The following is a 57,671-nucleotide window of genomic DNA, read 5'->3' as shown; positions in this document are numbered from 1 at the left end:
AGCACGGTGTTGGTCGAGCCCCCCATCGCCACGTCGAGGCTCATCGCGTTTGTGAACGCCGCCTTCGTGGCGATTGAGCGAGGCAAAACGCTCTCGTCATCATCTTCGTAGTAGCGGCGGCACAGTTCGACGATGCGCTTTCCCGCCTCCACAAAGAGCTCGCGGCGGAAGGCATGGGTCGCGAGCGTCGTGCCATTGCCGGGCAGCGAAAGTCCGAGCGCCTCGGTCAAGCAGTTCATCGAGTTCGCCGTGAACATCCCCGAGCACGAGCCGCACGTGGGGCACGCATTGTCCTCGATCTGCGCAAGCTGGTCGTCGGTGATCGACTCATCGACCGCGTAGCTGATGGCGTCGACGAGGTCGATCTTGTGGTCGATGACGCCTTCGACTGGCTTACCGGCCTCCATTGGGCCACCTGAGACAAAAACGACCGGGATATTGAGCCGCATCGCCGCCATGAGCATCCCGGGCGTGATCTTGTCGCAGTTCGAGATGCACACGAGGGCGTCGGCGCAGTGGGCGTTCACCATGTACTCGATGCTGTCGGCGATCACATCGCGGCTCGGGAGCGAGTAGAGCATCCCCTGGTGCCCCATGGCGATGCCGTCGTCGACCGCAATGGTGTTGAATTCCTTCGACACTCCCCCGGCCTCGCGAATGGATTCCGCGACCATATCTCCGACGTTCTTGAGGTGAACGTGCCCGGGAACGAACTGCGTGTAGGAGTTCGCAATGGCGACGATCGGCTTACCGAAGTCGCTCGAGCCCATGCCGGTCGCACGCCAAAGGGCACGCGCTCCCGCCATATTGCGTCCGTGGGTTGATGTACGTGAACGAAGTTGTGGCATGTGCTCCAGCATAGGCCGATACGCGAGACCCCCGCCCAAATCTTGGACGGGGATCTCACGATATGAAAAGCGCTGTCGAGCGCCGAGATTCATCAGCCTTCGCGGTGAGGCCAACCCGGATCGTCGGCGAGGCGCTGCTTGAGGGCCTCGTAATCCGCCTGTTCCTGCTTCTCGAGCTCGCGAGCTTCGGCAATCTGCTCCTCGGTGGGCTCGTGGTCGCCCATGCCCACGGCAAGCTCGGGATCAACAACCGCGATCGCGCCCGTCTCAAGCTTCACCTTGTGGCGAAGGATCTCGTAGCGCACGACCTTCGCGAGGAAGTAGATGCCGAGGAGGTTCGGCACCGTCATGAGGAAGAACACCGCGTCGGAGAAGTTAATGACCGCATCGAGCGACACGGCCGAACCGAGCACAACGGCGAGAATCCAGATCACCTGAAAGCCACGCTTCACGAGCGCCGAGCGGCCGAAGAGGAACTCGGCAGCGAGGTTGCCGTAGTAGTAGTAGCTCAGCACGGTCGAGAACGCGAAGAGCGCCACGGAAACGGTGAGGATGTACGGGAACCAGCTCGCCACCGTACCGAAGGCATTCGCCGTCATCACGATGCCGTCACCGCTCGTATCGGTGTACACGCCCGTCACAGTAATGGCGATCGCGGTGAGGGTACACACGATGACCGAGTCCACGAGCGGCTCCCACATTGCGGTGAAGCCCTCGGTTGCCGGGTCCTTGGTCTTCGACGCCGAGTGGGCCATACCGGCCGAGCCGACACCCGCGGCGTTCGAGAAGAGCGCACGCTGAATACCGGTGATCGCCACGCCGATCGCGCCGCCCGTCACGCCCTCGGGCGTCACGGCAGTCGAGAAGATCTTCGCGATGGCTTCTGGAACGTCCTGGATGTTCATGATGATGATCGCGAGAACACAGAGGAAGTACACGATCGCCATGAGCGGGGTGATGCGCGCCGTCCAGGTGCCGATCGACTGGATGCCGCCCACGATCACAAGCGCCGCGAGGGCGGCCATGACCGCGCCGATCACCCAGCGGTTGTCCTGAAGGAAGCCAATGCCGAGCTGATCACTGAGGATCGCAGCGCCCTGGTTCGCTTGGAAGAGGTTGCCGGCGCCGAACACACCGATGAGCGTGAAGAGCGCATACATGGAGGACAGCACAATGCCGAACTTCTTGAAGCCAATCTCGGCGAGGCCATGCTTGAGGTAGTACATGGGGCCGCCGTGAGTGTGGCCCTCGTCGTCGATCTCGCGGTACTTGACGCCGAGGGTCGCCTCGGCCATCTTTACACTCATCGCGAGGAAGCCAAAGATCACGATCCAGAGCGCGGCACCGGGGCCACCCACCGAGATCGCGACCGCGACACCCGCGATGTTGCCGAGGCCAACCGTGCCCGACAGCTCGGTTGCGAGCGCCTGGAAGGAGCTCACCTCACCCGGGTCGGTCTTGCGCGTGTACTTTCCTCGGATCACCCCGATGGAGTGCGTGAGGCCCGTGATGGGCTGGAAACGCAGCCACACCGTCAGGAAGATGGCGGCCGCGATGAGCCACAGAACAATGATGGGAACTTCAACGCCCGCAATGGTCGGCGCGTAGAACACGATCGCCGAGAGGAAATCTGCAAACGGGGCAAAATATGTGTTCAAGAACTGGTCAATTGCACCAGAACTGTGCATCAGTCTCTCCTAGTGGGGAAAATTTTTTGCCAAACACGCACTACTTTTCGGAAACACGGGGGCGGATTCAAGCACATCTGCCAAAACGAATTCTTGGCGACAAATTGCGCCCACCGGCATTTACGCCGCTTTGCGCCAGGATTCAACGGGACAAAACCGCAGGTCATCACACTCACTTAGCAGGCGTCGGAACGTGAGTCAAAACCACATCCACTCCCGCGCCCATGTGACTTGCGTTACCTGGTGGTCCCGGTCACTCCTTTTCGTTCTGCTGCCCCCATTCGCCGTCTTCGTAAAGGCGCTCGCGGATCTCGTGCCACTCGCGAGCCTCTTCCTCGTCACGCTCGCGCGCCTCGGCGATCTGTTCCTCGGTGGGCTCATGATCGCCCATGCCCACCGCGAGCTCGGGATCGATCTGGGGGATCGCGCCCGTCGTGACCTTCACCTTGTGGCGCAGGATCTCGTAGCGCACGATCTTCGCAAGCGCGTAGACGCCGATGAGGTTCGGGATCGTCATGATGAAGATGAGCGCATCAGCAAGCGTCACGACCGAGTCGATCGTGATTGACGAACCAACAACGAGAAGCGCGATCCACACGACCTGGAACGCACGCGTGACCCACGTCGAGTTGCCGAGGATGTACTGGATCGCGCTCAGGCCGTAGTAGTAGTACGCGAGCACGGTCGAGAAGGCGAACGGCACGACGATGACCATGAGCACGTACGGGAACCAAGGGGCGACGGTACCGAAAGCGCTCGCCGTCATCACGATGCCATCGGCTTCGCCACTTTGATAGACGCCGGTCACCACGACAACGAGTGCGGTGACCATGCAGACCACGCACGAGTCGAGGAAGGGGCTCCACATACCCGTGTAGCCCTCGGTCGCCGGGTGGCGGGTTTTCGCGGTCGCGTGAGTCATGCCCGCGGTTCCGACGCCTGCCGCGTTCGAGAAGAGCGCACGCTGGATACCGATCACCGCGGCACCGGCGGCACCGCCGGCAACACCTTTCGGCTGGAACGCCTCGGTCACGATCGTCATGAACGCAGCGGGAATCTGCGGGAGATTAAACAGAAGGATAAGGATGGCGCTCACCATGTAGATGGTCGCCATAAGAGGCACGGCTTTCGAGGTGATCTTGCCGATCGATTTCACGCCACCGACAACAACAAGGGCAAGCAGGGCACCGAACACGACACCCACGATCCAGCGATTATTCATAAGGAAATCGCTGCCGAGCTGCTCGCTCAGGATCAGCGCGGTCTGGTTCGACTGGAACATGTTGCCGCCGCCGAAAACACCGAGGAAGGCCGAGATGGCGTAGATCATCGCGAGAACACTGCCGGCCTTCGCCCAGCCGATCTCCTTGAATCCGTATTTGAGGAAGTACATGGGGCCCGCGTGGATCGTGCCATCTTCATCGATAACGCGGTACTTCGTGCCGAGCGTTGCCTCGGCCATCTTGAGGCTCATCGCGAAGAAGCCGAAGATCGCGATCCAGAGCGCCGCACCCGGACCACCGAGGCCAATGGCCACAGCGACACCCGCGATATTGCCGAGGCCGATTGCCCCGGAAAGCTCCGTTGCGAGAGCCTGGAAGCTGCTCACTTCACCCGGATCCGTTTTACTCGCGTAACGACCACGCACAACGTCGATCGCATGTTTGAAACCGGTAATGGGCTGGAAGCGCAGCCACACGGTCATAAAGACCGCCGCGACGGCGAGCCACACGACGATAAGGGGCACCTCAATGCCGCCGATATTTGGCGCATAAAAAACAACGCCGCTCATGAACTGAGCGATGGGTGCGATCAGTTGATCAAGATACTGGTCGAAACTCATGAGTGCCTCTCGACGGCCCGGATCTTCCTTAGGCCGCGAAATGGGGCCTCGGTCCGCTAAGCCCGGGGCCCCATTTCATACTAGGTTGTTCTTGAGAACCCATTATTACCGGTGAATTAGCCCACCTCAAGTTTGTCCATAATGATCTCACGAACGCGACCGGCATCGGCCTGACCGCGCGTGGCCTTCATGACCGGGCCGATGAGCGCGCCGATTGCCTGGACCTTGCCGCCCTTGATCTTTTCAACCACGTCGGGGTTGTCAGCGATCGCTTGGTCGACGGCTCCTTCAAGAACCGAGTCATCGGAAACCACGGCAAGGTTCTCCTTTTCGACGATCGCGGCGGGGTCGCCCTCACCGTCGAGAACCTTCGAGAGAACCTGGCGGCCGATCTTATCGTTGATCTTCTTTCCCTCAACGAGCGAAACGAGCTCCGCAATCTGCTTCGGGGTCACCGAAAGCTCTTCGAGCTCCTTCTCGGCTTCCTTCGCGATGCGGGCGAGTTCGCCCATCCACCACTTGCGCGCGGCCTGAGGCTTCGCTCCCGCGGCGACGGTGCCCTCGATGAGGTCGAGTGCGCCGGCATTGATCACATCGCGCATCTCGAGATCCGTAAAGCCCCACTCGCCCAGTAGACGGCGGCGACGCGCGGCTGGAAGCTCGGGAAGCGACGCGCGAAGCTCCTCGACCCATTCGCGACTCGCGGCGACGGGCACGAGATCAGGCTCCGGGAAGTAGCGGTAATCTTCCGCGTCGCTCTTCACGCGACCCGGGCTCGTATGGCCCGTGTCGTCGTGGAAGTGGCGGGTTTCCTGGACGACCTCGACGCCGCTTTCGAGAACGCCGGCCTGGCGGCCGATCTCGAAGCGCACCGCGCGCTCGATCGCACGGAAGGAGTTCACGTTCTTCGTTTCGGTACGCGTACCGAGCGGGGCCTCCGGCGAAGGGCGAAGCGACACGTTGATGTCGGCGCGCACATTGCCGCGCTCCATGCGAGCTTCCGAAACCTCGAGGGTGCGGAAGATGTCGCGAAGGGTACGCACGTATGCCGCGGCGACCTCGGGGGCGCGGCCGCCCGTGTTCGGGATCGGGCGCGTCACGATTTCCACGAGGGGAACGCCCGCGCGGTTGTAATCGACCTGGGAGTGTGTCGCCCCCTGGATGCGGCCCGTGCCGCCGATGTGGGTGTTCTTGCCCGCGTCCTCTTCCATGTGCGCGCGTTCAATCTCGACGCGCACGATCTCGCCGTCTTCGAGCTCGACGTCGACGTAGCCGTCGTACGCAATCGGCTCGTCGTACTGCGAGGTCTGGAAGTTCTTCGTGAGGTCCGGGTAGAAGTACTGCTTGCGCGCGAAGCGGCAGTGCTCGGCGATCGAGCAATTAAGCGCGAGGCCAATCTTGATCGCGTACTCGACGGCCTTTTCGTTCACGACCGGGAGGGTGCCCGGAAGGCCGAGCGAGACGGGCGTGATCGCCGTGTTGGGCTCAGCGGCGAAAATGTTGGGCGCACCGTCGAACATCTTGGTCTTCGTCCCGAGCTCGACGTGCACCTCGATGCCGAGTACCGGGTCGTATTTCTCAATCGCGTCCTCAAAGTCGAGGGGTTCGATGTCGGTGTAGGCGTTCACTTGGCGCCTCCTTCCAGGGCCGGAGCGTTCTTCAGAATCGGCCCTCCCCAGGAATCCTCGAGCAGCGCCTCGAGAGCGCCACCAGCGCGGTAGAGGCGATCATCGGCCATCGCGGGTGCGAGGAACTGGAAGCCCGCGGGCATCGAATCCTCGGCGAGGCCGCTCGGGAGCGAGAGGCCTGGAACGCCCGCGAGGTTCGCGGGGATCGTCGCGATGTCGTTGAGGTACATCTTGAGGGGGTTGTCGGTGTTCTCACCCAGGCGAAAGGCCACGGTGGGCGCTGTCGGCGAGGCGAGAACGTCACACTTTTCGAAGGCTGCGGCGAAGTCTCGCTGCACGAGCGTGCGCACCTTCTGGGCGCTTCCGTAGTAAGCGTCGTAGTAGCCCGAGCTGAGCGCGTACGTCCCGAGCAGGATGCGACGCTTGACCTCGGCACCGAAGCCCTGACCGCGAGTCGCGGCCATGACCCTTTCGGCCGTAGGGTGATCCTCCGGGACCACGCGAAGGCCAAAGCGCATGCCGTCAAACTTCGCGAGGTTGCTGCTCGCCTCCGAGGGCATGATGAGGTAGTAGGCGCCGAGCGCGTATGTGAAGTTCGGGCAGCTCACGCGAACAATTTCTGCGCCGGCCTTTTCGAGGAGTGCAAGTGATTCCTCGAAGCGTTGTTTGACGAGCGGGTCGAACCCTTCGTCCTCGAGCTCTTCAATAACGCCGATGCGCATGCCCTTGACGTTCTTCTCGCGCGCGGCCTCGATGAAGTTGCCGAAGCCTTCCTCGATCGACGTCGAATCCTTCGGGTCGTAGCCACCGATGACCTCGTGCAAGAGCGCGGCATCTTCGACCGTGCGCGTGCACGGTCCGGCCTGGTCGAGCGAGCTTGCCATCGCGATGAGCCCGTAGCGCGAGACCGAGCCGTAGGTGGGCTTGACGCCAACCGTGCCGGTCACGGCTGCGGGCTGGCGGATCGACCCGCCCGTGTCGGTGCCGATCGCGAGCGGAGCTTCAAACCCGGCGATGGCCGCGGAGGAGCCGCCGCCCGAACCGCCGGGGATGCGGTCCAGATCCCACGGGTTGTGGGTGTTGCCATAGGCGCTTGTCTCGGTCGAGGAGCCCATCGCGAACTCGTCCATGTTGGTCTTGCCGAGAATCGGGAGCTTCGCCTCTTTGAGGCTCTCCACGAGGGTCGCGTCGTATGGCGGGATCCAACCTTCGAGGATCTTCGAGCCGGCGGTGGTCTGGATCCCCTTCGTCACGACGACATCCTTGACCGCGACAGGAACGCCCGCGAGTGGCGGGAGGCTCTCGCCCTTGGCGCGCGCCTCGTCAACGGCATCGGCCGTCGCCCGTGCGTCATCGCCTGTCACAGTCACGAAGGCGTTGAGCTGGCCCTCGACGGCCTCGATGCGTGCGAGATGCGCGTCGGTCAGCTCGCGCGCGCTGAACTCACCGCTTTCGAGCCCCTTCGCCATCTGCGCGGCGGAAAGCTTCACAAGGTCAGTCATCGGTTACTCCTCCCCCAAAATCTGCGGAACAACGAAGCGACCATCGGCGGCCTCGGGCGCACCGGAAAGGGCCTCTTCCTGCGTGAGGGTTTCCGTGACCTCGTCCTTACGGAACACGTTGGTCATGGGAATCGGGTGGCTGGTGGCCGGGACGTCATCACTCGCCACTTCGCTCACGGACGCAACGGCGTCCAAGATGGCGTCGAATTCGCCCGCAAAGCGAGCGATCTCGTCGTCGGTGAGCTCAATGCGAGCGAGGGACGCCAGGCGTGCGACTTCTTCAGAACTCATTGCTGGCATGGCATCCATTCTAGGCGCTACGCCAGGGCGCTTTCTCCACCCTCGAGGAGCGCTGTGAAACCTTCCTCATCGAGGATCGTGATCCCAAGCCCCTCTGCTTTGGTCGCTTTCGAGCCCGCGTTCTCGCCCACGACCACGTAGTTCGTCTTCTTCGAGACGCTGCCTGAAGCTTTGCCGCCGCGCTGAAGAATGGCCTCTTTCGCCCCATCACGGGTGTAGCCTTCGAGCGAACCGGTCACGACGACAGTGAGGCCTTCGAGGGTTTTCTCGACCCCGCTCGCGGACTCGTCCTCCATCACGACACCAGAGCGTTTCCACGCCTCGACGAGCGCGGCGTGCCACTCTTCCTCGAAGAAAGCCTTGACGCTTCTCGCGATCGTCTCTCCCACGCCATCGGTTTCGGAAAGCTCTTCTACGCTCGCGTTCGCGATCGCGTCGATGGAACGCCAGGCCGTCGCGAGGGCGCGGGCAGCCGTCGGACCCACGTGGCGAATAGATAGGGCCACGAGCACGCGCCAAAGCCCCGCTGACTTTGCCTTCTCAAGCTCACCCATGAGCACTTCGGTCGTTTTTCCGACGGTTGCTGGCCTGACAAGTCTCCAAGACTTCGTGGACTTGTAGTAGCGCCACTGTGGGCGGTTCCAAAAGGCACTCACGGTGCGCCAGTCGCCCGTCTCTTCGCCGTCGCGGCGCACACTCTGGTAGACCGTGACATGGCGCAGATCCTCGGGTGTGAGGTCGAAAAGGTTCTCCCCCGTGCGCACGACGCCCTCGCTCGGCGCGGGGATGCGCGGGTCTTCGGGGTCGGTGATGCAGAGCATGGGTACGCCATCAATGTCATCCGTCGCGACCCCGTTTTTGAGCGTCACGAACGCGTCGCTCGTGAAGTCTTCTTCGGTGAGCACGGGGAGATAGAGCGCGTGACCGGCCTTGAGAGACGCGAGGGCTTCGGCGCGGCGCTTATCGGGGTCGGTGAGTGCGATCGCCGATTCGTCGCCGAGAGCCTCGATATCGAAAGCTCCGCGGCTCGCGGCGTGGGCGATGCGGCCCGTGACCTGGGAGGGGCAGTCCTTCTGGTTGGGGCAGCGCCAGTCCTTGTCACCCCCTTTTTCGGGGCGAATTTCTGCGCCGCAGCTCGGGCAGTTTTTTGGCATGACGAACGGTTTTTCGCTTCCGTCGCGGAGCTTCTCAACCGGGCCAAGAATCTCGGGGATCACGTCGCCAGCCTTGCGAAGGATGATCGTGTCGCCGATGAGGACACCTTTGCGTTCAACGTCGAATTGGTTGTGGAGGGTCGCGCGCGCGACGGTCGAGCCCGCGACTTTGACGGGCTCCATGACGCCGAACGGGGTAACCCGCCCCGTGCGCCCAACGTCTACCTGAATATCGAGGAGCTTCGTCGTGACCTCTTCGGGCGGGTACTTGTAGGCGATAGCCCAGCGCGGTGCGCGCGACGTCGCACCGAGCGCACGCTGGTGGGCGAAGTCGTTGATCTTGATGACGATGCCGTCGATATCGTGCTCGAAATCGTGGCGTTTTTCGCCCGCAGCCTCAATGTACTCCGTCACCGCGGCAAGCGAATCAAGAACTTTGAAGTGCGGTGAGGTGGGAAGTCCCCACGAAGCGAGCAATTCGTACACCTCGCTCTGGCTCTCGGGGTATCCGACGGCACCTTCGTGCGCGCCGATCCCGTGGACGTACACCTCGAGTGCGCGAGAAGCCGTGATCGAGGAATCCTTTTGGCGAAGGGAGCCCGCAGCGGTGTTGCGGGGATTGGCGAACTCGCGAAGGCCGGCTTCGCGGCGCTCCTCGTTGAGTTTCTCGAACTCGTCGATCGGGAAGAACACTTCACCGCGCACCTCGAGCAGCGCCGGCGGCGTGTCGGTCGTGAGCGTATGGGGAACGTTGCGGATCGTCTTCACGTTTGCCGTGACGTCCTCGCCCACGCGACCGTCACCGCGCGTGACGCCGCGCACGAGTGCGCCGTCTTCGTACACGAGGGAGATTGCGAGACCGTCGATCTTCAGTTCGGTGAGGAACTGGGGCGCGCCGGGCGCTTCCGCCTCACAGCGCCTCGCCCACTCGTGGATCTCCTCAATGCTGAAGGCATTGTCGAGGCTCATCATGCGCTCGATGTGAGGCACGGAGGCGAAGCCCTGCGCAACTGCCCCGCCTACGGTTTGCGTGGGCGATTCTTCGCTCGCAAATTCGGGGAACTCCTCCTCGAGGTTTGTGAGCTCGCGTTCGAGGGCATCGTATTCGCCGTCGGCCATGATCGGCGCATCGTTTTCGTAGTATTCGACGCGCGCCTCCGCGAGGCGTTCGCGCAGGTCAAGAATGCGCCCCTCGGCCTCGAGGGCGGTCATCTCTGCGGGATCGGCACCTACGGCGATGTCTGGGGCGGTCGTGCTCGGTGTCTGCTCGGTACTCACTCACTCAGTCTACGGTCCGCTCCGCTTCACCTTCCTGCTCGCGCTCCGCTTTTCGCCACAGGAAGAACGAGGAGAGCGCACCCACCGCAACGATGGCGAGCCACAGCGTGAGCGCACCGATGCCAAAGGCGCTCTTTGTCTCCCCGCTCATGCTCAAGAAAAACACGATGCCAGCGAGCGCCACGAGTGCAAGCTGGAAATAAAGCTTGCGCCTTGCGGCCGTCGCGCGGTCTTTCGGGAGGTTACGCGCGTAGCGCACGGGATCGCCGCATTCCTCCCCCACGCTCCGGTGTGCAGCCTCGGCGCGCGCGTACGCGTCGTTCGCGAGCTCCTCGATGTGCTTTTCTGTGAGGTCGCCGCGTACGCGTGCGGCGCGAATGAATTCTTCGCGCCAGTCGCCCCGGTTCTCGCCCGGGCCGAAGAGCCGCTGCTCTTGCTTCTTTGGCGCGGGCCAGATGGCGAGAGTGGCCCACGCGAGAGCGCCGTACACGGGTACGCCGATGAGGTAGACAAACGGCGAAAGGGAATACCGCTGGCTAGTCGAGAGCTCAAAGATTTTCGCACCCACAAGTGCGAGGACAAGGATGCTCGCGGCGACAACGACGCACATCCATGCAAACGGCAAACGCCCGCACGTCGCGTCATACACCGCACCGGCAACCGCGATGAAGATTCCGAGCATAAGCGGGGCGATGAGTCCACCAAGCGAGATGTCGGCACTCAAGCCATCGCTGAGAAGCCACACGATCGTGAAGAGTACGGATAGTCCCGCAGCCACCGTGAAGGCGAAGGCAACCGTGAGGCGCGCCGTCATGGGCGCGTCGTCGTCGAGAGCCCAGCCACTGTGGTTCATCGCCTCTCCTCGCGTGTCTCGCTCACGTGCGTTCCCTTCAAATATTTCACACGATCACCGGCGCGAGCATCCCATTCAGGGCTCCGGTATAGGATTCCGGGACGTATATTGCTGCGCCGTGGACGCACCGAAGAGCGCGGGCTGGAGGGAAAATCTCGATGAAGACTAAGCGCCTCCTTCCCGCCCTGATTGCACTCGCCTGTGCGCTGCTCTTTGGGTGTGCTGCAGCCGCGCACATGCCCCCTCTCGTGGAGATCGGCGGCAGTCCCACCCCTTTCGACGTTTTCCCCCGGGAAAGTGAGACGAGCGAAAAAGCGCACGTCAACACCGAAATTTCGGGAACGTTTGAGCAGTATCAACCCAGTGAGGATAATCCGTTCGGGCCCGCCCTCGAAGTTCTCGTGTGGACTCTGCTCGCGATCGCGGGCCTATTCCTCCTCGTCCTCCTCATACGCGTGGGCCTTCGCGCGTGGCGCTCGAAGCGGGCGCTCGCGAAGGAAACTGACATCGACGAGACGCCGCTTGAGGTCGAACCCTCCGCCGTCGCTGCTTCACTCGAGGATGCCGCGACGGCGCTCGAGCAGCACTTGGACGGCGACAAGCCGATCGTCGCGGCGTGGCTCGCGATCGAGGCACGCCTCACGGCCGAGGGCCACGGCCGCCATTCCTACGAAACGTCGAGCGAGTTCGTGCAGCGCGTCGTGGGATCCGTAGGGCTCGACGATTCCCACCTCGCACGCCTCGCGGAGCTCTATCGCGCCGAGCGTTACTCGAGTGGCGGAACTTCCACCACTGAACTCGACGAAGCGAAGGGCTTACTGCGCCTTTTGAGCGGCGAGCTCGAGGCTTCCCACAGGGGCGGTGCCCCCTCGTGAAACGCCCCGCTCTCACCTTCACCCTGACTGCGGCCGTCACGGTTGCGGTCGTTCTCGTGCTGCACGCCGTCGGCGTGCGCCTCAATCTTGGCTACGCGCTCCTGTTGACGCTCGGGGCCCTCATCGTGCGTGAACTCAGCGCCTCTGGATTCGCGGGAAGCCCCTCCCCCGAGTTTCCGCGCGTGCTGTACCGCGCAACGCCGGAACTCGAGGCAGCGAAGGATCGCCGCGTGCGGCGGATCGAGGACGATCTCTTCCGCACAATTGAGACGAAAAGGCAGGGCCCGCGCCTTCCCGCAACATATCTGAGCGACATCGCCCGCGAACTCGAGACGCTCGCCACCACGCGCGGAGAAGACCTCGCGCTCGCGCAGCAGACGTCGGACCTCATTTCCCTCGCCCATGAAGGCCGTTCCCGAGCCGATGCCCCAGACCCGCGGGGCCGCCAAGCGCGGCTCACTCGCCGCACGCTCGTCGCGGCGCTTCACGACCTCGATCGCGAGTACACGCGACTCACCGCCCCCGCCACCCACGCCAAGGAGAAGCCATGACCGACACCTTCACCCCACGCGAGGCCGCCGCTCTCAGCGCGTGCATCCTCGATGAAACGGAGCGCGCCGTCGTTGGCAAGCGTGAGGCGCTCACGAAGCTCCTCGCCGGCATCCTCGCGGGTGGGCACGTGCTCCTCGAGGACTACCCGGGCCTTGGCAAAACCCTCACGGCCAGGTCCTTTGCCCTCGCCCTCGGCCTCGAGTTCCGGCGCGCCCAGTTCACACCCGACCTTCTGCCAGCCGACCTCACGGGCTCCGAGGTTTTCAACCAGCAAACGAACGAATTCGAGTTTCGGCCAGGCCCGGTGTTCACTGGGCTGCTGCTCGCCGACGAAATCAACCGCACACCACCGAAAACCCAGGCCGCACTCCTCGAAGCGATGCAGGAGCACCAGGTGAGCATCGAAGGCACGACCCACGCTCTCCCGCATCCCTTCCACGTGCTCGCAACCGCGAACCCCGTCGAAACCGAGGGCACCTACCCTCTGCCCGAAGCACAGCTCGACCGCTTCCTCATGCGCCTCACTTTCGGTTATCCAAGCGCGGACGACGAATGGGACGTGATCGCTAGACGCATAGAGCGCCGCGAGGAGAACATCGACGTTGCACGCGTGCTCAAGGCAGGGGAACTCGAGAAGCTCCAGCGCTCGGTTGAAGCTATCCACGTCGGTGAACCCGTGGGCCGCTACGCTGTCGCACTCGTGCGCGAGACTCGCGAGCACAGCGAAACGGCAATGGGGTCCTCACCTCGCGGCTCCCTCGCCCTCATCCAGTGTGCGCGCGCCCTCGCGCTTATCTGCGGCCGCGAGTTCGTGATCCCGGAGGACATCAAGGCGCTTGCCCACGCGTGTCTCGAGCACCGAGTCGTCATCCGGCCCGAGCTGTGGCTTCAGGACATTTCACCGTCAAGCGTGATCGACGCGATCCTCACGCGCGTCGAAGCACCCGAGGCGACTGCCTGAGTATGCACAGAACCCAGGCCTATACGCGCGCGGTGCTCGCCTCGGCGGCATTCGTGCTATACGGCATTCTCGGCTCGCGGCTCGACGCGCTCCTCGTGGGGTGCGCACTGCTCGCGTGGGTCGCGGTTGCGCATGCCCTCCGCCCGCGTAGCGACACACCTGCGACGCTCGAGGCCGCCGAGGCCAAAGTTCACGAGGGCGAGAGCGTCGTGGCAACGGCTCGGGGCGCGCGAGGCACGCTCGTGACCGTGGCAGTACGCATGAAGGACGGACTCGAGTACTCGCCTCGGTGGGCAGTCACGACTGATGGCGAATCCGCGCGCGTGGACGCAAAGCCGCGCGTGTGGGGCACGCACGAATTCGGGCCGTTCACGGTGCAGGAAACGGACGCGCTCGGGGCGTTCCGACGCTACCAGCGCCACGAAGCACGTAAGATTTCCGCTGTTGCCGGCGCGGCCTTGAAACCACGGCCCCTCAATCTCGAGCATGTTCTCGGTGTAAGCGGGCCGCACGCCTCCCGCTCAAAGGGTTCGGGCACGGCCCTCGCCGACATCCGCCGCTATCGCCCGGGCGATCGCCTCAAGGCGATCAATTGGCGTGTGACTTCGCGCCGCGGTGCCCTTCACACGAACGAAACGTTTTCGGAACGCGATACCGACGTTCTCATTGTCGTCGACACGATGGCCGATATCCGCCCCATCGGTGCCGAGCCCGGCGACGGACGTGCGTCCAGCCTCGACATAAGCGTTGAGGCGGCGACTGTGCTCGCGCGCCACTACCTCGCGCTTGGCGACCGCGTTGCGCTCCACGATGCGGGTACCCTCATTGGCTCGATCCCGTTCGGCACGGGAGAGCGTCACATGAGGCGAATCCTCGAAGCACTCTCAGGGGTCTCACGCGACAAGTCTGTGTCGCCTCGTCTGCCCCGAACCCCACCTCTCCGGTCGGGAACGCTCACGATCGCGTGCTCACCGCTTTTGAGTGAGGAATTCATCGGGCAGCTCGGCCTCATGCGCGCACACGGAGCGGATCTCACCATCATCGACACGCTACCCGCCGAGCTCACGGATATTTCGCAGCTCACGGGTGCGCCTTTGCGACGGACTCGCGGGCTTGAGGATCCACACCTGTGGGACGAAGCGTGGGCAATTCGCGGCTTCGAGCGGCGCTTTGTCATCGCCGACCTCGAACGGCGCGGCATTCCCGTGCGCAGCCTCAGGGAGGCGTTGTGATTCGAAACCTCGCCGATCACCTCCTCGACGCGATCGACCTTCTTCGGGTGATATCGCGAACTCAATGGTGCGTGCGCCTCGGGGCGCTCGCTGCTCAGCTCGCTGCAGCGATCCTCGTGGCCTCCGATGCGACGAGCGGCTTCGAGGACCCGCTCACGATGGGGCTTATCCTCCCTTTCATTACGCTTGCCGCCCTCAATCTGTTCCAGTTGCCCCAGCCAGGCTCCGAGGCTGGGCTCTTGACTTTCGCCGCGTGGCTTTTCGCCCTTTGGGCTTCGCCGCCACTCGCGCCGGCCTCGGCCATCGCACTCGCTGCACTGTTGCTCGCTTCGCATTCACTGTGGGCGATCGCCGCGCGCACACCCGCGCACGGGCATGCGAGTAGGCGCGCGATAGCGCGGGTTCTAGGTGCGCTCACGCTCGTGTTTTGCCTTGCCGCAGCGCTCCTGATGCTCGCTCTCATTCCGATGATGTTTATGCGCGCCAGGGCGATTCCGAGCCTCATCATCCTCGTGACGATTCTCGTGGTCCTCGGGGCGCTCTGGTGGCTTCTTTTCCCCCGCAAGGGCGAGGAGTAGCACAGGCGGAATTTGGCCTCGCGTGCGCTAGTCGCTCACGCGCTCTGCGTACCCTGGTGCGGCGTGCATAATTTCGTCCATGTCGCTCGCACGCACGTACGCAGCAGGACCTTGCTCGCGAGCTGGATCGGCGGCCCTGCGTCTCGTCACGGCATAAGCAAGCCCCCGCGCCTCTTTGAGGGAGTACCCAAGTTCGTGCCAAGCACCGAGCACGTGCCGCATGGTTGCTTCGACCGCGCCAGCCGTCGCGAGGAAGCGAACGTCGACGCCCCTTTCACGTGCCTCGCCGAGGGCTTCCCACGCCCCACCCACGGCAGCTAGATCGCGTGAAAGCGGATCGAGGGCAATGCTTCGCACGCCCGCATCGAGTGCTGCGCGTACGATGCCCACGCGCGAGTCCACGGCGAGAGTGACATGCTCACCATCGAGTCCCCGCTCTTGCATCGCGCTCACGCACGCGGCGAAGAGATCCGTGAGCGCGGTGCGACCGATCGCGGGATGAAAACGGTATCCCGAGGCGGTGCGCACGCGCCCCTCCACTGCTTTCAGGGCGCCGCGTTCATCGAGCATGACACGCGGCCTCGCGCCCGAAACCCGCTCCGCGAGCAGCGCGGCTTCGGTGCCGATCCCCTCGGCAATCAACGCGGGTAACTCACGCACGAGTCCCGAGTCGGCAAGTGCGAGTTCACCGGAAGAGGTGAAAACCGAGGAGGCGAGCGAGACGGGCCCAAGGCGAACAAAGCTCAGCGGCCCTTCGTAACCGAAAAAGGCGAGCCTCGCTGCATCAAGGCGCGCGACGGCCGCATCGTGGCTCGCACGCCAGCGCGTGCCCTCTCCCGGCCCGATCCTCCAGCCATAGGGCGCGAGATCGCCCGAAACCGGTAGCATCGCGAGGCTCGCGGGAAGCACGTGATCGAAGGGTCCCGCGCCGCCGAGCGCGAGCGACGGTTCCGCTTCAATTCCCGCTTCGAGACTCGAGCCGAGAAGGGAACGCATGTGCTCGAAGCGCCCGAGGAATGGCCCAGCTTCGAGGTCAGATGTGGTCTCGTTGAGTGCGAGGGTGCCGTCGGAAAAAACCGTGAGGAGCGGGGCGGTCGCTCCCTCCCGTGTACTCATGCGCGCGAGTCGAGGGTTGCCGAAGCGAGCACGCGGTCACCCGAGTAGAGCACGAGGGTCTGGCCCGGGGCGACGCCTCGGATCGGCCTCGAGAGTTCGACCGTGAGGCTCGCGATGCCGCTCTCGTTATCGCCTCCGGACTCAACACTCATGATGACGCCCGGGATTGCCTCGCCGTGCGCACGAATCTGTGCTTCAACCTCGCGGCCAGAATCAAGATCCTCGAACGGCACGACCTCGCTTGCGACGAGGGTGCGCGTCGAAAGCAGCTCCGCCGCGCCGACTACGACCTGGCGGGTTTCGGGCTTCACGTCGAGCACGTAGCGCGGCTTGCCGTCAGGTGCCGGGCGGCCCAGGTTGAGGCCCTTGCGCTGGCCAACCGTGAAGCCATAGGTGCCCGAATGTTCACCAAGCACGCGGCCATCGGCGTCGATGATATCGCCGGGCTGCGCGCCGAGTTCTCGCTCGAGAAAGCCACGCGTGTCGCCATCGGGAATGAAGCAAATGTCGTAGCTATCGGGTTTGTGGCCCACGCCGAGCCCTCGCCGATCCGCCTCCGCGCGTACCTCGGCCTTATCGGCGAAACTGCCGAGCGGAAACACCGACCGCGCAAGGCCCTCGGGCCCCATCACGGCAAGCACGTAGCTCTGATCCTTCTGCATATTGGCGCTTCTATGGAGCGAGCGCGCCCCACCGGGCCCCTCGTTTCGCACCGAAGCGTAGTGCCCCGTGCATACCGCATCGAAGCCAAGAAGGCGCGCGCGGTCCATGAGCGCAGCGAACTTAATGCGCTCATTGCACCTCACACACGGGTTCGGGGTACGACCTCGCGAATACTCCTCGAGGAAATCCTCGACGACGAGGTCGTGAAAGTCGTTCGAAAGGTCCCACACGTAGTAGGGGATCCCGATGTGATCGGCCGCGCGGCGCGCATCCGAGGCATCCTCAACCGTGCAGCAGCCGCGCGAACCGTTGCGGGTCTGCTCACGGTTCTTTGAGAGCGCCATGTGGACGCCCACGACGTCGTGCCCCTGCTCAACGGCGAGCGCCGCGGCCACGGCCGAATCGACGCCGCCACTCATCGCGGCAAGAACCTTCACCTCGCACCTTCCATTCGAGAATTTCGAAAACGCTCTCCACTGTACAAAGCGAAGTCCACACGCACACATGCTGCGCGGGGCATCTCACGAAAGTTTTCCACCATTCGAGGCAACCGCACGTGCTTTCTCGAGCACACCGGGGAGAACCCGCACGAGAGCCTCGACATCCGACCTCGTGCTCGTCCAGCCGAGCGAGAAGCGGATCGCGCCCCGCATGAGCACATCGGAATATCCCATCGCACTCAGCACATGCGAGGCTTGCGTGACGCCCGCGTGGCACGCCGACCCCGCTGAACAGTCGATCCCCTCTTGATCGAGGAGGAACAAGATCGCATCCTGATCCGCACCCTCGAAGCACACGTGAATCACGTGCGGCGACCGCGGCGCATTGTCGGCGGTGAAGAAGGCCCGCGGATCGATCCGGCGAATGTTCTCTCGCAGCAGCTCGGCGAGCTCATCACGCTCTGCCCCGCGCTTCGCGCGCTCTTCGGCGCTTTCGCGCAGCGCGACGGCGAGGGCTGCCGCGTGGGGTGCATCGAGCGTGCCCGAACGAATCCCACGTTGTTGGCCGCCGCCCGCGCCGAAGGCCGAAAGCTTCACGGAAGGATCGGCCACGAGTAGGCCCGCGCCCACGGGGGCGCCGATTTTGTGGCCCGTGATTGAGCAAAGCGGAACCTTCGAGAAGTCGGGCGGCGCCATGTGCGCCATGGCCTGCACGGCATCGGTATGCACGAAGGTGCCGTAGCGCGAGGCCAGTTCCGCAAGTGCGTCGAGGTCCTGTATGACACCCGTTTCGTTGTTGACGAGAGCCGCGCTCACGAGGGTTGCGGCCTCACGTCCGTTGGCGGGCGCGAGAAGTTTTTCGGTTTCCGCGAGATCAAGGCGACCGTCGGAATCCACGGGCGCAAGATCCCCTCCAAGAGCACGCACCGTGTCTACGACCGCGGGATGGTCGGTCGAAAGCCCCACGACGCGCCCGCCGACCCCACGCAGAGCGAGGTTATCCGCCTCTGTGCCCCCCGACGTCATGATGATCCAACTGCGCGGAACACCGAGAACGTCGGCGATTTCGGCCACGGCGTCATCGAAAACTCCGCGCACGCGACGTCCTGAGGCGTGCTGGCTCGAAGGGTTACCGAGAGTCCGGGCGGCGTCAACGTACGCCTCGAGTGCACTCGGACGAACTGCGGTTGTCGCAGCGTGATCGAGATACACGCGACCTTCTACCATGGCTTCGTCACTCCCTCGTTTTCGCCCTTGCCATCTTCATCACCATCGCCATTCGACGGGTCTTCGCCGCCGTTTTGTTTCTTGAGCTCTTCTTGCTTCTTTTGTTCCTCGGGATCCGGCGTTGGGGTTTGCCCATCTTTGCCGTCTCCTTCGGGGTTGGTCTTCTTGGGGTCGTTCTCGGGGTTTTCCTCTTCGTTCTTCCCCTTGCTGTTCGGCCCCTCGCGCTCCTCCTTGCCGGCCTCGCGGTCAGCCTCTTTACGTTCTTTCTCGATCTGCTCGCCCGATTTGCCGGTCGAGCTCTTATCTTCATTTGAATCGGAGGCGCTGCCGCCGTTCTGACATGGAGCAAGGACCTCTTCAGCCGAGTACAGGAGGTCCCCGCGCTCACCTGGGTCCTTGATCCCGCGTGCCTCACCCGTCATCGCAACGGCGAGGTTATTGCGGATTTTGCACTCGGCATGCGGTGGTTTGTTGAGATCCCTCCCGGTCGTCCACTCGCTCAACGCCTTTTCTAGCTCTCCGCGCGCCTCGGGGAACTTGTTTTCGCGCAGGTAGGCGGTTCCCTTCGTGAGGTGCGGGAGGTAGGGCTCGAAGATATTGACCTTTTCCACGGGGGCGAGACGGCCCCTCGCGTCAGCATACTGCTCGTTCGAGTATGCTCCGAGCGCCCACGCCTGCGTAAGTGGCATCGACACAAAGCGCACGATGCCGGCGGCGAGCAGGAGCACAGGAATAGCGATAAGGACAGTGCCCACGATGCGGAGCATGCGGAAGCGCTCTCGATCGATGCCATAGTTGCGCCCTTTGCGTGCCGAGCGGCGCAGGCCGAGACGCTCGCGCCGCGTGAGTTTCTCTTCGTGCTTGTTTTTCGCCACGGCTATCTCCTTCCTGCGCGAGCGACATCCGCGCGGCTGAGGGTTTTGGGCAGGCGGAGCGTCAGGGCCGCGAACTCCCAGATCGCGAGCAGTGTAAAGGCGATCGAGGCAATCCAGTACCAATCGTCGAAGCTCGGCGTTGGTTGCTCCTCGGTCGCGTCGACGAGGGTGAGATCGAGATTCTTCCACGTGCCCTCGAGACCTTCCCCCGGGCGCATGCGGTGCAGGTAGCTCACGCCCATCTGTTGCGCAATGAACTTGAGATTCTTTTCGTCGATCTTTGACAGTCCTTGGCCGCCTGAAGGGTCCTTGATGTAGTGCCCGTCGTTTTTGCCACCAACGGCTTTCATGGGGCCGCCTTTGGTGGTTCCGTAGCCGAGCACTGCGCCACCATCGAGTTTTCCGCCGAGCGCGCCGAACGGCTCGGATTCTTTGTTGTCGGTGTTTTCGCCGTCGCTCAGGAAGTACACGAGCACGTGAGAATCCGGGTCATCCTTTCGAGTCTGGTCCACGAGCTTTTGGAGTGCTCCGCGCGGGCGATCAACGTTAGAACCTCGTGAATAGTCGGTCGTTTCGGTTCGAACCGTGTCGATCCAGGCCTTGACCGCGCCCGCATCGGTCGTGAGTGGAAGCTGCGCCGAAGCGCTCGAGTCGAAGGCAAGGATCGAGAAACGCCCTCCCTTGAGACCATCCATGACCTGCATCATGTCGGCTTTGACGCCGTCGAGGCGTGGCTTCGATCCGTCATAGTCCTCGGCATTCATCGAACCTGTGAGATCCACGACGAAGATGACGTTCGCGTTGAGGCGCTGCGTGCTAATCGCCTCGTCGCCTGTCACGGGACGAATTGCGACAGCGGAGAGCAGGAGCACCATAAGCAAGCGCCGAAGCCAATCGAGGCGCGCGCCCTTGCGAACACAAAGAAGCGCTGTGCACACGACCGCGATCGGCACAAAAATGAGGGCAATCGCCCACCACGGCATGAGGGGGTGGATACCGAGGTTCATCGTTGCCTCCATCCCACGACAATCAGGGCGATCAGCACGATAAGCGAGACGGTAAAGAACAGCGCCGGATGATCGGTGCGGATCACACGCGGAATCGCCCCCATCTCGGCGGCTTGAGCCTTTTGAATCTCCGCGATGATTGAGGGAACAGCCCCCGGGTCACCCGAGGCCCAGAATTTACCGCCCGAGCGCTCAGTCTCCGTCTGGAGTTCTTCCGCGCAGTTCCCAGTGCACGAAGTTGCTCCGGGGTAGAAACTCCACATCGTAATTTTGCGGTCAATGAGGGTATCGACCGCACCGGGAAACTCATAGATCCCCACGCCGCCCGGTTCGTTATCAGTCGCGAGAACCATGAAGCGCGAGCGATCCTCCTCGGCATGATCGAAGAGCTGCCCGCACGAGGCCACACCATCACCAATGAGAGAAGGCGGCATCGACTCGGAATGAGTTCCGCCTACGAAGTCCCAAAATTTCTCGATGTCCTGCTCGCTGTACTGCGCCGTGCCCGCTCGGTGTGCCAGGGGGTTGTATTTAAGAGCATCGATGCCGCGCTTGAGTTCACGGCGGATGAGGCCGTAATCGTTCGTGAGCGGGAAGACCGTGCGAGTGGTCGAGTTGAAAATCGCAAGACCAACACGCTCGCCCTTGAATCCATCGACGAGTTCGAGATACCCCTCGAGGATTTCACGGTCAAAAGGAAGCATCGAACCTGAAACATCAAGGCACAGCACGATGTCGCGGTTCTTGAACGAGGGAGTCTCGACGCGTTCGCTTGCCAGACGGCCCGAAAGAAGGCCGCCCGTGAGCACAAGGCCGCCCGCGAGTGCCACGCTCATAAGGCGCAGCACATGCGACGTGCGCTGGGCTCGGCGCACGCTCGGAAGATGGTCAAGATAACTTGTGTTGCCCACAAACAGTGCACGATTACGCACCACGCGCCGGTTGAGGTACGCGATTGCCCACGCGATGAGTCCCGCAATGAGAAGAAGGCAACTCACCCACCAAAAACTCATGACCATGCGCGCACCACCGACCTCGCTGCGTGCATGGTTTCGGAAAGGCGCGTGCGGCTCTCGCGCGCATAGCCGGCTTCGTGGGTGCGGGCCAAGAGGTTTCCGACGCTTGCCGTGCGCGGATCGGCCAGCACTTTTTCGAGAGGTTCGTGGCGAATATCGAGCCCCTCGCTGCGGAGGACAAAGACGCGAAGGACCGCTTCAAGTTCGCGGTGACCATCACGAGGGCTCATGTCGCCGGCCGCGACCTCGTCGCCAATGGCGTTAATCGACCGGAGGAACTCGGCCTTAAGGACGTCGATTGCGCCGGGGCGCTTGCGGTAGGCGCTGCGTTCCACGAGCCACCTCGTGAGGCGAAGCAGGGTGACGATGAGCGCGATGATGACGATCGTGCACAGCACCGCGAGAATGATCCATGCGATCGAATATTGCGGCGGGTCGATGATCTCAAGGTCGCCCATTTCGCGCCCCCTGCCTGCGGAACATCGCGATCATGTCGTCAACAACGTGGTTGTCGCCGTCGGTGAGAGTGTGGACGATCCCGAGTGAATCGAGCATCGCCGTGATATCGGCTTCGCGCTTCTCACGGAAGGCATCAGCCTCATCTTGCACGGCCTTGAGCGTGCGCGTGCGGCGGAGAATCTCGCGCGGGTAGCCGGGGTCGATAATGTCGGCATCGAGATCGCTGCGCCCGAGCGGATCGGCGTCGCGAACGCGAACGACGAGCACGTCGTGACGCGTCATAAGTCGCCGAAGCGCGCCCTCGCATTCGGGGCCGGGATTTGCTTCGTCGGTAATGAGGAGCATGAGGCTCGAACGCCGCGTAAGGCGCAGGGCGCGGGTCAGCGCCCATTCAACGTTTGCGGGGGCGCCGCCGAGGACGGTGCTTTTTTGGAGTGTGCGCAAAAGAAGTTCGAGGTGGCCGCGCGAGGAGCGCGCGGGGAGCTGGAGCTGGTCGCCCGGGGTTCCCGCAACAAGCCCTACGAGGTCGCCATTGGCGTGGGCAAGGTAGCACAGGAAACCCGCTGCGGTCACGAGCGCATCGCGCTTCACGGTACCGTCGGCAGCATTTGCCGCCATCGCGCCCGAGGTATCACCGATCACGCACAGATAGCGCACGCGCTCTTCGTTGAACTGGCGGATAAGGGGCTCGCCACTTCGCGCGGTCGCCTTCCAATCGATGTCGGAGATCTTGTCGCCTGGCTGGTAGTACTTGAGATCGTCGAAATCCTCGCCACTGCCCTTAAACAGGGAGCGGCCGCGACCCGCGATGAGACCACGCACCTTTTTGGTGGTCGTGATCTCAACCTTGGCCTTGACCCTCGTGAGAAGTGACGCCAAAGCGGCCCCTACGGAAGCGGCACGGCGGAAAAGACCGCGTCGATGATCGTCTCGGGCGTGATTCCGCTCGCGAGTGCATCAAACGTCATCACGAGGCGGTGTCGCAGAACCGAATAGCGAAGCGCACGCACGTCGTCCGGAGTTGCGTAATCGCGGCCCTCGACGAGAGCGTGAGCCTGCGCGACGCGCATGAGTGCGAGCGAGCCACGGGGTGAGGCGCCAACGCGCACTGATTGCGTGAGGTTCTGGATGGGCCGCGGGCCCGAGCCGCGAGTCGAGAACACGAGGTCGATGATGTAACGCTTGACCGCGGCGTCGACGTATACGCGGTCAACCGCGCGCTGGAGAAACTCAATATCGTCCAGGGTCACGCTCGGCGGTGCACTCTTGGGGGCGCTGAGTGTGCCGGATGTCGAACGGTCGAGGATCTCGTGCTCTTCCGCGGGCCGCGGATAGGTGAGAATCTCCTTCATGAGGAAGCGGTCCATCTGGGCCTCGGGAAGAACGTACGTGCCTTCCTCCTCGATCGGGTTCTGGGTCGCGAGCACCATGAACGGATGCGGAAGTCGGTAGACCTCGCCGCCGATAGACGTTTGACGCTCCTGCATGGCCTCGAGCATCGCCGACTGGGTCTTCGCGCTCGAACGGTTAATCTCGTCGAGAAGGACGATGTTCGCGTGCACGGGACCGAGTTGGGTCGTGAATTCCCCCGTGCCGTAGTTAAAAATTTGGGTGCCAATAATGTCGTTCGGCATGAGATCCGGCGTGCACTGAATGCGGCGGAAAGATCCGCCGATCGCGCTCGCGAGCGCCTGAGCCGCAGTTGTCTTCGCGAGACCGGGAACTGATTCGAGAAGGACGTGGCCACCGGCGGCAAGGCTCGTCAAGAGCGCGAGCCTCAAACGCTCCTGGCCCACGACACGCGTACCAAATACCTCTGAGATGCTCTGGACGATGTGCGCTGCCCTCTCACGCTCTGCAGGCCCGAGAACGGGGCTTCCCGGCTGAAAAGTTCGCGCGCCAGAAGGCTGCTGGCCCCCCGGACGCTGCGGAGGATTCCCACCATTCATACTCATGCACGTACCTCTTTTGCCGCTTCCATTCGATCTCATGGGCGTGAATCGCGCACACCACGCAACGACAATACCCAACTGCGCTCAGCCTCACGTCAAAAACACGTCCAACAGCGGAAGTCTGAAACAATGTTCTCGTGACCGTTCCGCCTCCACCATCCACACCGGGCCTCGCCGTCAACGCGGCAGGCGTCGGAACCTATTCGATTCCCGCCCCACGCGCAGAAAAAATTGAGCTGTGTTTTTTCGAAGACGGCATAGAGCGTCGAATCCCGCTCCCGCACGTCGATGCGGGAGTGCACTGGGGAGCCGTCGAGGGACTGCGAGAAGGCACCCACTACGGGTTGCGCGCCTATGGCCCCTGGGAGCCCGAACAAGGCCTCGTGTTCAATCCTCACAAGCTGCTCATCGATCCCTTCGCCCATGGAATCGACCACGCTTCGTCTCTTCTCGAATCGATGTTCGCGCATACGGTCGACTCGGCACTTCGCCCCGTCGAACCACTTCGCATGGACCCCCACGACAACGCCTCTTCGGCGATCCATTCAGTCGTCACGCACGCTGATCCGCACCGTTTCGACCCCACGCTGAGGCCGCAAATCCCCCTTCGCAACACGGTCATTTACGAAGCGCACGTGCGCGGTTTTTCACAACTCAATCCCGCTCTACCTCCCGAGCTGCGCGGCACTTATGCCGGCCTCGCCCACGAAGCCTCGATCAGGTACCTGCGCGACCTCGGCATCACCGCGATCGAACTCCTTCCGATTCACGCGTCACTCGACGAAGTCCATCTCACGCGTCTTGGCCTCACAAACTACTGGGGCTACAACACCCTGAGCTTCTTCGCCCCTAACCCGCGCTATGCCACGAAAGCGTCGCGCGAGCAAGGTCCCGGGGCCGTCCTCGCCGAAGTGCAAGACATGGTGAACGCTCTTCATGCTGCGGGAATCGAAGTCATCCTCGACGTCGTCTACAACCACACGGCAGAAGGCGCAAAAGACGGCCCTACTGTCTCCTTCCGAGGGCTCGACGCCCGCGAGTACTACTGGCAGGATTCGGGGCACCTCGCAGACTTTACGGGAACCGGCAACACCTTTGATGCGAGAAGCCCGTTCGTGGTCGACCTCATCATGCGCTCGCTCCGGTTCTGGACCACGACGGTGGGGGTCGACGGCTTCCGCTTCGATCTTGCGACGACCCTCGCACGCGGCGAGCACGGTTTCGACCCCAAGCACCCGCTCGTGACCTCGATGCAGAGCGATCCAGCACTCGCGGGTATCAAGCTCATCGCAGAACCGTGGGACGTGGGAAGCTTCGGTTGGCAAACAGGGAACTTTCCCGCGGGCATGAGCGAATGGAATGACTCCTATCGCGACGACATCCGAGGCTTCTGGCTCTCAAGCAACCGCGAGCTCAACGAGCACGGCTCACCGCAACACCCCTACATCCGCGACCTCGCTACGCGTTTCGCCGGCTCCGCAGATATCTTCCGCCGAAATGACCCGCACGACCTACCCACGGGTCGCTCTCTGCGCTCGCCTCTCGCCTCGATCAACTTCGTCACCGCCCACGACGGTTTCACACTCGCCGACCTCACGACCTACAACGACAAACACAATGTCGACAACGGTGAAGAGGGCCGCGACGGAACCGACAACAACCGTTCTTTCAACCACGGTATCGAAGGCCCCGACACCACACTCGAGGCGGCACGGGATCGCAGCGCGCGAAATCTCGTCGCGACGCTTCTCACGAGCGCCGGGGTACCCATGATGACCGCCGGCGACGAGCGCCTGCGCACCCAAAATGGCAATAACAACGCGTACTGCCACGACAATGCGCTCACGTGGCTTTCGTGGGAGTCGAACCCGCGCATCGAACGCCACCTCGCCTTCACGAGCGAGGCGATCGCGATTCGCAAGGGGCTCGATGCCCTTCGCCCCACGACCTTCTTCGATGAAGCGAGGCTCGAGCATCGCGACTCTGGCGGAATCACGTGGCTCAAAGGTGACGCCTCCCCCATGAGCCACGACGACTGGTTCAATCCCGAACGTCGCCATTTGACCATCGCGATCCCCCACCGCGACGGACTCACCATCGTCGTCATGAGCAACGAGCGGGGCCCGCGCGAAGTGCGGCTGCCCGCGAACGCGTGGGGCGCTGGCTCTCTCAGGATTGCTCTCGATTCGTCTCTTGGCGGTGCGCGACTCGACCCCGAGCGCGAGCGCCTCCACCTCGATGGACCGACTGTTGTCGTGGTGCAGTCCAAGGGGTGGCGCTCCCCCGAGTGACAGGCCATGAGTGCCGACAATCTCCCAGCGCATCCCGATAAACTTTGAGGCGCAGATCACGACCACGCCAAGTTTGGGAGGCACAATGGCCACGAAGGCGAAAGCAGCGATGACCACCGGGATCGGCCGCATCCCAATTACGTCCGTCTCCCCGAATGTCGACGGTGGTCGCTTCCCCGTCAAGGCCGTTGTCGGCGAACGCATCAGGGTTCATGCTACGAGCTTTCGCGAGGGGCACGACCAGATGGGTCTCCAGCTCCTCGTCACCGACCCCGACGGCATCATGACCCGCTCTCCCATGGTGTGCACGAACCCCGGCCTCGACCACTGGGAGGGCAGTTTCCGCCCGAATCGCGAAGGCGGATGGGCCTACCGGGTCGAAGCCTTTGACGCGCCCTATCTCACGTGGGCACACAACGCCGAGGTCAAGATTGCCGCGGGGGTCGACGAAGAACTCATGTGCGCCGAAGGCGTCATCGTCCTCAAGGCCGCCCTTGCCGAGATCGCCAAGAAGAAGAGGCCGAAAACTCACAAGCCCCGCCTCGAAGCGGCGATTGATGCGCTCACCAATACGAGCCTGCATCCGTCGGCACGTATCGCTCCCGCCCTTGCCGCAGACATGCGCGAGGCGATGAACGAATACCCCCTGCGTCGTTGGCCCACGCGTTCCGAGAAGACTCCCGTGCGCGTCGAGCGCGAACGCGCCCTGTACGGCTCGTGGTACGAATTCTTCCCGCGCTCGGAAGGTGCGCGCTTCGACCCCGAGCACGGCGGCTGGGTCTCCGGCACCCTCGAAAGCTCTCTTCCTCAGCTCGAGCGCATCAAGCGCATGGGTTTCGACGTCGCCTACCTCACCCCCATTCACCCGATCGGTACCACGCATCGCAAGGGCCGCAACAACACGCTCGAGGCGCTCGAAGGGGATCCGGGGTCGCCTTATGCCATTGGTTCTTCCGACGGCGGCCACGACGCCATCCATCCCGACCTCGGCACAATCGAGGATTTCGACCGCTTCGTCGCGCACGCGAAGAATCTCGGGCTGGAGGTGGCCCTCGATATCGCGCTCCAATGCTCGCCCGATCACCCGTGGGTGAAGGAGCACCCCGAATGGTTCGTTGTGCGTGCCGACGGCTCGATCGCCTACGCCGAAAATCCCCCAAAGAAGTACCAGGACATCTATCCGCTGAGCTTCGATACCGATTACCGCGGGCTCTACGAAGCGATCCGCGATGTGCTCGAATACTGGATCTCGCACGGCGTTACCCTCTTCCGCGTGGATAACCCGCACACGAAGCCGGTGCGCTTCTGGGAGGAGCTCCTCGAGGAATTTCGCGAAACCCACCCCGAGGTGCTCTTCCTCGCGGAGGCTTTCACGAAGCCCGCGATGATGCACACCCTCGCGAAGGTCGGTTACCACCAGTCGTACACCTACTTCGCGTGGCGCCACAGCCCCGAGGAGCTGCGCGAATACATGGAAGAGCTCAAGGCGGCGGCCCACTACATGCGGCCGAGTTTTTGGCCCACCACCCACGACATCTTGACTCCTTTTATGTCCGAAGGTGGCTGGAACGCCTTCCGCCTTCGCGCGATCCTTGCGGCTACGCTCTCGCCCACGTGGGGCATTTACTCGGGCTTCGAACTTGTGGAAAGCACGCCGAGGCCGGGAGCCCAGGAAAACATCGATAACGAAAAGTACGAGTACAAACCACGCGACTACGAGGCCGCGCTAGGCTCGGGTCGATCGCTCGAACCTCTCCTTACGCGCCTCAACGAGGTGCGCCGGGCTCATCCCGCACTCCAAACCCTCACGACGATGCGCTTCCACGGCGCAGACGACGATCGCGTGCTCGTGTTTTCTAAGCACGTGGAAGGTCGCGATACCGAGGACGGCCTCGATGACACGATCATCGTCGTTTCCATGACCGAGGCGCAGGGCGGTACGTCAACGTGGGTGCACATCGACACCGAAGCACTCAACATTCACTCTGACTACATGGTCGAGGACCTGCTCACTGGCGAGCAATTCCTGTGGGATCGCGATAACTATGTCGAGTTGAACGCTGACTACCGACCCGCCCACATCCTCCGCGTTATCCGCTACTGAGCGCCGTCACCAAAGGAGATAGACATGAGCGCAGCCCCTCCCCTCCTCCCCGCGAGCGACCACGAGCTCGGGTCGGTTGCGACCGGCTCGTACTACTCGCCCCACTCGATCCTCGGCCTTCACGAATACGAAGGCGGGTACACGATCCGTACCCTCAAGCCTTTCGCCGACAGGGTCGAGGCTCTCGTGCGACTCGAAAGCGGTGAGCGCCTCGAGGTTGACCTCACCCACGAGTACGACGGCATCTTTAGCGGCACCTTCGAGGCACCCGATTCGCCGATCGTGCTGCACCGCTTGCGCGTCACGTGGCCGGGCGGAGGCACGGAAATCGTGGATGACCCCTACCGGTTCCTCCCCACAATCAGCGACTTTGACCTGCACCTCATCCGCGAGGGGCGCCACGAGGAGCTTTGGCGGGCGCTCGGCGCACACGTGCGTACCCTCGACGGCATCCGAGGCACGAGCTTCACCGTGTGGGCGCCGAACGCCGCTGCGGTCCAGGTGATCGGCGATTTCAACGGGTGGAACGGCCGCCGCACGGCAATGCGCTCGCTCGGTGACTCGGGCGTGTGGGAGATCTTCCTTCCCGGAGTGCGCGCGGGCGCGGTCTACAAATTCCGCATCCTCGGCGCCGACAAGGTTTGGCGCGAGAAGGCAGACCCGATGGCGCGCCTCGCTGAGGTCCCGCCAGCAACTGGCAGCGTCGTGGTTGACTCGAAATTCGAGTGGACCGACGATGCTTTCCTTGCCGAGCGCGCCCAGAAAAACCCTCTTGAATCGCAAATGTCGATCTATGAGGTCCACCTCGCTTCGTGGCGCCCCTTCTCCTCGTATCGAGACCTTGCCGAGCCGCTTGTCGAGTACGTCAAGGGCATGGGATACACGCACGTCGAGTTCCTCCCGCTTGCCGAGCACCCCTTTGGTGGCTCGTGGGGCTACCAGGTCACCGGGTACTACGCACCTACGTCGCGCCTCGGCCACCCCGATGACCTGCGCTACCTCATCAACGCGCTCCATGAGGCGGGCATCGGCGTCATTATGGACTGGGTGCCCGCCCACTTCCCGAAGGACGAGTGGGCGCTCGGCCGCTTTGACGGCACGGCGCTTTACGAGCACGCCGACCCTCGAAAGGGCGAGCATCCCGACTGGGGCACCTACATCTTCGATCTCGGCCGCACCGAGGTGCGCAACTTCCTCGTGGCAAACGCGTGCTACTGGCTCGAGGAGTTCCACGTCGATGGCCTCCGCGTCGATGCCGTCGCCTCGATGCTCTACCTCGACTACTCGCGAGGCGAAGGCGAGTGGATCCCGAACGAGTACGGAGGTCGCGAAAATCTCGAAGCGATTGACTTCCTCAAGGAGGTCAACGCGACAGCCTATAAGCGTGCCCCCGGCATCACGATGATCGCCGAGGAATCCACGTCATTCCCGGGTGTCACGAAACCCACCGACCAGGGCGGCCTTGGCTTTGGCTTCAAGTGGAACATGGGCTTCATGCACGACACGCTCGAGTACCTTGGCCAGGACCCCATTTACCGTCAGTACCGCCACCACGAGCTCACGTTCGCGATGGTCTACCAGTACTCGGAAAATTTCATCCTGCCGATCTCTCATGACGAGGTCGTGCACGGCAAAGCCCCGCTCCTTCGCAAGGCTCCCGGTGACGATTGGCAGCAGGCCGCAAACCTTCGCGCCTATTTGAGCCTCATGTGGGCGCATCCGGGCAAGCAGCTTCTCTTCATGGGATGCGACTTCGCGCAAGGAACGGAGTGGAACGAGAACCAGGCGCTCCCGTTCTGGCTTCTCGACTTCCCGCTCCACCAGGGTGTCAACGACTACGTGCGCGATCTTAATCGCGTGCAGCGCACCCACCCGGCGCTCTACGAGCTCGATCAGGAAGTCGCGGGGTTCCGCTGGCTCGATGCCGATGCCGCGGGCCACAATCTCGTGGCGTTCGCTCGCTACGACCGCAAGGGCAACCCGGTTGTGGCCATCATTAACTTCTCGCCCGAGCCGTGGCGCGAATTCCGCATTGGCCTTCCCGAGGGGGGCGCGTGGGCCGAGATCCTCAATTCCGATGCCGTGAGCTACGGCGGAAGCGGCGTGGGGAACCTCGGCCGAGTCCAGGCTGAACCGGTTCCCTACGGCGGCCTCGATTATTCGGTGCGTATGAGCGTGCCGCCGCTTGGCGCCGTCTTCTTCACACCAGAGCGCAACGTGCGGGAGTAACGGGAGCGGGACAGAAATGAGGCTTGCGTTCCGTTGAGGATCGCAGGCCTCTTTTTTCGAGCGAGCGCCCTTCTTAGAACATGAGGCGGCTGAGCTTCTTACGCGCCTGAAGCACGCGGTCGTCTTCGGCTCCCACGACATCAAAAAGCTCAAGCAACCGCGCGCGGATGCGGTCGCGCTCGGCAGGCGTATCGCGGAACGAGGTGAGCAGTCGCGCGAAGGCATCATCCACGTGCCCGCCAAGAAGGTCGAGATCCGCCGCGACGAGCTGGGCATCGATATCTTTCGGGTTCCCGGCTGCTGCCTCGCGCCCGGCTTGCAGATCAACACCCTGCGTGCGACGCATGAGTGCGATCACAGCGAGCCCCTTCTTAGCCTCGCCTGCGCCCGGATGCTCCTCGAGGTAGGCGCTGAACGCCTCCTCGGCGCCGTCCATGTCGCCGCCCTCCATCGCCGCGTATGCCTTCTCGAGTGCCTCTGGCAGCGCCGGCTGCTCAGCCTCCTCGCGAGGGGCCTCGGTGTGCATTCCCTCCTTCGCCGCGAGGCTCGCGAGCTCCTCCATGACCGGAGCGAGCTGTTCCTTTGTGACCACGCCCTCGAAGAGCGGCTGCACCTGCCCCTTCATGAGGAGCACGGCTGTGGGCAGCGACTGAACGCGAAGCGCCGCCGCGACGCGCGGCTGCTGATCGGCATCGAGGATCGCGAGACGAATCGTGCCCGCATGCTTAGCGATGACGGAGCGAAGCTCATCGGTGAAGGCCGCGCCACCGTTGACGCGCGCACTTGTCACGAAAAGGATCGTGAGCTGCTGCGCGGAGTCCTTGATGAGGCTCTCGAGGTTGGTCTCGGTGACCGCGACTTCCCCCTCGAGAGGTTCCGACGTACCGCCGGTTTGGTTTTCCTTCTTGAGCGTGTTGAAGTCCATCACGCCGTACGAGCTCGTCATCGTTTCTCCTTCGTCGTCTACCAGGATGTCGATCAGCTACCAGAGACCGAAAGGAGGACCTTATAGGCCCCGATCGGCTGGACCTTCGCTCCAGAGTCCTTCGCGGGAATATGCAAGAGCACCGTCGTGCCGTAGGTACGCACGAGCTCCTTTTCGAATTTCTTGGTGCCCGCGAGTTTCGTGTAGAGGTTGTCCTCCGAGTACGAGATCGAACCGGAGTTCACGCTCACGCGGCGAGTCGACGTGAGCGTGCCCATGATGACGGCACCGCCTTCGGCGGTCGCGAGCCCGAGGAATTCACCGTCCTTAACGGCGTATTCTTCGCGCACGGAAGCGACCTCGTCCCAGTCCACTCCCTCGTTCATTTGCGCACGTTCGCCCTGGATTTCCGCGTGGGCGCTCTGTTGGAACGGGTCCTCGAGAATGAGGTCATCGGGATCGGCATTATCGTGCCCATCCGTGAGCACCGCCGCGTACTTCGCGAGTGCCTCCTTCGGCGTCAGCACGAGACCTTGCTCTTCGATATCGACCTGCGTCGTCCCAGCCTCGGCGCTCGGCACGGTTGGCATCTCGATCCCTGCTGCCTGGCGAGCCCAGCCCCATGACGTGTAGTCGGAGCGGGCGTCCTTCTGTTCAAGGCCCACGAAGAAGCGTGCCTCCCCCGCGTTTGACGCGTCGTCCACGAGCGCGAGCGCGTAACGTGGGAAACCCTCCGAGGTCGAGGAAATCGGCACGACGAGATTGTCGCTTGGACGCTGAAGAGCGCTTTCGTGTTCGGGAACCTTCGCGATGATGTCGTAGGTCGCACGGCGGAACTCCGCGGCGCTTCCCGAGACGCGAGGGGCGAGGAGATCCCCATTCTTTTCGGCGTCCGCCTTCTCGAGCGCGCCCGCGAACTGCGTGAGAATCTCACCGAGTTTCGTCCCCGTGAGCTCGGGCGTGGGGCTCGCGAGTTTGGGGCCGGGATCGACCTTCGGCGGCTTCTTTTCACTCCCGCATGCGCTCAGCACTCCGGCCGCAGTGAGCGCGGTAAGTCCGAGGAGGCTGCGCCTCGAAAATCCTGTCATCGTTCGTCCTCAATTCGCGTAGCGATGGGGTCGGTCATGGTGGTCGTTGCGCTGCTGTCATCCGCCCGCCTGCGGCCACGGCGAGCGCCAACGCCCTTTCCGCTTGTCTCGGCTTTATCGAGCTCGAGGGCTTTGAGACGATCGGTCACGTCGTCGGGTGTACCCCGGCGGCGGCCTCTGCGCGCGATGGTTACGGGAGTATCGGAGGAAGCATCGGGCGTCGACTCAGCTTTCGGTGCACCGGCTTCTGTCGCCTCAGTATCTGCCTCCGGTACGGCCACGGGCGCGGTTTTCTCAGTCGGCTTCCCTTCGGCGGCCGGTTCGTTACTTTCGACTGGATCGCCTTCACCGCCCGGGGCCGTTTCAGCGGGGTCCTCGGTTCCGACGACTGCCTCCGCCACACGAGACCCTCCCTCTCGAGGCTTGTTTGACGCGGGCTCCTTATCATCTGTGGCTTCGGCTTGGGCGGAGCTAGCGTCGGACTCGCCCTTGCCTTCTTCGAGGACCGGACGATCCTTGATCGCTTCCTCAAGCTCCACATCACGCCTCGAGCGCGAGTTGAACGCGATGAGCAGCAGCACGAGACCGATGATGAGCAGCACGGCGCCGGCCGCGTACGCGTATGGGGTCCACGGGTTGGTCGCATTCGTTGGCCAGGTGATCTCGACCTCGGTGATGCTCGAGGAATCGCCGTCGCTCGCGAGGAGGATCGCACGATACGGTTGCCGCTTTTTCGGATCGAGTTCCGCCTTCGACCATTCCTCGATCTTGAATGAGTCGCCCGACTTCTGAGTCTTGACGTCGGTCCATAGATCCGAGTTCTGGATGCCCGCGGTGCCCTCTTTCTTATCGGCGTTCTCTGTGCTCGTGGCGAGGGTAGACCAGTTTGAAGCGCCCGTGATAGCCGTGTATTTCGAGTTCGCGAGGTACTCCTTCACAGCGCCCTCGGAGGCGGAAATCATGAAGTAATCGCCGCTCGACTTAATCGTGACGGTGCCCTTTTGCCCGCCCACGTACAGCACGCCAGGATTAATCACGACTGCTGCTCCGGGGCTTTCAAAACTCGCCTTAGCGGTGTGGTGCTCCTTCGGTGCCCACACGGTTTGGCCGGCCCATCCGAGTGCGAGTCCCGCAAGACCGAGGAGGATGAGGATGCCCGCGAGCCACTTTCGCATGGGGACACGACCTTTCACTCTTCCGACGTCAACAACGCTACTTTTCACAGTACCCACCTATTTTGGCGGAGTTTTCCGGCGATGGGCTGAAGGCTGCCACATCCAGTGGGCAGGTCAACATTTCATGTAAAGAGCGCTCAAAGACCCATCACGTAGGCTTTACCGGTGCGATTAGTTCTAGCGGAATGCTCTGTCAATTACGTCGGGCGGCTCACGGCGCATCTCGCGCGCGCCCCTCGACTGCTCGTGGTCAAAGCCGACGGCAGCGTGCTCGTCCACTCCGATGGCGGCAGCTACAAGCCCCTCAACTGGATGGCGCCGCCGTGCACGCTCACGATCGAACCCGCCGAGGCCGAAGACGCTCTCGAGACCTGGATAGTCACGCACAAGAAGACTGGCGACAGCCTCGAAATCACCGTCTTCGAAATCTTCGACGAGATGAGTCGCGACCTCGGCGTTGACCCCGGCCTCGAGAAAGCGGGCGTTGAGGCGCACCTTCAAGCGCTCCTCGCCGAAAACATGGCAAGCATCGGGGAGGGCTGGAAGCTCGTGCGCCGCGAATACCCCACCGCTATCGGCCCCGTGGACATTCTCGCGAAGAACCCCGAAGGCGGAACGGTCGCGATCGAAATCAAGCGCCGCGGCGAGATCGACGGCGTCGAGCAGCTCACCCGCTATGTGGAGCTCCTCAACCGTGATCCGCTCCTCGCCCCTGTGACCGGGATGTTCGCCGCGCAGGAAATCAAGCCGCAGGCCCGCACGCTTGCGAAAGACCGCGGCTTCGAATGCCTCACCCTTGACTACGACGAACTTCGCGGTATCGACAACTCCGAATTGAGGCTCTTCTAAATGGCAATGCGCATCGACGGCACCGCTTTTCTCTCAAGAACTTTCGTTCCGGACGCCGCCATCGTTCTTGACGGCGGCACAATCGCCTACGCCGGCCCGGCAAGCGAAGTTCCCCGTGGCTTCGAGACCCACAGGCACATGCGCCACGACGGGCTCATACTCCCCGGTCTCGTGGACATCCACTGCCACGGCGGCGGCGGATTCTCCTTCCCCGACACCGAGAACCCCGAGCAGGCGGCGCCCGCGATCGCGGAACATCGCGCACACGGCACGACGAGCATCGTCGCCTCGCTCGTCACCGCGTCTCAAGAAACACTCCTCGCACGCGTGAGCGCGCTTCGCTCCCTCGTCGAAAGCGGCGAACTCGCGGGGATCCACCTCGAAGGCCCCTTCATTTCACACGCGCGCAAAGGCGCACACGATCCCCAGTTCATCGCCGAGGGCGACGCCGAGCGCACCCATGCGCTGCTCGAGGCGGGCGGCGGCACGATCGCAACCATGACGATCGCACCCGAAATCGACCTCGACGGCGCCGTCTCCCACGCCCTGATCGCGAACGGGGCCCTCCCGAGCTACGGCCACACTGACTGCACCGGCGAGCAGATGGTCACCGCGATCCACAAGGCACGAGAGGGGCTCGCAAGCGTCGGACCAGAAGCCCGCTCCTCCCTCCCCACCGCCACCCACCTGTTCAACGCGATGCGGCCCATCCACCACCGCGATGCCGGCCCCGCATTCGCCGCGATCGACCAGGCAGCGCAGGGCGCCGTAGTGGCCGAACTCATCGCCGACGGCGTCCATACCTCCGCCGACACCGTGCGCTACACGTTCGACCTCATCGGGGACGGTCAGATCATGCTCATCACCGACGCGATGGCCGCCACCGGCATGGCCGACGGCAACTACGTGCTCGGCTCGCTCCCCGTGACGGTGAAAAATGGCGTCGCAACCCTCACCGAGGGCGGGGCGATCGCGGGCGGCACCGCCCACCTTCTCGATGTCGTGCGCTTCGCGCACCTCGACGCGGGAGTACCGCTTGAGCGCGCGGTTCTCGCCGCGACCGCAACTCCTGCACGTGTTCTCGGCCGCGCGGACATCGGCCAGCTTCGCGAAGGCGCACGCGCCGATCTCGTGCTCGTCGACGCTGAGGGCCTCTCCCCCGTTCGCGTCATGCACGGCGGAGGCTGGGTGAACTAACCACAGACATACGCAAAGACCCCACCTGCACGCGGCAGGTGGGGTCTTCTGCGATAGGAAGTCTCGCGGATGCTAGTCGTCGGCGTTACCCTCGAGCTCCGTCGCGGGCTGCGCGCGATCCAGGGCAGCCTCGCGGGCCGCTTCCTCGGTAAGAACCTCGTCGGCGACGACATTCACACCGTCCGCGTCAACGGCACAAAAACCGCCCGTGACCACGAACGAGTGCTTCTCGCCGCCAAATTCAGTAATCACGACGGGGCCGGCGCTCAGGAGGGCTAGGTGCGGCTCCATACCCGCCATGATGCCCATGGCACCATCGATGGCGTGCACCGAGACGTACTCGGCCTCGCCCTCCCAGACGCCGCCCTCGGCGGAAACGAAGTTGACCTTGACGGCACTCACTTCGAGGTTTCCTTCTGGATACGATCCCAGTTCTTCAGCACGTCGTCGATACCGCCAACGTTGAAGAAGGCCTGCTCGGCGATGTGGTCGAACTCGCCATCGCAAATACCCTTGAAGCCCTCGATCGTGTCACGCAGCGGCACATCCGAGCCGTCCACACCGGTGAACTGCTTCGCCATGTGGGTGTTCTGCGAAAGGAACTGCTGGATGCGGCGAGCGCGGGCCACGATGACCTTGTCCTCTTCCGAGAGTTCATCGACACCGAGCATCGCGATGATGTCCTGGAGTTCCTTGTTGCGCTGAAGGATCTGCTTGACGCGCACGGCAACCTCGTAGTGATCCTGGCCGATGTAGCGCGGATCGAGAATGCGCGAGGTCGAGGCGAGCGGATCGATCGCGGGGTACAGACCACGCGACGCGATTTCACGGCTCAGCTCGGTCGTCGCATCGAGGTGCGCGAACGTCGTGGCCGGGGCCGGGTCGGTGTAGTCGTCGGCCGGAACGTAAATGGCCTGCATCGACGTAATCGAGTGGCCGCGCGTCGAGGTAATGCGCTCCTGGAGCACACCCATCTCGTCCGCGAGGTTCGGCTGATAGCCCACTGCCGAAGGCATACGGCCGAGGAGGGTCGACACCTCGGAGCCCGCCTGCGTGAAGCGGAAGATGTTGTCGATGAACAGGAGCACGTCCTGGTTCTGCACGTCGCGGAAGTACTCCGCCATCGTGAGCGCCGAGAGCGCAACGCGAAGGCGCGTGCCCGGCGGCTCGTCCATCTGGCCGAACACGAGGGCGGTCTTCTCAATCACGCCCGATTCGGTCATTTCCTCGATGAGGTCCCAGCCCTCACGGGTGCGCTCGCCAACGCCAGCGAACACGGACACACCGTCGTGGTTGTTCGCCACGCGGTAGATCATCTCCTGGATGAGCACGGTCTTGCCCACGCCTGCGCCGCCGAACAGGCCGATCTTGCCGCCCTGTACGTACGGGGTGAGGAGGTCGATCGACTTGATGCCCGTCTCGAACATCTGAGTCTTCGACTCGAGCTGATCGAAGTTCGGGGCCTTGCGGTGAATGGGCCAGCGTTCGTTGATCTCGAGCTTTTCGCCCTCTTCGCCGTTGAGCACGTTGCCCACGACGTCGAATACACGCCCGAGGGTGAAGTCACCGACGGGAACGGAGATCGGGGCGCCGGTGTCGCGAACGGCCTGGCCGCGCACGAGGCCGTCGGTGGGCTTGAGCGCGATGCCGCGCACCATGCCGTCGCCGAGGTGCTGGGCGACCTCGAGGGTGAGGGTCTGCGTGGTGGTGCTGCCGTCCGCGTCGCCCGTGGGCAGTTCGATCTCGGTGACGAGGGCGTTGTACATGTCGGGGATCTGGCCCGCGGGGAATTCGACGTCGACAACGGCGCCGGTCACGCGAGCGACACGACCGATGACGGCGCTGGCCTCGGTCTGGGCCGGGGCGTTTTCGGTGATGGTCATTCTTCTACTCCAAATGTGCTTTCGTGCTCAGCGTTCTTTCCTGCCGGAGGCATTGAGGGCGTCCGCACCGCCCACGATCTCCGTGATTTCCTGGGTGATCTCGGCCTGGCGAGCGGAGTTTGCGAGGCGAGTGAACTTCTGGATCTGCGTTTCCGCGTTGTCGGTCGCGGTCTTCATCGCCTTCTGCCTGCTCGCGTGCTCCGACGCGATCGACTGAAGAAGGATGTTGATGATGCGCGACTCGACGTAGCGCGGCACGAGCTCTTCGAACACCTCGTCGGCGCTCGGCGTGTACTCGTACAGCGGGTACTGCTTCGTCAGCCTGCTCTCGGCGGCGTCCCCAGACGTGAGTTGAAGCGGCACGAGGCGCACAACGTTCACGTCCTGGCGGAAGCGGTTCGTGAACCGGTGCCCCACGACATAAAGCTCATCGAGGTGCTCCTCGACCTCTTCGGAAAGCAGTGCCTCGCGAAAGAGCGCCGAAATTTCGCGCCCGAGCCTTGGAAGTTCTTCTTCCTTGACGCCCACCCACGACTTCTCGGCGGGGCGGTTGCGGAACCGGTAGTACGAATCGCCCTTGCGGCCAACGACGTACAGGATCGGCTGCTTGCCTTCTTCGCGAAGCTTGTTCGTGAGGTGCTCGGCCTCGCGGATCGCGCTCGGCGAGTACGAACCCGCCATGCCGCGATCCGAGGTAATGAGGAGAACACCGACGCGGTTCGAGAAGGTGCGATCCGCTTCAAGGAACGGGTGGTTCGCCTCTTCCGAGTGCTGCACGACCGAGGCGATCGCGTTCGTGATCGCCTGTGCGTAGGGGGTCGTGGCCTGCACGCGCGCGTGCGCCTTCGAGATTCGGGCAGCCGCGATCATTTCCTGGGCCTGGAAGATTTTCTTCATGCCCTTCGCGGAGCCGATCCGCTTCTTATATTCCCTTTGCTGGGCTCCCATATCTCTCCCTCGTGACTAACGTTCTCTTACTCGAACATCCGCCACTACTTGGAGGACTTGAGGATCGACTCTTGCTCGATTGACTCGTTCTCAATCACGCCATCGTCGTCGTACACGGCGTCCTTCTGCTTTTCAGCGAAGTAGTCGCGCTTGACGTTCTCGATCACGGTCTCGAGCTCAGCTTCGGTCTCCGGGGAGAACTTCTTGGTCTCACGGATCGTCTCGAGGATCGTGCCGTTGTGGCGCAGGAACTCGTGCAGGCGCTCCTCGAACTCGAGAATCTCATCAACCTCGATTTCGTCGAGCTTGCCGCGCGTGCCAGCCCAGATCGAGACGACCTGTTCTTCGAAAGGCATGGGCTTTGCCTGGCCCTGCTTGAGGAGCTCGGTGAGGCGAGCGCCGCGCGCGAGCTGCTGCTTCGAGGCGGCATCCAGATCCGAGGCGAACATCGCGAAGGCCTCGAGGTCGCGGTACTGCGCGAGCGAGATCTTGAGCGTGCCGGAGACGCCCTTCATCGCCTTGGTCTGCGCCGAACCACCCACGCGCGACACCGAGATGCCAACGTCCACGGCGGGGCGCTGGTTGGCGTTGAAGAGGTCCGACTGCAAGAAGCACTGGCCGTCGGTAATCGAAATGACGTTCGTAGGAATGTACGCCGAGACGTCATTCGCCTTCGTTTCGATGATCGGAAGGCCGGTCATCGACCCGCCGCCCATCTCGTCGGAGAGCTTTGCGCAGCGCTCGAGGAGACGCGAGTGGAGGAAGAAGACGTCACCCGGGTAAGCCTCGCGGCCCGGCGGACGGCGCAGAAGAAGCGACACGGCACGGTAGGCCTCGGCCTGCTTCGAGAGGTCATCGAACACGATGAGAACGTGCTTACCCTCGTACATCCAGTGCTGGCCGATGGCCGAGCCGGCGTAGGGGGCGATGTACTTGAAGCCCGCGGGATCGGAAGCGGGAGCCGCAACGATGGTCGTGTAGTCGAGCGCGCCGTTTTCCTCGAGGGTTGCACGCACCGAGGCGATGGTCGAACCCTTCTGGCCCACGGCGACGTAGATGCAGCGCACCTGCTGATCAGGGTCGCCCGTTTCCCAGTTGGCCTTCTGGTTGAGAATCGTGTCCACGGCAATCGTGGTCTTGCCGGTCTGACGGTCGCCAATGATGAGCTGGCGCTGACCGCGGCCGATCGGGGTCATCGAGTCGATGGCCTTGATGCCGGTCTGGAGTGGCTCCTTCACGCTCTTACGCTGCATCACGCTCGGCGCCTGGAGTTCAAGGGCGCGGCGGCCCGTGGTCTCGATATCGCCGAGACCGTCGATCGGGCGACCCATCGGGTCCACGACACGGCCAAGGTAACCGTCGCCAACGGGGACCGAAAGGACCTCCCCGGTGCGGCGCACCTCCTGGCCTTCTTCGATGCCGGTGAACTCGCCGAGCACAACGACGCCGACCTCGCGAAGCTCGAGGTTGAGGGCGAGGCCGAGCGTGCCGTCTTCGAAGCGCACGAGCTCGTTTGCCATGAGGTTCGGCAGACCCGAGACGCGTGCAATGCCGTCTGCTGATTCGGTAACGCGGCCGATTTCTTCGCGACCTGCGTTCTGGGGCTGGTAGTTCGACACCGCAGTGTCGAGTGCGTCCCGGATGTCCTCGGGACGAATGGTGAGCTCGGCCATCGCGCTCCGCTTCCTTCTTGGTCATTCCCGGCGGCGCCGGGAGGGGTGTTCGTGTTCTCGTTGGTGATTCTTAGGCGGAAATGCGTTCGCGAGCATCGCGAACACGGCCGAAGATCGTGGCGTCGTAGAGGTCGTCACCGATCGTGATGCGGAGGCCGCCAATCACGCTCGGGTCGATCTCGTAGTTCAGGCTTAGCTCGCCGCCATAGCGGGCGGAGAGGATGCGCGTGAGGCGTTCTTGCTGCTCGGAGGTCAGCGCTACCGCGCTCGTGACCACGCCGGAGCGACGGTCGCGCTCAGCGCTCGCGAAGCGTGCGAACTCGAGGAGCCGGGCGGGAACCTTCGCAGCGGCCTCGAAGCTCACCGCTTGCGCGGCAATTGAGACGGTTGCCTGGTCCACCTTGCCACTCAGGAGCTTCTCGATGATCCCCACGCGCGCCGGTACGTCGTCGCGTTTGGAATCGAATGCCTCGGAGAGCTCCGGGGTGTCCTCAACGAGGCGCGCGACCTGGAAGAGTTCTTCTTCCACCGTGTGCGCCGCACCGCGACCTCGAGCTTCGTCGAGAACGAGGGCCACGCCCGCGAATTCGATTCCTTCGAGGAAGTGGTTTTGCTCCGACCAGGTGCACCGCGATGCCTCAAGGAGCACCTCGAGGCAGGCTTCGCTCACGCGGCCTCCAAAGAGGCGCCGCACGACGTCGGCCTTGAGGTCCTCGTCGCGACCGGGGTCGCTCAAGAGGCGAACGAGCTGATTGCTCGAGTCGATCACGCGCACGGCTTCGAAGAGCTCGCTCGCGATCTCGGTGCTGGGGGCGTTCGCCGAGGTGGTCTCCGAGGCGCACCGTAGCACGCTCTGGAGCGACGTGGCGGAAACTCCGCGCATGTGCTGTGCCTTCCTTACTTCGCCGCGGTCGACGATTCGAGCTCGTCGAGGAACCGATCGATCACGCGGCGCGAGCGCTCATCGTCGCTGAGCGACTCGCCAACGATCTTCGAGGCGAGGGTGCTGGCGAGCGAGCCGACTTCGCCGCGAAGCTCGGCGCTTGCTTGCGCTTGCTCAGCCGCGATCTGCTGCTTGCCCGCACCGATCATGCGTTCGGTCTCAAGGCTTGCACGCGTGCGGGCCTCTTCGATGATGCGCGAGCCCTCTTCGCGGGCCTTTTCGCGCATCTCGGCGGCTTCACGGCGTGCGGCAGCGAGTTCGCTTTCCTGCGCAGCCTTGAGGCGATCGGCCTCGTACTGGGCTTCTTCCGCTTTACGGATGCCACCCTCGATCTTTTCGGCGCGTTCGTCCAGGACCCGGTTGAGCTTCGGGAGCACGAACTTCATGAACACGACGGCAAAGATGAGGATGAAGATGAAGCTCCAGATAATTTCGGAAACTTCGGGGATCAGCAGGGCGTACTTGCTGACCTCTCCTTCTCCACTTGCCAGATACATGGGGAATTAACCTCAGGAGAAGAGGAGGCCGGTCACGATCGCGAGAAGCGCGATGATCTCGACGAACGCGATGGCGATAATCATGGTCGTCTGGAGCGAGCCGCGAATTTCGGGCTGGCGCGCCATCGACTCGACGGTCTTCGCGCCGATCATGCCGATGCCGAGGGCCGGACCGAGAGCCGCGACGCCGTAGCTGAGCGAGGAGAGGTTACCGGTGATTTCAGCGAGAATGGTGGTGCCCACGTGGGTATTCCTTTCGGTTTTCTGCCGCGTTGCCGGGCAGGGTGTCGGTTGTGAGCCGAAGCTCTAAGGGAAAATCTAGGTGACTCGGGTGGTCAGTGGCTTTCGCTCGTGGCCATGTTGATGTACACGGACGCAAGGATCGTGAAGATGAAGGCCTGGAGGAGGGCAACGAAGACTTCGAAGCCGTAGATGCCGAGGGCGAAGACGCCCGCGAACGGGCTCGCGATCATGAGCAGCGAGCCGGAAAGCAAGAGCGCTTGCGTGAGCGAGATGAACACGACGAGCATCATGTGGCCCGCGACCATGTTGGCGAGAAGACGGATGGTCAGCGAGAACCAGCGCACGAGTGCAAGCTGAAGAAATTCGATGGGCACGAGCAGGAAGTACACGGGCTTCGGAACGCCCGGGGGCATTGTTTCGTGCTTGATGTAGCCGAGCACACCGTGCTGCTTCATGCCGCAGATGACGTAGGTGGCGAAGGTCCACAGCGCGAGCATGAGGGGCATGCCGATCACGGAGGTGCCCGCGAGGTTGAGGCCGGGGGTGACGCCCGCGAGGTTCATCGAAAGAACGAGGAAGAAGAGCGTGTAGAGCATGGGCGCGAAACGTCGGCCCTTCGACTTGCCGAGTACGGGTTCGATCGCGTTGTCGCGAATAAAGCCCATGAAGAGTTCGAAGATGCTCTGGATGCGGCCGGGCACGATCTTCGCGCGGGAGGCGATTGCGTAGGTGATGGCGAGGCAGCCCACCACGACAATGAGGCGCACGAGTTGCACGCGGTTGAACTCAAACGGGGTGCCCGCAAAGAGGATCGCGTCGGGGAAGAAGTCGGCAAGGGAGGGGGTATGGAAATCCAGCCCACCTTCAGCGACGAGACGAGTAGTTTCGCGAGGAATCAACTGCTCTTACTCCAGGGTTCTCGGCTCACGCTTAGCGTGTGCCACGGGCACGGGACGGTCTGTTCGAAACGGCTTCGATGCCGTGCACGCGCTCTCAGCACCCGTGCAGACTTCGCCGCTTTTCGTTCAGCATTCTGCATCAATATAGCAGAGGACGGGCCGGGTTTTTGACTCAGGGTCAGCGCGCTAGACCTCAATTTTCGGGCGCGTACGCGCGAGAAGCACACCTTCGACCGCGATCGGCGCTACTGCCCCGAAGAGAAGCGCAATTCCCACCCACTGCATGGACAGCCAAGGCTCACCGCGCAGCACGATCAGGATCAGAATCAGCACGATCATCTTGAGTGTCCACGTGAGCAGCACGGTGCCGAACATGAGAGTGGGGTTTTGCTTCACGCCCCAGTAGGCGACGATGAGCGACGGCAGGGTAATCACGAGCGAAAGCCCCGCCCCCACGAGCGCACCGTTGCGTGCATGCGTGTCGAACCCCAGCCACGCGACGAGCACGACGATCGCGGAGATCACGATGCCAACGAGGACCGAAGTGACCGCGCCTTTTTGCACGAGGGCGTTGTTGTGCGCACGGTTCTTTTCGGCGGTGCTCATGCGTTGTTCTCCACGTCCTGGGCTTTACGGGCGCGTTTGAGCGCGCGCAGGGGGTCAAGGGTCACGACTATAGCCACGACGAGCGAGCCGATCCAAATGATCGTCGCGGTCTTCGCTTCGAAGAATACGGGGGCGAGGAGGCACAGGCACACGAGCGCCGTCCAGGTGTACATAATCAGCACGGCGCCGAGTTTCGAGTGGCCGAGATTGAGCAAGCGATGGTGGAGATGTCGGCGGTCGGCGTGAAAGGGCGACTTGCCGCTTCCCACGCGCCGCACGACCGCGAGCACCATGTCGAGAGCGGGCAAGATCATGACGCCCACGGGCATGAGGATCGGCAGCAGCTGGCCGAGCGCATCGGCTGGCGCGAGGCGCGCGGGATCGACCTGGCCCGTGACGGCAATCGTGGCCGAGACGAGAAGGAGGCCAAGGAAGAGGGCACCCGAGTCCCCCATGAAGATGCGCGCCTTCGAGAAGTTGTGCGGAAGAAAACCGAGGCACGCCCCGATCATGACCGCAGTGATGAGAGCCGCCATCGAGGAGTAGTCGGTCGAGGAGACGTCGCGGGTGAGGAGGTACGCGTAGATGAAGAACGCCGCCCCGCCGATCGCCATGACGCCCGAGGCGAGGCCGTCGAGCCCGTCGATGAAGTTCACGGCGTTCATCGCCGCGACGATCACGATGACCGTGAGGATGAGCGACGAGCGCGCCGAAATGAGAGTGAGCCCTCCGATCGGGAGGGTCGTGAGCTGCACACCTTGGGAGGTGACGAACAATGCGATGAGAACCTGGCCCGCGAGTTTCGTGAGCCAGTCGAGGTCGAACTTGTCGTCGAGACCGCCGAGCAAACAGATGAGCCCACCCGCAATGAGGATCGACCACACCTTGAAGGAGCCGCGGAAGACGGGCTCGAGGAACGGCACGTTTGAAGAAAGGAGCATCGCGAATGCAACGCCCGCAAACATCGCTACTCCTCCAAGGCGTGGGGTGACTTCCTGATGTACGTCTCGTGCACGTACCGCGGTCATCGCGCCGATGCGTCGCGCCACGACGCGCGCCGCGGGAGTCACGAGGTAGGTGACTGCCGCGGCAATGAGGAGAAGGAAGAGGTAAACCCTCAAGCGTCGCCCTTATCCTCGCCGGCAGCGAGCTGATCCTCCGCCTTTTCAGTCGCGAGGCTCGTTGCTTCGGAAGACTCAGTCTCAGGAGCCTCCACGGCTTCGCTATTTTCCGACGTCGGCTCAGCTTCCGAGGTGGACTCAGGTTCCGCGGGTACCTCAGGCTTCTCGGGGGTGAAGATCTCGCCGAACTTTTCGACAATCTCTTCCTCGCTCAGTGCACCACGGCGAAGGATCTCGGGCGGGTTCACAGTCGCGTCAATGATGGTGGACGATTCGCCGATGCGTGACTTGCCTCCATCGAGATACACCTCGACGGCATCCCCGAGTTGCACGGCCGCGTCCATGACGCTCTTCGCGGGATCACCTCCGTGCTTGTTCGCACTCGAAACGGCAAGCGGGCCAGTCTTCTTAAGAAGGGCGATCGCAGCCTCGTGATCAGGCATACGAAGCGCGACCGTTCCCTTGGTCTCGCCGAGATCCCAGTGCAGAGACGGCTGCGCCTTAACGATCACGGTGAGCGCACCGGGCCAGTATTCCTCAACGAGATCTTCGATGATCGGCGGGATGTCGAGGCCGAGCGCGTGCATGACGTTCGGGTCCCCGATGAGAACGGGCGGGGGGAACTGTCGGCCACGACCTTTCGCATCGAGAAGCGCCTGAACGGCGTCCTTGTTGAAGGCATCGGCCCCAATCCCGTACACGGTGTCGGTGGGCAACACGATGAGGTGGCCATCCTTAACGGCGGTGGCAGCGGCCTCGAGTGCCTCGTCGCGCGTGGATTCGTCGGTGTAGTCGTAAACGCTCACGTGCGTCATTCTCTCACTTGTTGTGCTCGGCGCGCCACGAGGAAGCGCTCGCGCGCCGCGAGGTCGCGCTCGGTGCGGACCGTGTCAAAGTGCCCAGATACTTCGGCGAGCGCGCGTGTCGCCTCGCCCTGGCTTTCGTCGTGCTCCATCACGAGAAGCCCCCCGGGGCGTAGCGTGAGTGCGGCGAGCTCGATAACGGCGCGGGGAACGTCGAGGCCCCTCTCCCCTCCCCCAAAGAGCGCTTCGTGCGGGTCGAAGTCACGAACCTCGGGGTCTGCGGGAATGCTTTTTTCGGGGATATAAGGCGGGTTCGCAAGCACGAGGTCGAGCGGTCGCTCGGGAACATATGTGCGCACGAACTCGCGCAATTCGTCGTCTGCGGCGGGAAGCTCGGCCTGGAACACGCGGTACCGGCCGGGGCCAGCGCTTTCGCAGTTCCTCCGGGCGAGGTCAACCGCACGTGCGTTCACATCGAAGGCACTCACGCTGGCCGCGGGGAATTCGTCAAGGAGCGCAGCGGCGAGAGTTCCGCTTCCCGTGCAGGCATCGAGGGCACGAAGAGGGTCCGACGCCTGCCGTCCCTCCTCGCGCACCCAGTCGTGGGCGATGTCGAGCGCCATTTCGGTCTCGGGCCGCGGAATGAAAACACCGCGCGCGGTCTCGAGAGTGAGTCGGCGAAAGGGCGCTCCGCCGAAGATCAATTGGAGGGGCTCACGCTTTTCTCGGCGCGCGAGTATCGCCTCAAGATCGGACTCGAACGTTTCGGGCAGGTCGTCGAGGAGCACGAGAGAGGTGCGCGCACGCGCGGCATGGGCCACGATGAGCCGCGCCTCCGCCTCAGCCGATTCGATACCAGCAGCCTCGAGTCGCGTGCGGGCATCGCGACGAGCAAGAGCCACGCGCTCGGACACGCGGGGTTCGCCGGAATCACGGCGAGCACTACTGAGACCTGAGGCATCGCCGGGGGCGAAGCAACCGTCGGAACCGCCCGAGCTTGACGTGCCGTGAGAGCCCATGCCCTGTTACTCGTTCGGGCCCGCGGCGGCGAGCATTGCCTCGCGATCGGCATCCATGAGCGACTTCACGACCGCCTCGAGATCGCCGTTCAGTACCTGATCGAGGTTGTTGGCCTTGTAGCCGGTGCGGTGGTCGGCGATGCGGTTCTCGGGGAAGTTGTAGGTTCGGATGCGCTCGGAGCGGTCCACGGTACGCACCTGGGAACGCCGAGTCGCGGAAGCTTCGGCCTCCTGCTCAGCGTGCACTGCGTCGAGCAAGCGTGAGCGGAGAATGCGCATGGCCTGCTCTTTGTTTTGGAGCTGGCTCTTTTCGTTCTGGCAGCTCACGACGAGTCCCGTGGGGAGGTGCGTGATGCGCACAGCGGAGTCGGTGGTATTCACGCTCTGGCCTCCGGGGCCGGACGAGCGGTACACGTCGATGCGCAAGTTATTCGGGTGAAGCTGCTCGGCAAGGAACTCGTCCTCATCCGCCTCGTCAGCTTCGGGTACCACGAGAACGCCCACCGCCGAGGTGTGGATGCGGCCCTGAGACTCGGTCACGGGCACGCGCTGAACGCGGTGCACACCGCCCTCGTACTTGAGGTGCGCCCACACGCCTTCGGCGGGTCCCACATTGCCGCGCGTGCGAATCGACATCGAGAGATCTTTGTAACCGCCGAGATCGTTCTCGGTTTCGGTGATGATCTCGGTGCTCCAGCCATTCCTCGTCGCGTAGGCCTCATACATGCGCACGAGATCCGCGGCAAAAAGGGCAGACTCATCGCCGCCCGCCCCGGCCTTCACTTCGAGAATCACGTCACGCGCATCATTGGGGTCGCGCGGGGCAAGGAGATCTTCGAGTCTCGCCGTGAGTTCCTCGCGCCTCAATTCGAGGGATTTCGCTTCCTCCGCCATCGAGGGATCCTCCTCGGCGAATTCGCGCGCCGTCTCGAGGTCCTCCCCCGCCGCAAGCCATTCGCGGTACGTGCGCACCACGGGGCCGAGCTCGGCGTAGCGGCGCCCCACGCGCTTCGCCTTGTTGTGATCGTTGTGAAGCGCGGGATCAGCCATCTGCTGTTCGAGGGCCGAATATTCATCAACGAGCGAGGACACGTTCTCAAACATGAGGGTCTTTCTTGGCGTGGTGGGGCGGGCGTGGATGTTTTACGTACGCGAAAGCGGCGCCGGCATCCCACATGGAGGCGGGGTGCCAGCGCCGCTTTGAAAAGCTACTTCTTGCGCTTACCGTAGCGTGCTTCGAAGCGGGCCACGCGGCCACCGGTGTCAAGAATCTTCTGCTTGCCGGTGTAGAACGGGTGGCAGGCCGAGCACACCTCGGAATTAATCTTTCCGTCGGCCTTCGTGCTGCGGGTCACGAACGTGTTGCCACAGGTGCAGGTCACCGTGGTCTCCACGTATTCGGGGTGGATCCCCTTCTTCATGCGATATCTCCTTTTCGATCATGGCCGCTGGGTCGGCTCCGCGGTGCGGGCCGTGAACCAGAACCGCGCTCCAGTTTCCCACGAAAGGAAGCCGAAGCTCCAGTGCGCGGCCTGTAACTCTGCTTACAGGCCACGCACCACAAACGTGGACCCGAGCTACTCTCCCTGGCGGGGAACTTTCGGGGTGGACTTTGAAACAGCGAGCAGGAACTCTCCGTTGTTCTGCGACTTCTTGAGCCGCTCGAGGAGGAGCTCTATCGCCTGCTGCTGCTCGAGCTGGCTGAGCACGCGGCGAAGCTTCCACATGATGGCGAGCTCGTCGTTGCCCATGAGCTCTTCTTCGCGGCGCGTGCCCGACGCGTTGACGTCAACAGCCGGGAAGATACGACGCTCGGCAAGCTTGCGGTCAAGCTTGAGCTCCCAGTTGCCGGTGCCCTTGAACTCCTCGAAGATCACTTCGTCCATCTTCGAGCCGGTGTCCACGAGCGCGGTCGCAAGGATCGTGAGCGAACCGCCGTTTTCCACGTTGCGGGCCGCACCGAAGAAGCGCTTCGGCGGGTAGAGCGCCGAAGAGTCGACACCGCCCGAGAGGATGCGGCCCGAGGCGGGGGCCGCGAGGTTATAGGCGCGGCCGAGGCGGGTGATCGAGTCGAGGAGAACGACCACGTCACGCCCCATCTCCACGAGACGCTTCGCGCGCTCGATCGCGAGTTCGGCAACGGTCGTGTGATCGTCGGCAGGGCGGTCAAAGGTCGAGGCGATGACCTCACCCTTGACCGTACGCTGCATGTCGGTGACTTCCTCGGGGCGCTCGTCGACGAGCACAACCATGAGGTGAACCTCGGGGTTGTTCTGCGTGATCGCGTCGGCGACTTGTTGAAGGATGATGGTCTTACCGGCCTTCGGCGGCGCCACGATGAGGCCGCGCTGGCCCTTACCCACGGGGGCAACGAGGTCGATGATGCGCGGCGTGAAATTGGTGGCCTTGTTCTCGAGACGCAGGCGTGTATCGGGGTATAGCGGCGTGAGCTTGTTGAACTCGACTCGGGCCTTCGCTTTCTCGGGGGTCATGCCGTTGACGGTGTCGACGCTCACGAGAGCTGCGAATTTCGAGTGAGCTTTGTTGCCCCGCCCGCGACCGCGACCGCGACCGCCGCCACCGTGGTGGAAGTCTTGCTGGCGCTGCTGCTCTTCGCCGTCCTTGGGTGCCTTCACCTGGCCCACGATCGCATCGCCCTTGCGCAGGCCGTACTTGCGCACCTGGTTCATCGACACGTAGATGTCGCTCGGGCCGGGCAAGTAGCCGGTTGTGCGCACGAATGCGTAGTTGTCACGGATGTCGAGGATTCCGGCGACCTTGACGAGCACGTCGTCTTCGCGGACCTGCGGTTCGCCATTGTTGTCGTTGTCGCGGCGGTTGCGGTTGCGGTTACGGTCGCGACCGCGCGAGCGGCGGCTGCGTCGATCGTTGTTGTTGTCGTCACCGTCGCCCCGGTTGTTGCGGCGGTCGCGGCGGCCTTCGCCATCGCGGTTCTTCTGATCGGAGTCGCTGCCGCCCTGCCCACGATCGTTATGACGGTCGCGACGGTCCTCGCGATCGCCCTTGCGGCGCTCACGAGTCGCTTCCGAATCGGGGAGTTCGATGTCTTCGACACGACGCGGGCGGTCGCCTCGACGGCGGTCTTGTCGCTCGCTGCGCTCGGTGTTCTCGTCGCCGTTAGTGCGCGCTGCGGCACCACGATCGGCTTTCTCGCCCTGGGGATCGCGAGTCTCGCGCTTCGACCTCTGCTCGTCGTTGGGCTTTTCGCCCTCCTTCTTGCGCGAGCGCGCGGGCTGCTCTGCCTGCGCGACATTCTTATCGCTACCGGTGCTCGCGGGGGCCGAGGGCGTTTTGCCCGTACGGATAGCTTCGATCAGCTCGCCTTTGCGAAGCTTGCGCACACCGCGGATGCCCATGGAAGTCGCGATGGCCTGAAGCTCTGGAAGCCTCTTTGCCGAAAGCTCGGCGGCGTCGGTGTAGTTGTCGTTCACCCGGGGTCCTTTCTGAGGTGTGTGTCCCGTGGTTGTTCTCAATTTCGTGAGATGACTGTGCTCTTTCGGGGAAAACCGCGCGCTCGGGCGCTAGGGCGGGAGGCAAGTCACGCTTTCACGCCGAAGAAGGGGCACCAGTCGGTGTCAGGAATGCTCGACCACCTTGAGAATGACTCGTATGCGAGAGCCTACCGCCAAGGGAAGGATTGTGGCTTTGCACGGGGCAGTGTGCCAGCCTTCAACGAGGGCGGGGCCACGATCGCGCGGCCGAGCAACCTCACGATAACACAGTGCGAATGCCCTCTTGTGCAAGAGGCACTCGTGCAAGGCGCCAGTCGTCCGGATCCTCGACCACTTCGCTCACGGTGCGCGCGATGTCGCTAGGGGCATCGACGGGGATAAGTACCGTCGGGCCCGCTCCCGAGATCACGGCGGGCACGCCCTGAGACCGCAATACGTGCACGAGACCCACGCTTTGGGGCATGTGGCTGCTGCGGGCATCCTGGTGAAGGCGGTCGGCGGTCGCCGCGAACAGGCGCGCTGGGTCTTCCGCGAGCGCGTGCACGAAGAGCGCTGCGCGCGCGATGTTGTGTGTGGCGTCGCTTCGGCGCACCTCGGGGCTCAAAATCGCGCGGGCCGTCGCGGTCGACAAGGCGCTGCTCGGGGAAATGATGAGGGGGCGAAGCGCGGGGCGGCCGTCGACGGCGTTCGCGACGCGCAAGCGCACGGCGTGGGCGTTTTCGCCCTCCATGTAGCCGAGGCAGACGCCGCCGAAGATCGCGGGAGCGACGTTGTCGGGGTGTCCTTCGATCGAGGTGGCGATCTCGAGCATCGCCTGGTCGTCGATCGCACTTGGGTCCTGGAGGATCGCCCGCGCGAGCGCAATCCCGCCCACGATAGCGGCGGCGCTCGAGCCGAGGCCGCGGCCCTGAGGAATCGCATTCGTGCACGTGAGGCGCACGCCGATCTGGGGCGCGCCGACCAATTCGAGGCTTTCGCGCAGGGTGCGCACCACGAGGTTCGTGTCGTCCTCGGGCAGCTCCCCCGCGCCCTCGCCGCGAATGAGGACTTCGGTGGGTCCGGTCGTCACGTCGAGCGTGTAGCGGTCGCGTAGTTCGAGAGCGAGGCCGAGGCTATCGAAGCCTGGGCCGAGGTTCGCGCTCGTGGCGCACGGCTCGACGCTCACGCGCTCCCGCGTGATTCTCACAGCCCGATCGCCTCCACAGCTGAGGCCAGATCGGCGTCGATGAGGCTTTTTTCGATGTCCCGGTCCCCGAGCGCGGTAGCCGTGTCTTTGAGGCCGTTGCCCGTGACGGTCACGGCGATCTTTGCTTCGCGCGGGATCGACCGCTTCTCCCCGCTCGCGGTGCGGCCCTCGCGCTTGAGCTTGAGAAGTCCCGCGACCGGCGCTGCGGAGGCGGGCTCCACGAAAGTACCCACGTCGGCGGCAAGAAGCGCCTGTGCTTCGAGGATCTCGGCGTCGCTCACCGCGGAGATAAGGCCATTCGAGTCGTCGCGCGCTGCGCACGCTTTGTCCCACGAGGCGGGGGCGCCAATACGGATCGCGGTCGCGAGTGTTTCGGGGCTTTCAACGGGACGGCCCGCGACGAATGGCGCTGCGCCCTCAGCCTGAAAACCCCACATCTGGGGAACGGACTCGCTCACGCCCCGGTCGAAATATTCGCGATACCCCTTCCAGTAGGCCGTGATGTTTCCGGCGTTGCCCACAGGAAGCGCGTGGATGTCGGGCGCGCGGCCGAGGGCGTCGCACACCTCGAACGCCGCGGTTTTTTGCCCCTCGATTCGATAGGGGTTCACGGAGTTGACGAGCTCAACGGGATAGTTCGCACTCATTTTTCGGGCGATCTCGAGGCAGTCGTCGAAGTTGCCGCGCACCTCAAGGAGTTTCGCGCCGTGCATGATCGCTTGCGCGAGCTTGCCCGCCGCGATCTTGCCCTGTGGCAGGAGAACGGCGCACGTCATTCCCGCCCGCGTCGCATAGGCCGCGGCGGATGCCGAGGTGTTGCCCGTCGAGGCGCACACAACTGCTTTGACCCCGTCACTCGCGGCCCTCGACATCGCGGCGACCATGCCGCGATCTTTGAAGCTGCCCGTGGGGTTCATGCCCTCAACCTTGATGAAGACCTCGGCCTCGAGAATCTCGCCGAGCGCTGGAGCATGCACGAGCGGCGTGCCGCCCTCGCCAAGGCTCAGGATCGTGTCGTCGCTCGTGAACGGGAGGTACTCGCGGTACTCCTCGATCACGCCTCGCCACTGGTGGGCCATCACTTCTCCCCTTCTACTCGCACGAGCGCGCCAACGCTTTTCACGTCGTCAAGCCTAGCGAGGTGGTCGAGGGCTTCGCTCATCGCGCTTTCGCGGGCGCGGTGGGTGACGATGCCGATGTGGGCCGTGCCCTCTCCCCCTTCCTCGCTCGACGCCAAAGCGAGGTCCTGGTGGATCGTCGCGATCGAGATTCCCGATTCGGAAAGGGCGCCCGCGAGGCGCGCGAGCACGCCAGGCCGGTCAACCGTCGTGAGCGAAAGGTAGAACGCGTTTTCGAGCGCGTCGATGCTCATGGCCTCGAGCGGCTTCTCATTCGCCGTCTCTCCGAGTGCGAGACGCTCTCCCCCACTCTTCGAGGCGAGACCACGCGCGGCGCATACGAGGTCACCAAGCACCGCCGAAGCCGTGGGCGCGCCTCCGGCGCCCTGACCGTAAAACATGAGCTCGCCCGCGTATTCCGCCTCGACGAACACCGCGTTGAAGGCACCGTGCACGCCCGCGAGCGGGTGCGAGAGCGGAATCATCACGGGGTATACGCGCGCGCTCACGCGCTCGGTGCCGTCATCCTCAATCCGCTCAACGATGCTCAGGAGCCTGATGACGCGCCCGAGGCGCCCCGCGGCGGCGATGTCCTCCGCGGTGATCGACTCGATCCCCTCGACGTGGACGTCGTGGAGACTAAGGCGCGTGTGGAAGGCAAGGGAGGCGAGCAGCGCCGCTTTCGCCGCAGCATCAAGGCCGGCCACGTCAGCCGTCGGATCCGCTTCCGCGTACCCGAGCTCCTGAGCTCTCGCGAGCGTGGTGTCAAAGTCCCCGCCCTCGCGCGTCATGGTGTCGAGAATGAAGTTGGTGGTGCCGTTGACGATACCAAGCACGCGCTCGACCCGGTCGCCCTCGAGGCATTCGCGCAGCGGGCGGATGATGGGCACGGCTCCCGCAACGGCGGCCTCGTAGAACAGGTCGACACCGTGGCGCGCGGCGGCGGCCTGGAGCTCACCTCCGGCTTCCGCGAGCAGGGCCTTGTTGGCGGTCACGACGCTCGCCCCGCCCTCGAGTGCCTCGAGAATGAGGGTCTTCGCGGGATCGATTCCACCCATCAGCTCGAGCACGATGTCAGCGCTTTTTACAAGAGCGTGCGGATCCTCTACGTAGAGCGCCGTGTCGATGTGCGCCGCGCGCTTCTTGGACGTATTGCGCACGTAAATCCCGATGACCTCGAGCTTCGCCCCTGCCCTGTGTGCGAGGGCATCGGCGCGCGTCACGAGGGCACGAAGAACGTCACCTCCGACGGTTCCCGCGCCCAAAACTGCGACTTTAAGGGGCGCTTCCTCACGGGTCTGCAGGGTGGTAGTTGACGTGGTCATGGCTCTCTTTCTTGGTGCAGGGATTAGCCGAGGTCCCTCGCGAGGAGATCCTCGAGGGTTTCGCGCCTGATCATTTCTGTCACTTTCCCGTTCTTCACGGAGACGACGGCGGGCCTGAGCGCACTGTTGTAGTTGGAGGCAAGCGAGTAGCAGTAGGCGCCCGTGACGGGCACGGAGATGAGGTCGCCGCGCTCCACGTCACCGGGCAGGTATTCGTCTTTCACCACGATGTCGCCACTTTCGCAGTGCTTGCCCACGACGCGCACGATGCGCGGTTCGACCTCGGAGGTGCGGCTCGTGAGCAGGCACGAGTAGTCGGCGTCGTAGAGGGCTGTGCGGATGTTGTCGCTCATGCCGCCGTCGATCGACACGTACAGGCGCTTTTGGCCTGCGCCAAGCTCGACGTCCTTGATCGTTCCCACCGTGTAGAGGGTCTGTGTGGAAGGGCCGGCGATCGCGCGCCCTGGCTCAAAGCCAAGCCTCGGGACCTCGAGGTCGAGGGCGCGGCACGAGTTTTCCACGATCGCGGCGAGCTGCGTGGCGAGCTGCTCGGCCGTGCGCGGCGTGTTCTGGGTCGTGTACATCACGCCGAAGCCGCCGCCGAGAATGATGTGGGAAAGCGGGCGGTCGATCGCGCCCTGTCCTTCCTTCGCGAGGGCGAGCACGCGCCGGGCCGCGACTTCGAAGCCGTTCGTGTCGAAGATCTGCGAACCGATGTGTGAGTGGAGTCCATCGAGCGTGAGCGCTTCCTCGGCCTCGACTCGACGGATCGCTTCGAGGGCCTCCCCCGTCGCGATCGAGATGCCGAACTTCTGATCCTCGTGGGCGGTCGAGATGAACTCGTGCGTGTGTGCCTCAACACCCGAGGTTACGCGCAGCAGCACGCGCTGGCGCGTGCCATGCTTTGCAGCAATGTTGCTCACGCGCTCGATCTCCTCGAGGGAGTCGATTACGAGGCGCCCCACGCCGGCTTCGATCGCGAGGGAAAGCTCAGCATCGCTCTTGTTGTTGCCGTGGAAGGTGAGCCGGCTAGCGTCGGACCCCGCGCGCAGCGCGATCGCGAGTTCCCCGCCCGAGCACACATCGAGCCCGAGCCCTTCTTCGCGCACCCACCGCGCAACCGCAATCGAGAGGAATGCTTTGCTCGCGTAGCTCATTTCGACTCCGGCGAGCGGCGCGAAGGCCCGCTCGAACGTCTCGCGAAAAAGGCGTGCGCGAGAGCGGAAATCGTCTTCATCGATCACGAAGGTGGGGGTGCCGAACTGCTCTTTAATCGCACTAACTCCTACGCCCCCGATCTCGACCTCTCCGTTCGCGTTGCGCGTAGTGGTCTTGCTCCACAGCCCTTCGATGAGGTGGTTGACATCGCTCGGGTAGGGCAGCCACTGGGGAACAAGATCGTTGCCGTGGAGCGCTCCCGCTTCGTGTGCACGCATCTTCAACTCCTTCGCATCGAGAAAGGCACTGCGTGCATAACATTAGGTTTCTTCGCCGGAGCGTCTCACGCGCGTCCACTGTGAAAGACGTGAGACTCCCCGCCGTCGCACATCCGCTGTTGGTAGCGTCAAGGTGACGTTCGTGCTGACTAAAGGAGCATCATGGCCCGCGCCTCCCTCGTTGTCGTTGCCAATCGCCTTCCTGTTGACCGCAAAACTGCCCCAGATGGTTCGACCGAGTGGGTGACGAGCCCCGGCGGCCTCGTGACAGCGATGGAATCGGTCATGCGCAACGCGGATTCGGCAGCGTGGGTTGGTTGGGCCGGCGGCGCTGACGAGGACATCGCCCCGTTCGACATCGACACGATGCACCTCGTACCCGTAACTCTCACGGCGGAAGAGGTCGAGAAGTATTACGAGGGCTTCTCGAACGACACGCTGTGGCCGCTCTACCACGACGTGATCGCCGACCCGAACTTCCACCGTACGTGGTGGGACGTGTACGTGGAGGCAAACCGCAAGTTCGCGAAGGCTGCGGCTGCCGCGACCGCCGAGGGCGGCACGATTTGGGTGCACGACTACCAGCTGCAGCTCGTTCCCGAGATGATCCGCAGTCTTCGCCCCGACGTCACCATCGGTTGGTTCAACCACATTCCGTTCCCGCCGTTCGAGCTTTTCGCGCAGCTCCCGAAGCGCGACTCGGTTCTGCGGGGCCTCCTCGGCGCGGATCTGCTCGGCTTCCAACGCGAGCGCGACGCCATCAACTTCACGACGTGCGTGCGCCAAATCCTCGGCTACCGCACGAGCGAGCACGAAATCGTTGTGCCGGGGCTCGGCCTCGAGGACGACCGCACGGTTGAGGCACGCTGCTTTCCCATTTCAATCGATGTGAGCGTGTATGACGAACTCACGAAGGATCCCGCCGTGCTCGAACGTGCGAAGGAGATCCGCGAGCAGCTCGGCAACCCGAACAAGGTCGTTCTCGGCGTTGACCGCCTCGATTACACGAAGGGCATCCGCCACCGGCTCAAGGCATATGGCGAGCTCCTCAATGACGGAGCGATCGACCCGCACGAGGTCACGATGATCCAGGTCGCGACCCCGTCGCGCGAGAGGGTCGACGCCTACAAGCAGCTGCGCGATGAGATCGAGCTGACCGTCGGGCGCCTCAATGGTGACTTCGCCCCGATTGGCCGCCCCGCGATCTCCTACATGCACCGCACGTTCCCCCGCACCGACATGACCGCGCTGTACATGTGCGCGGATGTGGTGCTTGTGACGAGCCTTCGCGACGGCATGAACCTCGTGGCGAAGGAGTATGTAGCTTCCCGCATCGATGAGCGCGGGGTTCTCGTGCTTTCGGAGTTCACGGGCGCCGCCGACGAGCTGCGCGCCGCGACCCTCGTGAACCCGCACGACATTGACGAGCTCAAGTCGGCGATCCTCCACGCTCTCGCGATGAGCGAGGAGGAGCAGCAAGACAACATGCGTTCGCTTCGCCGCCAGGTTTTCGATCACGATGTGCAGCGGTGGGCGTCGGACTTCCTCGAGGCGCTCGAGCGCGTGGGTGGGGATCGCGGTGCGGAAGCCAGGAAGGCTCCGGCCCGCCCCACTCTCAGTTCCGACGCTTGCCCGCCTCGCGCCGAGCTCGATTCTGCACTCGAGGCTCTTGCGGCAACACCGCGCGTGCTGATCGCTTCAGATTTCGATGGCGTTCTGGCCCCGATCGTGGAGAACCGCGACGAGGCGTGCGCCCTTCCCGGGTCGCTCCAGGCGCTTCGTTCCCTTTCGGGCCTCGATGGCACGAACGTGGCGCTCGTGTCGGGCCGTTCCCTCGAGGATCTCGATTCGCTCACGGAAATGCCGAGCTCGGTTGTGCTGATTGGCTCGCACGGCGCCGAGGTTGGGGCGCTTCCCGACAGCATGGACGCGGGGATTCTCGATTCGTCGTCGCTTTCGATGACGGATGAGCGCCGCTCGCAGCTCGCCTCGATCACGGCGGCCCTCGAGCGGATCTCCCGCAAGTACCCCGGGACTGACGTCGAGAAGAAGCCGACCGCGGCCGTGCTCCACACACGAAACGCAAAGGGCCGCGGCGCCGCGAACGCGACCGAAGAGGCCCTCGAGTACGCGCGCTCAATCCGCCACGCGAAGGTCACGCCCGGCAAGGCCGTTGTGGAGTTCTCGGTGATCCCCGCGACGAAGGGCGAAGCGATCGAAGCTCTCGCCCGTGCGTGTGCGTGCGACGCGTGGCTCTATCTCGGCGACGACGTCACCGACGAGTCCGTGTTCAACCGCGCAAGCGACAACGATCTCACGATCAAGGTCGGCCCCGGCGAAACCGCCGCCCGCTTCCGCATCGCCGACCCCGAAGAGGTCACGGAGCTGCTCGCGCAGCTGCTCGCGAAGCGCGCGGGGTAAGGCGGCCGCGACACTTTAGGGCCTAAAGTGTCACCGTCAAGGCGTTCGTGAAACTTTAGGCCTCAAGGTTTCACCGCTCGCGTTTGACCATTCGCCTAGTAGTTCTGCATCGCGTACGTCGCGACGCGCTCGAAGAGCACCCCGTCAACGGGAAGAGCGTTTGCGACGAACT

Annotated in this window: 50 protein-coding genes (1 of these 50 running past the window's edge); 11 read left to right on the top strand and 39 right to left on the bottom strand. The window is 63.5% G+C overall.

Features of this window, described 5'->3' with window-relative positions:
* From ilvD to M3B90_RS03035, 8 genes are all read right to left on the bottom strand, one after another.
* Positions 1 to 848, bottom strand: partial view of a dihydroxy-acid dehydratase gene (gene ilvD, locus M3B90_RS03070; RefSeq protein ID WP_259888585.1) — the start only. 985 nt of this gene lie to the left of the window's left edge; the window shows 848 of its 1,833 coding nt (coding positions 1-848); its start codon is at positions 846 to 848; its stop codon lies beyond the left edge, outside the window.
* A 92-nt stretch (positions 849 to 940) separates the two neighbouring features.
* The gene (locus M3B90_RS03065; protein ID WP_259888584.1) at positions 941 to 2,536 is read right to left on the bottom strand and encodes a sodium:alanine symporter family protein; all 1,596 of its coding nucleotides are present in this window, start codon (positions 2,534 to 2,536) and stop codon (positions 941 to 943) included.
* 253 nt (positions 2,537 to 2,789) lie between these two features.
* Positions 2,790 to 4,379 carry a sodium:alanine symporter family protein gene (locus tag M3B90_RS03060; RefSeq protein WP_259888583.1) on the bottom strand — a complete coding sequence of 530 codons (1,590 nt, stop codon included), beginning with the start codon at positions 4,377 to 4,379 and terminating at the stop codon, positions 2,790 to 2,792.
* A gap of 116 nt (positions 4,380 to 4,495) precedes the next feature.
* Positions 4,496 to 6,007 carry an Asp-tRNA(Asn)/Glu-tRNA(Gln) amidotransferase subunit GatB gene (gatB, locus tag M3B90_RS03055; RefSeq protein WP_259888582.1) on the bottom strand — a complete coding sequence of 504 codons (1,512 nt, stop codon included), beginning with the start codon at positions 6,005 to 6,007 and terminating at the stop codon, positions 4,496 to 4,498.
* The gene (gatA, locus tag M3B90_RS03050) at positions 6,004 to 7,509 is read right to left on the bottom strand and encodes an Asp-tRNA(Asn)/Glu-tRNA(Gln) amidotransferase subunit GatA (RefSeq protein ID WP_259888581.1); all 1,506 of its coding nucleotides are present in this window, start codon (positions 7,507 to 7,509) and stop codon (positions 6,004 to 6,006) included. The genes gatB and gatA overlap by 4 nt, the downstream gene beginning before the upstream one ends.
* Positions 7,510 to 7,512: 3 nt before the next feature.
* Positions 7,513 to 7,809, bottom strand: a complete 297-nt coding sequence (gene gatC / locus M3B90_RS03045; RefSeq protein WP_034374975.1) for an Asp-tRNA(Asn)/Glu-tRNA(Gln) amidotransferase subunit GatC — start codon at positions 7,807 to 7,809, stop codon at positions 7,513 to 7,515.
* Positions 7,810 to 7,826: 17 nt separating this feature from the next.
* Complete coding sequence (gene ligA / locus M3B90_RS03040) at positions 7,827 to 10,241, bottom strand: NAD-dependent DNA ligase LigA (protein WP_396122439.1); 2,415 nt, start codon at positions 10,239 to 10,241, stop codon at positions 7,827 to 7,829.
* A gap of 4 nt (positions 10,242 to 10,245) precedes the next feature.
* A complete protein-coding gene (locus M3B90_RS03035; RefSeq protein WP_259888580.1) occupies positions 10,246 to 11,094 on the bottom strand; it encodes a hypothetical protein in 849 nt (282 codons plus the stop codon).
* 158 nt (positions 11,095 to 11,252) lie between these two features.
* On the opposite strand from M3B90_RS03035, the gene M3B90_RS03030 reads away from it, so the two are divergent.
* Genes M3B90_RS03030 through M3B90_RS03010 form a run of 5 tightly spaced genes read left to right on the top strand, consistent with a single transcriptional unit; the run spans position 11,253 to position 15,292 of the window.
* Positions 11,253 to 11,969 carry a DUF4129 domain-containing protein gene (locus M3B90_RS03030; protein ID WP_259888579.1) on the top strand — a complete coding sequence of 239 codons (717 nt, stop codon included), beginning with the start codon at positions 11,253 to 11,255 and terminating at the stop codon, positions 11,967 to 11,969.
* The gene (locus tag M3B90_RS03025) at positions 11,966 to 12,520 is read left to right on the top strand and encodes a hypothetical protein (protein WP_259888578.1); all 555 of its coding nucleotides are present in this window, start codon (positions 11,966 to 11,968) and stop codon (positions 12,518 to 12,520) included. Before M3B90_RS03030 ends, M3B90_RS03025 begins: the two co-directional genes overlap by 4 nt.
* Positions 12,517 to 13,482 (top strand): MoxR family ATPase, encoded by a 966-nt coding sequence (locus tag M3B90_RS03020; protein WP_259888577.1) that lies wholly within the window; start codon positions 12,517 to 12,519, stop codon positions 13,480 to 13,482. Before M3B90_RS03025 ends, M3B90_RS03020 begins: the two co-directional genes overlap by 4 nt.
* 2 nt (positions 13,483 to 13,484) lie before the next feature.
* A complete protein-coding gene (locus tag M3B90_RS03015) occupies positions 13,485 to 14,714 on the top strand; it encodes a DUF58 domain-containing protein (RefSeq protein ID WP_259888576.1) in 1,230 nt (409 codons plus the stop codon).
* Entirely contained in the window at positions 14,711 to 15,292 is a 582-nt protein-coding gene (locus M3B90_RS03010) for a hypothetical protein (RefSeq protein WP_259888575.1), read from the top strand. Before M3B90_RS03015 ends, M3B90_RS03010 begins: the two co-directional genes overlap by 4 nt.
* A gap of 27 nt (positions 15,293 to 15,319) precedes the next feature.
* On the opposite strand, the gene M3B90_RS03005 is transcribed toward M3B90_RS03010, so the two are convergent.
* The 9 genes from M3B90_RS03005 to M3B90_RS02965 form a co-directional block, all read right to left on the bottom strand.
* A complete protein-coding gene (locus M3B90_RS03005) occupies positions 15,320 to 16,408 on the bottom strand; it encodes a hypothetical protein (protein WP_259888574.1) in 1,089 nt (362 codons plus the stop codon).
* A complete protein-coding gene (gene mnmA / locus M3B90_RS03000; protein ID WP_259888573.1) occupies positions 16,405 to 17,508 on the bottom strand; it encodes a tRNA 2-thiouridine(34) synthase MnmA in 1,104 nt (367 codons plus the stop codon). The genes M3B90_RS03005 and mnmA overlap by 4 nt, the downstream gene beginning before the upstream one ends.
* 84 nt (positions 17,509 to 17,592) lie before the next feature.
* A complete protein-coding gene (locus M3B90_RS02995; protein ID WP_259888572.1) occupies positions 17,593 to 18,738 on the bottom strand; it encodes a cysteine desulfurase family protein in 1,146 nt (381 codons plus the stop codon).
* Complete coding sequence (locus M3B90_RS02990; protein WP_259888571.1) at positions 18,732 to 19,613, bottom strand: hypothetical protein; 882 nt, start codon at positions 19,611 to 19,613, stop codon at positions 18,732 to 18,734. Before M3B90_RS02990 ends, M3B90_RS02995 begins: the two co-directional genes overlap by 7 nt.
* Positions 19,614 to 19,615: 2 nt before the next feature.
* A complete protein-coding gene (locus tag M3B90_RS02985; RefSeq protein WP_259888570.1) occupies positions 19,616 to 20,620 on the bottom strand; it encodes a VWA domain-containing protein in 1,005 nt (334 codons plus the stop codon).
* Positions 20,617 to 21,618 carry a VWA domain-containing protein gene (locus tag M3B90_RS02980; RefSeq protein WP_259888569.1) on the bottom strand — a complete coding sequence of 334 codons (1,002 nt, stop codon included), beginning with the start codon at positions 21,616 to 21,618 and terminating at the stop codon, positions 20,617 to 20,619. The genes M3B90_RS02985 and M3B90_RS02980 overlap by 4 nt, the downstream gene beginning before the upstream one ends.
* Before the next feature lie 11 nt (positions 21,619 to 21,629).
* Positions 21,630 to 22,094, bottom strand: coding sequence for a hypothetical protein (locus M3B90_RS02975; RefSeq protein WP_259888568.1), 465 nt, complete (start codon positions 22,092 to 22,094; stop codon positions 21,630 to 21,632).
* Positions 22,081 to 22,974 (bottom strand): DUF58 domain-containing protein, encoded by an 894-nt coding sequence (locus tag M3B90_RS02970; protein ID WP_259888567.1) that lies wholly within the window; start codon positions 22,972 to 22,974, stop codon positions 22,081 to 22,083. The genes M3B90_RS02975 and M3B90_RS02970 overlap by 14 nt, the downstream gene beginning before the upstream one ends.
* Positions 22,975 to 22,982: 8 nt before the next feature.
* On the bottom strand, positions 22,983 to 24,050 hold the full coding sequence (locus M3B90_RS02965; RefSeq protein WP_259888566.1) for a MoxR family ATPase: 1,068 nt from the start codon (positions 24,048 to 24,050) through the stop codon (positions 22,983 to 22,985).
* 134 nt (positions 24,051 to 24,184) lie between these two features.
* On the opposite strand from M3B90_RS02965, the gene glgX reads away from it, so the two are divergent.
* The 3 genes from glgX (at position 24,185) to glgB (ending at position 30,671) form a co-directional block, all read left to right on the top strand.
* Positions 24,185 to 26,338: a glycogen debranching protein GlgX gene (glgX, locus tag M3B90_RS02960; protein ID WP_259888565.1), complete on the top strand. Its 2,154-nt coding sequence runs from the start codon at positions 24,185 to 24,187 to the stop codon at positions 26,336 to 26,338.
* Between the two features lie 85 nt (positions 26,339 to 26,423).
* A complete protein-coding gene (locus M3B90_RS02955) occupies positions 26,424 to 28,442 on the top strand; it encodes an alpha-1,4-glucan--maltose-1-phosphate maltosyltransferase (protein ID WP_259888564.1) in 2,019 nt (672 codons plus the stop codon).
* Between the two features lie 24 nt (positions 28,443 to 28,466).
* Entirely contained in the window at positions 28,467 to 30,671 is a 2,205-nt protein-coding gene (gene glgB / locus M3B90_RS02950) for a 1,4-alpha-glucan branching protein GlgB (RefSeq protein WP_259888563.1), read from the top strand.
* 73 nt (positions 30,672 to 30,744) lie between these two features.
* Here the strand turns inward: glgB and M3B90_RS02945 are convergent, their stop codons facing one another.
* Genes M3B90_RS02945 through M3B90_RS02935 form a run of 3 tightly spaced genes read right to left on the bottom strand, consistent with a single transcriptional unit; the run spans position 30,745 to position 33,859 of the window.
* Positions 30,745 to 31,617, bottom strand: a complete 873-nt coding sequence (locus M3B90_RS02945) for a co-chaperone YbbN (protein WP_259888562.1) — start codon at positions 31,615 to 31,617, stop codon at positions 30,745 to 30,747.
* A gap of 32 nt (positions 31,618 to 31,649) precedes the next feature.
* Positions 31,650 to 32,684: a hypothetical protein gene (locus tag M3B90_RS02940; protein ID WP_259888561.1), complete on the bottom strand. Its 1,035-nt coding sequence runs from the start codon at positions 32,682 to 32,684 to the stop codon at positions 31,650 to 31,652.
* The gene (locus tag M3B90_RS02935) at positions 32,681 to 33,859 is read right to left on the bottom strand and encodes a hypothetical protein (protein ID WP_259888560.1); all 1,179 of its coding nucleotides are present in this window, start codon (positions 33,857 to 33,859) and stop codon (positions 32,681 to 32,683) included. The genes M3B90_RS02940 and M3B90_RS02935 overlap by 4 nt, the downstream gene beginning before the upstream one ends.
* A gap of 165 nt (positions 33,860 to 34,024) precedes the next feature.
* On the opposite strand from M3B90_RS02935, the gene nucS reads away from it, so the two are divergent.
* Positions 34,025 to 34,708: an endonuclease NucS gene (nucS, locus tag M3B90_RS02930; RefSeq protein WP_259888559.1), complete on the top strand. Its 684-nt coding sequence runs from the start codon at positions 34,025 to 34,027 to the stop codon at positions 34,706 to 34,708.
* On the top strand, positions 34,709 to 35,905 hold the full coding sequence (locus M3B90_RS02925; protein ID WP_259888558.1) for an N-acetylglucosamine-6-phosphate deacetylase: 1,197 nt from the start codon (positions 34,709 to 34,711) through the stop codon (positions 35,903 to 35,905).
* A gap of 72 nt (positions 35,906 to 35,977) precedes the next feature.
* On the opposite strand, the gene M3B90_RS02920 is transcribed toward M3B90_RS02925, so the two are convergent.
* From M3B90_RS02920 to lysA, 19 genes are all read right to left on the bottom strand, one after another.
* Positions 35,978 to 36,307: a F0F1 ATP synthase subunit epsilon gene (locus M3B90_RS02920; protein WP_259888557.1), complete on the bottom strand. Its 330-nt coding sequence runs from the start codon at positions 36,305 to 36,307 to the stop codon at positions 35,978 to 35,980.
* Complete coding sequence (atpD, locus tag M3B90_RS02915) at positions 36,304 to 37,788, bottom strand: F0F1 ATP synthase subunit beta (protein WP_259888556.1); 1,485 nt, start codon at positions 37,786 to 37,788, stop codon at positions 36,304 to 36,306. The genes M3B90_RS02920 and atpD overlap by 4 nt, the downstream gene beginning before the upstream one ends.
* A gap of 27 nt (positions 37,789 to 37,815) precedes the next feature.
* Positions 37,816 to 38,736: a F0F1 ATP synthase subunit gamma gene (locus M3B90_RS02910; protein ID WP_259888555.1), complete on the bottom strand. Its 921-nt coding sequence runs from the start codon at positions 38,734 to 38,736 to the stop codon at positions 37,816 to 37,818.
* A gap of 44 nt (positions 38,737 to 38,780) precedes the next feature.
* On the bottom strand, positions 38,781 to 40,409 hold the full coding sequence (gene atpA / locus M3B90_RS02905) for a F0F1 ATP synthase subunit alpha (RefSeq protein ID WP_259888554.1): 1,629 nt from the start codon (positions 40,407 to 40,409) through the stop codon (positions 38,781 to 38,783).
* A 70-nt stretch (positions 40,410 to 40,479) separates the two neighbouring features.
* Positions 40,480 to 41,292 carry a F0F1 ATP synthase subunit delta gene (locus M3B90_RS02900; protein ID WP_259888553.1) on the bottom strand — a complete coding sequence of 271 codons (813 nt, stop codon included), beginning with the start codon at positions 41,290 to 41,292 and terminating at the stop codon, positions 40,480 to 40,482.
* Positions 41,293 to 41,306: 14 nt separating this feature from the next.
* Positions 41,307 to 41,849, bottom strand: a complete 543-nt coding sequence (locus M3B90_RS02895) for a F0F1 ATP synthase subunit B (protein ID WP_259888552.1) — start codon at positions 41,847 to 41,849, stop codon at positions 41,307 to 41,309.
* Positions 41,850 to 41,861: 12 nt separating this feature from the next.
* Positions 41,862 to 42,092 (bottom strand): ATP synthase F0 subunit C, encoded by a 231-nt coding sequence (gene atpE / locus M3B90_RS02890; RefSeq protein WP_259888551.1) that lies wholly within the window; start codon positions 42,090 to 42,092, stop codon positions 41,862 to 41,864.
* 92 nt (positions 42,093 to 42,184) lie between these two features.
* Positions 42,185 to 42,991 carry a F0F1 ATP synthase subunit A gene (gene atpB / locus M3B90_RS02885; RefSeq protein ID WP_259888550.1) on the bottom strand — a complete coding sequence of 269 codons (807 nt, stop codon included), beginning with the start codon at positions 42,989 to 42,991 and terminating at the stop codon, positions 42,185 to 42,187.
* Between the two features lie 186 nt (positions 42,992 to 43,177).
* A complete protein-coding gene (locus M3B90_RS02880) occupies positions 43,178 to 43,597 on the bottom strand; it encodes a hypothetical protein (protein ID WP_259888549.1) in 420 nt (139 codons plus the stop codon).
* Complete coding sequence (locus M3B90_RS02875; RefSeq protein ID WP_259888548.1) at positions 43,594 to 44,718, bottom strand: glycosyltransferase family 4 protein; 1,125 nt, start codon at positions 44,716 to 44,718, stop codon at positions 43,594 to 43,596. The genes M3B90_RS02880 and M3B90_RS02875 overlap by 4 nt, the downstream gene beginning before the upstream one ends.
* Positions 44,715 to 45,533, bottom strand: coding sequence for an L-threonylcarbamoyladenylate synthase (locus M3B90_RS02870; RefSeq protein WP_259888547.1), 819 nt, complete (start codon positions 45,531 to 45,533; stop codon positions 44,715 to 44,717). Before M3B90_RS02870 ends, M3B90_RS02875 begins: the two co-directional genes overlap by 4 nt.
* On the bottom strand, positions 45,530 to 46,540 hold the full coding sequence (locus M3B90_RS02865) for a HemK/PrmC family methyltransferase (RefSeq protein ID WP_259888546.1): 1,011 nt from the start codon (positions 46,538 to 46,540) through the stop codon (positions 45,530 to 45,532). The genes M3B90_RS02870 and M3B90_RS02865 overlap by 4 nt, the downstream gene beginning before the upstream one ends.
* Positions 46,541 to 46,546: 6 nt before the next feature.
* The gene (gene prfA, locus M3B90_RS02860) at positions 46,547 to 47,644 is read right to left on the bottom strand and encodes a peptide chain release factor 1 (protein ID WP_259888545.1); all 1,098 of its coding nucleotides are present in this window, start codon (positions 47,642 to 47,644) and stop codon (positions 46,547 to 46,549) included.
* A gap of 104 nt (positions 47,645 to 47,748) precedes the next feature.
* Positions 47,749 to 47,961 carry a 50S ribosomal protein L31 gene (gene rpmE / locus M3B90_RS02855; RefSeq protein WP_016664822.1) on the bottom strand — a complete coding sequence of 71 codons (213 nt, stop codon included), beginning with the start codon at positions 47,959 to 47,961 and terminating at the stop codon, positions 47,749 to 47,751.
* A 156-nt stretch (positions 47,962 to 48,117) separates the two neighbouring features.
* Positions 48,118 to 49,992, bottom strand: coding sequence for a transcription termination factor Rho (gene rho, locus M3B90_RS02850; RefSeq protein ID WP_259888544.1), 1,875 nt, complete (start codon positions 49,990 to 49,992; stop codon positions 48,118 to 48,120).
* A gap of 277 nt (positions 49,993 to 50,269) precedes the next feature.
* Positions 50,270 to 51,199: a homoserine kinase gene (gene thrB, locus M3B90_RS02845; protein WP_259888543.1), complete on the bottom strand. Its 930-nt coding sequence runs from the start codon at positions 51,197 to 51,199 to the stop codon at positions 50,270 to 50,272.
* Positions 51,196 to 52,278, bottom strand: coding sequence for a threonine synthase (thrC, locus tag M3B90_RS02840; RefSeq protein WP_259888542.1), 1,083 nt, complete (start codon positions 52,276 to 52,278; stop codon positions 51,196 to 51,198). Before thrC ends, thrB begins: the two co-directional genes overlap by 4 nt.
* On the bottom strand, positions 52,278 to 53,642 hold the full coding sequence (locus M3B90_RS02835; RefSeq protein ID WP_259888541.1) for a homoserine dehydrogenase: 1,365 nt from the start codon (positions 53,640 to 53,642) through the stop codon (positions 52,278 to 52,280). Before M3B90_RS02835 ends, thrC begins: the two co-directional genes overlap by 1 nt.
* Before the next feature lie 23 nt (positions 53,643 to 53,665).
* Positions 53,666 to 55,078 (bottom strand): diaminopimelate decarboxylase, encoded by a 1,413-nt coding sequence (gene lysA, locus M3B90_RS02830; protein WP_259888540.1) that lies wholly within the window; start codon positions 55,076 to 55,078, stop codon positions 53,666 to 53,668.
* A gap of 162 nt (positions 55,079 to 55,240) precedes the next feature.
* On the opposite strand from lysA, the gene M3B90_RS02825 reads away from it, so the two are divergent.
* On the top strand, positions 55,241 to 57,499 hold the full coding sequence (locus M3B90_RS02825; protein WP_259888539.1) for a bifunctional alpha,alpha-trehalose-phosphate synthase (UDP-forming)/trehalose-phosphatase: 2,259 nt from the start codon (positions 55,241 to 55,243) through the stop codon (positions 57,497 to 57,499).
* The last annotated feature ends 172 nt before the right edge of the window (positions 57,500 to 57,671 follow it).

It is taken from the genome of Dermabacter sp. p3-SID358, assembly GCF_025147465.1.
Classification (GTDB): Bacteria; Actinomycetota; Actinomycetes; order Actinomycetales; family Dermabacteraceae; genus Dermabacter.
Note: the sequence above shows the minus strand (reverse complement) of the source record. Positions and strands in the feature narration are given on the sequence as shown.

Coding starts and splice junctions, on each gene's coding strand:
- M3B90_RS03065 (WP_259888584.1), bottom strand. CDS start 2,536: ATGCACAGTTCTGGTGCAATTGACCAGTTCTTGAACACATATTTTGCC.
- M3B90_RS03060 (WP_259888583.1), bottom strand. CDS start 4,379: ATGAGTTTCGACCAGTATCTTGATCAACTGATCGCACCCATCGCTCAG.
- gatA (WP_259888581.1), bottom strand. CDS start 7,509: ATGACTGACCTTGTGAAGCTTTCCGCCGCGCAGATGGCGAAGGGGCTC.
- gatC (WP_034374975.1), bottom strand. CDS start 7,809: ATGCCAGCAATGAGTTCTGAAGAAGTCGCACGCCTGGCGTCCCTCGCT.
- M3B90_RS03035 (WP_259888580.1), bottom strand. CDS start 11,094: ATGAACCACAGTGGCTGGGCTCTCGACGACGACGCGCCCATGACGGCG.
- M3B90_RS03030 (WP_259888579.1), top strand. CDS start 11,253: ATGAAGACTAAGCGCCTCCTTCCCGCCCTGATTGCACTCGCCTGTGCG.
- M3B90_RS03020 (WP_259888577.1), top strand. CDS start 12,517: ATGACCGACACCTTCACCCCACGCGAGGCCGCCGCTCTCAGCGCGTGC.
- M3B90_RS03015 (WP_259888576.1), top strand. CDS start 13,485: ATGCACAGAACCCAGGCCTATACGCGCGCGGTGCTCGCCTCGGCGGCA.
- M3B90_RS03005 (WP_259888574.1), bottom strand. CDS start 16,408: ATGAGTACACGGGAGGGAGCGACCGCCCCGCTCCTCACGGTTTTTTCC.
- M3B90_RS02995 (WP_259888572.1), bottom strand. CDS start 18,738: ATGGTAGAAGGTCGCGTGTATCTCGATCACGCTGCGACAACCGCAGTT.
- M3B90_RS02985 (WP_259888570.1), bottom strand. CDS start 20,620: ATGAACCTCGGTATCCACCCCCTCATGCCGTGGTGGGCGATTGCCCTC.
- M3B90_RS02975 (WP_259888568.1), bottom strand. CDS start 22,094: ATGGGCGACCTTGAGATCATCGACCCGCCGCAATATTCGATCGCATGG.
- M3B90_RS02965 (WP_259888566.1), bottom strand. CDS start 24,050: ATGAGTATGAATGGTGGGAATCCTCCGCAGCGTCCGGGGGGCCAGCAG.
- M3B90_RS02955 (WP_259888564.1), top strand. CDS start 26,424: ATGGCCACGAAGGCGAAAGCAGCGATGACCACCGGGATCGGCCGCATC.
- glgB (WP_259888563.1), top strand. CDS start 28,467: ATGAGCGCAGCCCCTCCCCTCCTCCCCGCGAGCGACCACGAGCTCGGG.
- M3B90_RS02945 (WP_259888562.1), bottom strand. CDS start 31,617: ATGACGAGCTCGTACGGCGTGATGGACTTCAACACGCTCAAGAAGGAA.
- M3B90_RS02940 (WP_259888561.1), bottom strand. CDS start 32,684: ATGACAGGATTTTCGAGGCGCAGCCTCCTCGGACTTACCGCGCTCACT.
- M3B90_RS02935 (WP_259888560.1), bottom strand. CDS start 33,859: ATGCGAAAGTGGCTCGCGGGCATCCTCATCCTCCTCGGTCTTGCGGGA.
- M3B90_RS02925 (WP_259888558.1), top strand. CDS start 34,709: ATGGCAATGCGCATCGACGGCACCGCTTTTCTCTCAAGAACTTTCGTT.
- atpD (WP_259888556.1), bottom strand. CDS start 37,788: ATGACCATCACCGAAAACGCCCCGGCCCAGACCGAGGCCAGCGCCGTC.
- M3B90_RS02910 (WP_259888555.1), bottom strand. CDS start 38,736: ATGGGAGCCCAGCAAAGGGAATATAAGAAGCGGATCGGCTCCGCGAAG.
- atpA (WP_259888554.1), bottom strand. CDS start 40,409: ATGGCCGAGCTCACCATTCGTCCCGAGGACATCCGGGACGCACTCGAC.
- M3B90_RS02900 (WP_259888553.1), bottom strand. CDS start 41,292: ATGCGCGGAGTTTCCGCCACGTCGCTCCAGAGCGTGCTACGGTGCGCC.
- M3B90_RS02895 (WP_259888552.1), bottom strand. CDS start 41,849: ATGTATCTGGCAAGTGGAGAAGGAGAGGTCAGCAAGTACGCCCTGCTG.
- M3B90_RS02880 (WP_259888549.1), bottom strand. CDS start 43,597: ATGAGCACCGCCGAAAAGAACCGTGCGCACAACAACGCCCTCGTGCAA.
- M3B90_RS02870 (WP_259888547.1), bottom strand. CDS start 45,533: ATGACGCACGTGAGCGTTTACGACTACACCGACGAATCCACGCGCGAC.
- M3B90_RS02865 (WP_259888546.1), bottom strand. CDS start 46,540: ATGGGCTCTCACGGCACGTCAAGCTCGGGCGGTTCCGACGGTTGCTTC.
- prfA (WP_259888545.1), bottom strand. CDS start 47,644: ATGTTTGAGAACGTGTCCTCGCTCGTTGATGAATATTCGGCCCTCGAA.
- rpmE (WP_016664822.1), bottom strand. CDS start 47,961: ATGAAGAAGGGGATCCACCCCGAATACGTGGAGACCACGGTGACCTGC.
- thrC (WP_259888542.1), bottom strand. CDS start 52,278: ATGGCCCACCAGTGGCGAGGCGTGATCGAGGAGTACCGCGAGTACCTC.
- M3B90_RS02835 (WP_259888541.1), bottom strand. CDS start 53,642: ATGACCACGTCAACTACCACCCTGCAGACCCGTGAGGAAGCGCCCCTT.
- lysA (WP_259888540.1), bottom strand. CDS start 55,078: ATGCGTGCACACGAAGCGGGAGCGCTCCACGGCAACGATCTTGTTCCC.
- M3B90_RS02825 (WP_259888539.1), top strand. CDS start 55,241: ATGGCCCGCGCCTCCCTCGTTGTCGTTGCCAATCGCCTTCCTGTTGAC.